Origin of the sequence: Lactobacillus sp. ESL0260, assembly GCF_003692935.1 — a bacterium.
In the GTDB taxonomy this organism is placed as follows: domain Bacteria; phylum Bacillota; class Bacilli; order Lactobacillales; family Lactobacillaceae; genus Lactobacillus; species Lactobacillus melliventris.
This window is the reverse complement of record NZ_REHO01000013.1, coordinates 1-56,754: the sequence shown is the minus strand read 5'-3', so window position 1 is coordinate 56,754 and position 56,754 is coordinate 1. Positions and strand designations below refer to the sequence as shown.

General features: G+C 37.0%; 64 protein-coding genes, 1 rRNA gene, 1 other RNA gene and 1 other annotated feature (1 of these 67 only partly in view). Of the genes, 62 read left to right on the top strand and 4 right to left on the bottom strand.

What is annotated here, in order from left to right; genetic code table 11:
- The 3 genes in view from F5ESL0260_RS06655 to F5ESL0260_RS06645 are tightly spaced (at most 9 nt apart) and all read left to right on the top strand, a layout consistent with a single transcriptional unit that may run on beyond the window.
- On the top strand, window positions 1-31 hold the 3' end of the coding sequence (locus tag F5ESL0260_RS06655; protein WP_122026315.1) for a hypothetical protein. Its footprint begins 794 nt before the window's first position; only the last 31 of its 825 coding nucleotides appear in the window; its start codon lies off the left edge, out of view; its stop codon occupies window positions 29-31.
- Between the two features lie 2 nt (window positions 32-33).
- Complete coding sequence (locus F5ESL0260_RS06650) at window positions 34-618, top strand: hypothetical protein (RefSeq protein ID WP_122026314.1); 585 nt, start codon at window positions 34-36, stop codon at window positions 616-618.
- Between the two features lie 9 nt (window positions 619-627).
- Entirely contained in the window at window positions 628-1,233 is a 606-nt protein-coding gene (locus F5ESL0260_RS06645) for an ATP-binding cassette domain-containing protein (RefSeq protein WP_122026313.1), read from the top strand.
- A 115-nt stretch (window positions 1,234-1,348) separates the two neighbouring features.
- On the opposite strand, the gene pepC is transcribed toward F5ESL0260_RS06645, so the two are convergent.
- The gene (pepC, locus tag F5ESL0260_RS06640; RefSeq protein WP_122026312.1) at window positions 1,349-2,695 is read right to left on the bottom strand and encodes an aminopeptidase C; all 1,347 of its coding nucleotides are present in this window, start codon (window positions 2,693-2,695) and stop codon (window positions 1,349-1,351) included.
- Window positions 2,696-2,824: 129 nt separating this feature from the next.
- On the bottom strand, window positions 2,825-3,139 hold the full coding sequence (locus F5ESL0260_RS06635; RefSeq protein ID WP_122026311.1) for a hypothetical protein: 315 nt from the start codon (window positions 3,137-3,139) through the stop codon (window positions 2,825-2,827).
- A gap of 119 nt (window positions 3,140-3,258) precedes the next feature.
- On the opposite strand from F5ESL0260_RS06635, the gene F5ESL0260_RS06630 reads away from it, so the two are divergent.
- The 42 genes from F5ESL0260_RS06630 to F5ESL0260_RS06425 all read left to right on the top strand — a co-directional run bounded on the left by F5ESL0260_RS06630 (window position 3,259) and on the right by F5ESL0260_RS06425 (window position 35,362).
- On the top strand, window positions 3,259-3,810 hold the full coding sequence (locus F5ESL0260_RS06630; protein ID WP_046325293.1) for a dUTP diphosphatase: 552 nt from the start codon (window positions 3,259-3,261) through the stop codon (window positions 3,808-3,810).
- The gene (gene radA / locus F5ESL0260_RS06625) at window positions 3,811-5,187 is read left to right on the top strand and encodes a DNA repair protein RadA (RefSeq protein ID WP_122026310.1); all 1,377 of its coding nucleotides are present in this window, start codon (window positions 3,811-3,813) and stop codon (window positions 5,185-5,187) included.
- 74 nt (window positions 5,188-5,261) lie between these two features.
- Window positions 5,262-6,761, top strand: a complete 1,500-nt coding sequence (gltX, locus tag F5ESL0260_RS06620; RefSeq protein ID WP_122026309.1) for a glutamate--tRNA ligase — start codon at window positions 5,262-5,264, stop codon at window positions 6,759-6,761.
- Window positions 6,762-6,925: 164 nt separating this feature from the next.
- Window positions 6,926-8,350, top strand: a complete 1,425-nt coding sequence (cysS, locus tag F5ESL0260_RS06615) for a cysteine--tRNA ligase (protein WP_122026308.1) — start codon at window positions 6,926-6,928, stop codon at window positions 8,348-8,350.
- Window positions 8,343-8,786, top strand: a complete 444-nt coding sequence (locus F5ESL0260_RS06610; protein WP_110446379.1) for a Mini-ribonuclease 3 — start codon at window positions 8,343-8,345, stop codon at window positions 8,784-8,786. The genes cysS and F5ESL0260_RS06610 overlap by 8 nt, the downstream gene beginning before the upstream one ends.
- Window positions 8,773-9,528 carry a 23S rRNA (guanosine(2251)-2'-O)-methyltransferase RlmB gene (rlmB, locus tag F5ESL0260_RS06605; RefSeq protein WP_110446378.1) on the top strand — a complete coding sequence of 252 codons (756 nt, stop codon included), beginning with the start codon at window positions 8,773-8,775 and terminating at the stop codon, window positions 9,526-9,528. The genes F5ESL0260_RS06610 and rlmB overlap by 14 nt, the downstream gene beginning before the upstream one ends.
- A gap of 210 nt (window positions 9,529-9,738) precedes the next feature.
- On the top strand, window positions 9,739-10,314 hold the full coding sequence (locus F5ESL0260_RS06600; protein WP_122026307.1) for a sigma-70 family RNA polymerase sigma factor: 576 nt from the start codon (window positions 9,739-9,741) through the stop codon (window positions 10,312-10,314).
- Window positions 10,315-10,386: 72 nt separating this feature from the next.
- Complete coding sequence (locus F5ESL0260_RS06595; protein ID WP_110446376.1) at window positions 10,387-10,605, top strand: hypothetical protein; 219 nt, start codon at window positions 10,387-10,389, stop codon at window positions 10,603-10,605.
- Between the two features lie 192 nt (window positions 10,606-10,797).
- Window positions 10,798-10,947: a 50S ribosomal protein L33 gene (gene rpmG, locus F5ESL0260_RS06590; RefSeq protein WP_110446375.1), complete on the top strand. Its 150-nt coding sequence runs from the start codon at window positions 10,798-10,800 to the stop codon at window positions 10,945-10,947.
- A gap of 3 nt (window positions 10,948-10,950) precedes the next feature.
- Window positions 10,951-11,121 carry a preprotein translocase subunit SecE gene (gene secE, locus F5ESL0260_RS06585; protein ID WP_110446374.1) on the top strand — a complete coding sequence of 57 codons (171 nt, stop codon included), beginning with the start codon at window positions 10,951-10,953 and terminating at the stop codon, window positions 11,119-11,121.
- A 102-nt stretch (window positions 11,122-11,223) separates the two neighbouring features.
- A complete protein-coding gene (nusG, locus tag F5ESL0260_RS06580) occupies window positions 11,224-11,772 on the top strand; it encodes a transcription termination/antitermination protein NusG (RefSeq protein ID WP_038523578.1) in 549 nt (182 codons plus the stop codon).
- A gap of 127 nt (window positions 11,773-11,899) precedes the next feature.
- On the top strand, window positions 11,900-12,325 hold the full coding sequence (gene rplK / locus F5ESL0260_RS06575) for a 50S ribosomal protein L11 (protein ID WP_046325284.1): 426 nt from the start codon (window positions 11,900-11,902) through the stop codon (window positions 12,323-12,325).
- Between the two features lie 70 nt (window positions 12,326-12,395).
- Window positions 12,396-13,088 carry a 50S ribosomal protein L1 gene (gene rplA / locus F5ESL0260_RS06570; RefSeq protein WP_038523574.1) on the top strand — a complete coding sequence of 231 codons (693 nt, stop codon included), beginning with the start codon at window positions 12,396-12,398 and terminating at the stop codon, window positions 13,086-13,088.
- A gap of 137 nt (window positions 13,089-13,225) precedes the next feature.
- Window positions 13,226-14,092: a phosphate ABC transporter substrate-binding protein gene (locus tag F5ESL0260_RS06565; protein ID WP_122026306.1), complete on the top strand. Its 867-nt coding sequence runs from the start codon at window positions 13,226-13,228 to the stop codon at window positions 14,090-14,092.
- Between the two features lies 1 nt (window position 14,093).
- Window positions 14,094-15,086 (top strand): phosphate ABC transporter permease subunit PstC, encoded by a 993-nt coding sequence (gene pstC, locus F5ESL0260_RS06560; protein WP_046325282.1) that lies wholly within the window; start codon window positions 14,094-14,096, stop codon window positions 15,084-15,086.
- A 7-nt stretch (window positions 15,087-15,093) separates the two neighbouring features.
- The gene (gene pstA, locus F5ESL0260_RS06555; protein ID WP_046325281.1) at window positions 15,094-15,987 is read left to right on the top strand and encodes a phosphate ABC transporter permease PstA; all 894 of its coding nucleotides are present in this window, start codon (window positions 15,094-15,096) and stop codon (window positions 15,985-15,987) included.
- 10 nt (window positions 15,988-15,997) lie between these two features.
- Window positions 15,998-16,798, top strand: coding sequence for a phosphate ABC transporter ATP-binding protein PstB (gene pstB / locus F5ESL0260_RS06550; RefSeq protein WP_046325280.1), 801 nt, complete (start codon window positions 15,998-16,000; stop codon window positions 16,796-16,798).
- A 14-nt stretch (window positions 16,799-16,812) separates the two neighbouring features.
- Window positions 16,813-17,568, top strand: a complete 756-nt coding sequence (gene pstB, locus F5ESL0260_RS06545; protein ID WP_046325279.1) for a phosphate ABC transporter ATP-binding protein PstB — start codon at window positions 16,813-16,815, stop codon at window positions 17,566-17,568.
- 15 nt (window positions 17,569-17,583) lie between these two features.
- Window positions 17,584-18,258: a phosphate signaling complex protein PhoU gene (gene phoU / locus F5ESL0260_RS06540; RefSeq protein ID WP_110446371.1), complete on the top strand. Its 675-nt coding sequence runs from the start codon at window positions 17,584-17,586 to the stop codon at window positions 18,256-18,258.
- A 33-nt stretch (window positions 18,259-18,291) separates the two neighbouring features.
- Window positions 18,292-18,415: a sequence feature (ribosomal protein L10 leader region), on the top strand.
- 38 nt (window positions 18,416-18,453) lie between these two features.
- A complete protein-coding gene (gene rplJ / locus F5ESL0260_RS06535) occupies window positions 18,454-18,963 on the top strand; it encodes a 50S ribosomal protein L10 (RefSeq protein WP_046325277.1) in 510 nt (169 codons plus the stop codon).
- A 42-nt stretch (window positions 18,964-19,005) separates the two neighbouring features.
- A complete protein-coding gene (gene rplL, locus F5ESL0260_RS06530; RefSeq protein WP_046325276.1) occupies window positions 19,006-19,371 on the top strand; it encodes a 50S ribosomal protein L7/L12 in 366 nt (121 codons plus the stop codon).
- 214 nt (window positions 19,372-19,585) lie between these two features.
- Window positions 19,586-20,506: an SLAP domain-containing protein gene (locus tag F5ESL0260_RS06525; protein ID WP_122026305.1), complete on the top strand. Its 921-nt coding sequence runs from the start codon at window positions 19,586-19,588 to the stop codon at window positions 20,504-20,506.
- 154 nt (window positions 20,507-20,660) lie between these two features.
- Window positions 20,661-21,281 carry a class I SAM-dependent methyltransferase gene (locus F5ESL0260_RS06520; protein ID WP_046325275.1) on the top strand — a complete coding sequence of 207 codons (621 nt, stop codon included), beginning with the start codon at window positions 20,661-20,663 and terminating at the stop codon, window positions 21,279-21,281.
- A complete protein-coding gene (gene tadA, locus F5ESL0260_RS06515; protein WP_233557723.1) occupies window positions 21,281-21,790 on the top strand; it encodes a tRNA adenosine(34) deaminase TadA in 510 nt (169 codons plus the stop codon). Before F5ESL0260_RS06520 ends, tadA begins: the two co-directional genes overlap by 1 nt.
- Window positions 21,791-21,817: 27 nt before the next feature.
- Window positions 21,818-21,915: signal recognition particle sRNA small type (gene ffs, locus F5ESL0260_RS06510), an RNA gene on the top strand.
- Window positions 21,916-21,969: 54 nt separating this feature from the next.
- Complete coding sequence (dnaX, locus tag F5ESL0260_RS06505; RefSeq protein ID WP_122026304.1) at window positions 21,970-23,775, top strand: DNA polymerase III subunit gamma/tau; 1,806 nt, start codon at window positions 21,970-21,972, stop codon at window positions 23,773-23,775.
- Between the two features lie 19 nt (window positions 23,776-23,794).
- The gene (locus F5ESL0260_RS06500) at window positions 23,795-24,124 is read left to right on the top strand and encodes a YbaB/EbfC family nucleoid-associated protein (RefSeq protein WP_046325272.1); all 330 of its coding nucleotides are present in this window, start codon (window positions 23,795-23,797) and stop codon (window positions 24,122-24,124) included.
- On the top strand, window positions 24,125-24,724 hold the full coding sequence (recR, locus tag F5ESL0260_RS06495) for a recombination mediator RecR (RefSeq protein WP_046325271.1): 600 nt from the start codon (window positions 24,125-24,127) through the stop codon (window positions 24,722-24,724). It abuts the gene before it with no gap.
- On the top strand, window positions 24,724-24,954 hold the full coding sequence (locus F5ESL0260_RS06490) for a YaaL family protein (RefSeq protein WP_122026303.1): 231 nt from the start codon (window positions 24,724-24,726) through the stop codon (window positions 24,952-24,954). The genes recR and F5ESL0260_RS06490 overlap by 1 nt, the downstream gene beginning before the upstream one ends.
- A gap of 103 nt (window positions 24,955-25,057) precedes the next feature.
- Complete coding sequence (tmk, locus tag F5ESL0260_RS06485) at window positions 25,058-25,705, top strand: dTMP kinase (RefSeq protein ID WP_122026302.1); 648 nt, start codon at window positions 25,058-25,060, stop codon at window positions 25,703-25,705.
- A 5-nt stretch (window positions 25,706-25,710) separates the two neighbouring features.
- The gene (locus F5ESL0260_RS06480) at window positions 25,711-26,034 is read left to right on the top strand and encodes a cyclic-di-AMP receptor (RefSeq protein ID WP_046325268.1); all 324 of its coding nucleotides are present in this window, start codon (window positions 25,711-25,713) and stop codon (window positions 26,032-26,034) included.
- Window positions 26,034-26,894 carry a DNA polymerase III subunit delta gene (locus F5ESL0260_RS06475; RefSeq protein WP_122026301.1) on the top strand — a complete coding sequence of 287 codons (861 nt, stop codon included), beginning with the start codon at window positions 26,034-26,036 and terminating at the stop codon, window positions 26,892-26,894. The genes F5ESL0260_RS06480 and F5ESL0260_RS06475 overlap by 1 nt, the downstream gene beginning before the upstream one ends.
- A 9-nt stretch (window positions 26,895-26,903) precedes the next feature.
- The gene (yabA, locus tag F5ESL0260_RS06470) at window positions 26,904-27,239 is read left to right on the top strand and encodes a DNA replication initiation control protein YabA (RefSeq protein WP_122026708.1); all 336 of its coding nucleotides are present in this window, start codon (window positions 26,904-26,906) and stop codon (window positions 27,237-27,239) included.
- 12 nt (window positions 27,240-27,251) lie between these two features.
- Window positions 27,252-28,106: a 16S rRNA (cytidine(1402)-2'-O)-methyltransferase gene (gene rsmI / locus F5ESL0260_RS06465; RefSeq protein ID WP_122026300.1), complete on the top strand. Its 855-nt coding sequence runs from the start codon at window positions 27,252-27,254 to the stop codon at window positions 28,104-28,106.
- An 8-nt stretch (window positions 28,107-28,114) separates the two neighbouring features.
- Window positions 28,115-28,852, top strand: a complete 738-nt coding sequence (locus tag F5ESL0260_RS06460; protein ID WP_122026299.1) for an acyl-[acyl-carrier-protein] thioesterase — start codon at window positions 28,115-28,117, stop codon at window positions 28,850-28,852.
- Window positions 28,853-28,907: 55 nt separating this feature from the next.
- Window positions 28,908-29,426 (top strand): folate family ECF transporter S component, encoded by a 519-nt coding sequence (locus tag F5ESL0260_RS06455; RefSeq protein WP_122026298.1) that lies wholly within the window; start codon window positions 28,908-28,910, stop codon window positions 29,424-29,426.
- Window positions 29,427-29,454: 28 nt separating this feature from the next.
- Window positions 29,455-30,201: a tRNA (adenosine(37)-N6)-threonylcarbamoyltransferase complex dimerization subunit type 1 TsaB gene (gene tsaB / locus F5ESL0260_RS06450; RefSeq protein ID WP_122026297.1), complete on the top strand. Its 747-nt coding sequence runs from the start codon at window positions 29,455-29,457 to the stop codon at window positions 30,199-30,201.
- Window positions 30,185-30,736: a ribosomal protein S18-alanine N-acetyltransferase gene (rimI, locus tag F5ESL0260_RS06445; protein ID WP_158593817.1), complete on the top strand. Its 552-nt coding sequence runs from the start codon at window positions 30,185-30,187 to the stop codon at window positions 30,734-30,736. The genes tsaB and rimI overlap by 17 nt, the downstream gene beginning before the upstream one ends.
- Before the next feature lie 16 nt (window positions 30,737-30,752).
- A complete protein-coding gene (gene tsaD, locus F5ESL0260_RS06440; RefSeq protein WP_122026707.1) occupies window positions 30,753-31,802 on the top strand; it encodes a tRNA (adenosine(37)-N6)-threonylcarbamoyltransferase complex transferase subunit TsaD in 1,050 nt (349 codons plus the stop codon).
- A 604-nt stretch (window positions 31,803-32,406) separates the two neighbouring features.
- A complete protein-coding gene (locus F5ESL0260_RS06435) occupies window positions 32,407-33,027 on the top strand; it encodes an ABC transporter ATP-binding protein (RefSeq protein ID WP_122026295.1) in 621 nt (206 codons plus the stop codon).
- Window positions 33,024-34,193 (top strand): hypothetical protein, encoded by a 1,170-nt coding sequence (locus tag F5ESL0260_RS06430; protein WP_122026294.1) that lies wholly within the window; start codon window positions 33,024-33,026, stop codon window positions 34,191-34,193. The genes F5ESL0260_RS06435 and F5ESL0260_RS06430 overlap by 4 nt, the downstream gene beginning before the upstream one ends.
- The gene (locus F5ESL0260_RS06425) at window positions 34,193-35,362 is read left to right on the top strand and encodes a hypothetical protein (protein WP_122026293.1); all 1,170 of its coding nucleotides are present in this window, start codon (window positions 34,193-34,195) and stop codon (window positions 35,360-35,362) included. Before F5ESL0260_RS06430 ends, F5ESL0260_RS06425 begins: the two co-directional genes overlap by 1 nt.
- 483 nt (window positions 35,363-35,845) lie before the next feature.
- On the opposite strand, the gene F5ESL0260_RS09540 is transcribed toward F5ESL0260_RS06425, so the two are convergent.
- The gene (locus F5ESL0260_RS09540) at window positions 35,846-35,986 is read right to left on the bottom strand and encodes a hypothetical protein (RefSeq protein WP_233557722.1); all 141 of its coding nucleotides are present in this window, start codon (window positions 35,984-35,986) and stop codon (window positions 35,846-35,848) included.
- 273 nt (window positions 35,987-36,259) lie between these two features.
- Entirely contained in the window at window positions 36,260-38,182 is a 1,923-nt protein-coding gene (locus F5ESL0260_RS06415; protein ID WP_122026292.1) for an ABC-F family ATP-binding cassette domain-containing protein, read from the bottom strand.
- A gap of 279 nt (window positions 38,183-38,461) precedes the next feature.
- Between F5ESL0260_RS06415 and F5ESL0260_RS06410 the strand changes: the two genes are divergently transcribed.
- The 17 genes from F5ESL0260_RS06410 to F5ESL0260_RS06330 all read left to right on the top strand — a co-directional run.
- The gene (locus F5ESL0260_RS06410; RefSeq protein WP_046325257.1) at window positions 38,462-39,097 is read left to right on the top strand and encodes a redox-sensing transcriptional repressor Rex; all 636 of its coding nucleotides are present in this window, start codon (window positions 38,462-38,464) and stop codon (window positions 39,095-39,097) included.
- A 160-nt stretch (window positions 39,098-39,257) separates the two neighbouring features.
- Window positions 39,258-39,542, top strand: coding sequence for a co-chaperone GroES (groES, locus tag F5ESL0260_RS06405; RefSeq protein ID WP_122026291.1), 285 nt, complete (start codon window positions 39,258-39,260; stop codon window positions 39,540-39,542).
- A gap of 19 nt (window positions 39,543-39,561) precedes the next feature.
- Window positions 39,562-41,187 carry a chaperonin GroEL gene (gene groL / locus F5ESL0260_RS06400; RefSeq protein WP_122026290.1) on the top strand — a complete coding sequence of 542 codons (1,626 nt, stop codon included), beginning with the start codon at window positions 39,562-39,564 and terminating at the stop codon, window positions 41,185-41,187.
- A 134-nt stretch (window positions 41,188-41,321) separates the two neighbouring features.
- Window positions 41,322-41,990: a DUF969 domain-containing protein gene (locus F5ESL0260_RS06395; RefSeq protein ID WP_122026289.1), complete on the top strand. Its 669-nt coding sequence runs from the start codon at window positions 41,322-41,324 to the stop codon at window positions 41,988-41,990.
- An 8-nt stretch (window positions 41,991-41,998) separates the two neighbouring features.
- Complete coding sequence (locus F5ESL0260_RS06390) at window positions 41,999-42,922, top strand: DUF979 domain-containing protein (protein WP_122026288.1); 924 nt, start codon at window positions 41,999-42,001, stop codon at window positions 42,920-42,922.
- Between the two features lie 19 nt (window positions 42,923-42,941).
- On the top strand, window positions 42,942-43,589 hold the full coding sequence (pcp, locus tag F5ESL0260_RS06385) for a pyroglutamyl-peptidase I (RefSeq protein ID WP_122026287.1): 648 nt from the start codon (window positions 42,942-42,944) through the stop codon (window positions 43,587-43,589).
- 167 nt (window positions 43,590-43,756) lie between these two features.
- On the top strand, window positions 43,757-46,339 hold the full coding sequence (mutS, locus tag F5ESL0260_RS06380; RefSeq protein WP_122026706.1) for a DNA mismatch repair protein MutS: 2,583 nt from the start codon (window positions 43,757-43,759) through the stop codon (window positions 46,337-46,339).
- Window positions 46,340-46,341: 2 nt separating this feature from the next.
- Window positions 46,342-48,225 carry a DNA mismatch repair endonuclease MutL gene (gene mutL, locus F5ESL0260_RS06375; RefSeq protein ID WP_122026286.1) on the top strand — a complete coding sequence of 628 codons (1,884 nt, stop codon included), beginning with the start codon at window positions 46,342-46,344 and terminating at the stop codon, window positions 48,223-48,225.
- 3 nt (window positions 48,226-48,228) lie between these two features.
- Entirely contained in the window at window positions 48,229-48,813 is a 585-nt protein-coding gene (ruvA, locus tag F5ESL0260_RS06370; RefSeq protein ID WP_122026285.1) for a Holliday junction branch migration protein RuvA, read from the top strand.
- A 17-nt stretch (window positions 48,814-48,830) separates the two neighbouring features.
- Window positions 48,831-49,871, top strand: a complete 1,041-nt coding sequence (gene ruvB, locus F5ESL0260_RS06365; protein ID WP_370448596.1) for a Holliday junction branch migration DNA helicase RuvB — start codon at window positions 48,831-48,833, stop codon at window positions 49,869-49,871.
- A 71-nt stretch (window positions 49,872-49,942) separates the two neighbouring features.
- Window positions 49,943-50,428, top strand: coding sequence for a preprotein translocase subunit YajC (yajC, locus tag F5ESL0260_RS06360; protein WP_122026283.1), 486 nt, complete (start codon window positions 49,943-49,945; stop codon window positions 50,426-50,428).
- Window positions 50,429-50,571: 143 nt separating this feature from the next.
- The gene (zwf, locus tag F5ESL0260_RS06355) at window positions 50,572-52,020 is read left to right on the top strand and encodes a glucose-6-phosphate dehydrogenase (RefSeq protein WP_122026282.1); all 1,449 of its coding nucleotides are present in this window, start codon (window positions 50,572-50,574) and stop codon (window positions 52,018-52,020) included.
- Entirely contained in the window at window positions 52,013-53,149 is a 1,137-nt protein-coding gene (gene dinB / locus F5ESL0260_RS06350) for a DNA polymerase IV (RefSeq protein WP_233557721.1), read from the top strand. Before zwf ends, dinB begins: the two co-directional genes overlap by 8 nt.
- Window positions 53,150-53,199: 50 nt before the next feature.
- On the top strand, window positions 53,200-54,156 hold the full coding sequence (locus F5ESL0260_RS06345) for a bifunctional oligoribonuclease/PAP phosphatase NrnA (RefSeq protein WP_122026280.1): 957 nt from the start codon (window positions 53,200-53,202) through the stop codon (window positions 54,154-54,156).
- Window positions 54,149-55,504 (top strand): DEAD/DEAH box helicase, encoded by a 1,356-nt coding sequence (locus F5ESL0260_RS06340; RefSeq protein ID WP_122026279.1) that lies wholly within the window; start codon window positions 54,149-54,151, stop codon window positions 55,502-55,504. The genes F5ESL0260_RS06345 and F5ESL0260_RS06340 overlap by 8 nt, the downstream gene beginning before the upstream one ends.
- A 235-nt stretch (window positions 55,505-55,739) precedes the next feature.
- Window positions 55,740-56,258 (top strand): TetR/AcrR family transcriptional regulator, encoded by a 519-nt coding sequence (locus F5ESL0260_RS06335; RefSeq protein WP_046325242.1) that lies wholly within the window; start codon window positions 55,740-55,742, stop codon window positions 56,256-56,258.
- Between the two features lie 430 nt (window positions 56,259-56,688).
- Window positions 56,689-56,754, top strand: a 16S ribosomal RNA gene (locus F5ESL0260_RS06330); the annotation flags it as partial.

Below are 56,754 nucleotides of genomic sequence, written 5' to 3'. Positions count from 1 at the left end.
ATTGTGGCAGCAGAAAAGAAAGCTGGGCTAATTATGCGCTTAAAAAGAATATCCTGCAGACTTGTTTTAAATGGTTTTATCGTATTTTTGATAGGACTAATGGGAAGCATTATACTTATAAAAACAGGTTCACCGGAAACCATGGAATTGCCAAACGAATACCTCAATTTTCACATGGTATCACTGTATTTGCAACCAGCGGTCTTCTTGCTATTTTATAAGCAGATACTTACTTTTCGTAACATCAACGTGTTTGTGACGGTGCGAAAAAAGAATAAGTCGATGATCATGCACTTAATGGTACTGGCTACAATTTATTGTTTAATTTTTGTATTAGGTCTTTTTGTTCCGTATTTTTTTACTGATTACCCTTTATTTAAATTTGGTAACCCAATTGTAGGCATTGAACTCATACTACTACATGTTCTGGCTTTTTTGCTTCTACTTTGGCTGTTAGTTGGTGGCTATAACTGGCATAGGCCTTATTTATTATTGCTAATGGCGATAATCATAGATTTAATTTATCACTACTATATAGAAAAAAATATTTTAATAAATTATAGTCCCGTGTATGACGAGTTATATCGGGCTATCCATGAAATTTATGGTGGCTTTTAAGGAGAAATAATGTTAGAGCTTAAGCAGATAAAAAAGTCATTTGGTCAGAAGCTGGTTTTAAAAAGCGTATCTTTGACAGCTAAGCCAGGAGAACTAATTCATATTTCAGGTATTAACGGTTCTGGGAAGTCTACCATTTTTAAGATTATTACCGGCTTGTTAAAAGCAGACAGCGGTGAAATTAAGCTGGATGAAAATGATATTGTTGGGGCATTAATTGAAAATCCCAATTTTTTGGAATATGAGTCAGCCATGTCTAACCTTCATTTTCTGGCTAATCTTAACAAGCGCTTTAATGAGAAAGAAGTTAGGGCTTTACTACAGTACTTTATGCTTGATCCTGACGATCCGGAACCCATAGTCAAGTATTCTGTTGGTATGAGGCAAAAGGTGGGCATCATCCAGGCTGTGATGGAAAACCAAAATATTATTTTGCTTGATGAGCCGACACGTGGAATTGATCAAGAGAGCATTGGCTTATTTGTAGCTATGCTTAAAAAATTAAGACAGCAAAATAAAACTATAGTGGTTGCCAGCCATGATCAAATTAATGAGCTTAAATACGATCGTCAATTCGTATTGAAGAAGGGAATACTGCGAGAAAAGCAAAAATAGCTTTAAGTACTTATTCAAAGCGTATAAAAAAGCATTGGGAAAACTTCAAGGTGATATAACCACCAAATTTCTCAATGCTTTTTAATATTTAACTTTTTGAACGGAAATAATAACTTTATTTAAAAGCCAAAGCGCCCATTGGGTCCCATGGCAGTAATTGAATCGGGTCCTTAGCTCCTTCATCAAAGGCTTTCTTTAGCTCATCTGGTAAGAATTTCTTGTTAATAACGGCTTGGTAAACAAAATCATCAAACCAAGAATCACTCATGACGAAGTAGCCTTTAAAGCCAGGTTTTTCTCCCCAGGAATTTTCAATCTTCCATTTAGTAGGCTTGTCATTGACTAAGTCAACGCCGGTGATAACCATGGCATGATCCATCATACTTTCACTTGAATCAAGCTTGTCTGCCTTTGACATTGAAAAGTCAACGTCAAATAGTTCATCACGCTTATAAATGTTAGTATCAAGCAAGCCCAGTTGTCTTTCTGAATCCTTACCAACATTTGAACCAAACCAAACAACTTCTCCGGCTTTTAGTTGTTTAATAATCAAGTCTTTCATTTCAGAAATCTTAACGTTAAGGTGGCGTACTTGTCTACCGCCAACAACATTACCCAAGTACTCAACTGAAAAGACTTTGTGATATGGTTTATCATCAGTAGGAGAGTTAATGATTGAAACATGATCTTCCAAGTTCATGCCCACAAATTTATCAAAGAATTCTTTAGGAGTGATACCAGCTTCACGGTGGTAATTACCATCATCATCTTTATATTCAAAGTCAAATTTCTTTGGTGGTACGCCTAATGAAATAGCTAAAATGCGGAAAACATCATTTAACAATTCGTTTTTGCGTTGCTCAATTTCGTCTTCTGACTTACCTGCATTGACCAAATCGCGTAATTCTAAGCCGTCTTTACGCAAAAGAGTATTTAAAGTATCATTTAAAGCTCCAGAATTTTTCGAATTGGCAGTTTCTGGGTAAACAGACTTGGGTACAATACCATACTTTTCAACTAATCCACATAACATGTCCCATTGACCACCATCTTGTTGGGGAGTTGCGAATAGGAAGCTAACTTTACGGTCACCGAGTGGCTTTTTAGCTGACGCAATTACATTTTCGAAGAAGAAGTTTGATTTTTCAAATTTGTCCCAGAAGTTAGTGTAATTTTGAGATAATTCAAAATCCTTAATCTTATATTCTTTTTGCAATGGGTGACGCATAGTATTTAATGCAGAAAACATCCAGCAGCGACCAGACTGCTTTTGATCAGCAGGTTTACCGGTATCAATCTCTACGGAAAAAGTAGGTGTTAAATCAATTTTTGATTGCAAATTTTGACTTGCCTTAAAAATGCCGTTTTCTTGAGCAGCATGACTGGCAATATTAATTCCAGCATGATTTGATAAGTCTTTTGTAAATTTATCAATGGCTGCACTTGTAATTTCTTTTGTCATTTATATTAAAATCCTCCTTAAACAAACTAATACTATTTTAGCCTAACTAAATAAAGTAGTCTATCTTTGAAAATTTAATTATTGTTAAAAATATATTTGCTTTTGCTTTATCTATTTAATCTGCAAAGTTTATATATTTTTGTTTGCTGGATTTGGCTTGTGATACCAGATCGAATGAAATTCTGAATGCCTCTCGAAGTATTTAATAACTAAAGGATCAAGTGGCCAAACAGGTAAGTGAGATTCTTGAGCAATAAACATTACTGTTGCCATTTGTTCGTGTAAAATCTTGTCACTATCTATTTTGGGGTTGATAAAGAAATGGTTCATTATCCAGACAGTAGCGTCTTTGCGCTTAATTTTATCCATGGTCCAGCTACAAATAGTTTCGCCATTATCATCATCTTCGCGAAAGTACTGGTGGGGGTTATCTAAGTTAAACATTTACTTTTCCTTCACACTTTAATATTTTAGCTAATTTTATCAAACTAATTATATAAGATTTTAAAACACAGCAGTAAATTAATGTAAAATAGTGTTTAAAGATTTTTAAAGGAGATAACATGGAGAAAATTCGGGGCTTTGAAATTGTATCTAAATATAAAAATAAAAATGTGGCGTTACCTAGAAGACAAACAATTGCCAGCGCAGGCTATGATTTAGCAGCAGCAAAAGACGTTTTAATTCCCAGTATTTGGCGACTTAATTTTGTGCGTATTTTTCGGTTAATTCGCAATGGTCATCAGCTATACGAACAAGACTATGAAATGGCCGAACATGTACTCAAGCCGTTTTTAATTCCGACAGGTGTAAAGGCTTATATGCCTGAAGATGAAGTGTTAATATTGGCTAACCGCTCTTCAAATACTTTTAAAAAAAATCTTTCTTTGCCAAATGGCGTGGGCGTCATTGATGCGGATTATTACAATAATGATGACAATGAAGGTGAAATTTTCGTGCAGTTAATTAATTATGGTGTCAGACCAATTCAGATTCACAAGGGGGATCGAATTGGTCAGGGGATTTTTGTACATTATTTAAAAACCGATAATGATCTGCCTATTGACAGGCAAAGGTTAAGCGGTTTTGGCTCAACTAATAAGAAGGAAAGCTAAATGGCAAAACTTAAAACAAAGTATAAATGTCGTTCTTGTGGCTATATTTCTGCCAGCTATTTAGGCCGCTGTCCTAATTGCGGTGCATGGAATCAGTTTGAAAAGGAAACTGAAGCGGTGCAAAATCGCTCAACTAAAGGCAGCCCTAGTCGCTTGATTAAGAAAACCGGAATAAGTGAACCGGTTAAGTTGGAAAATGTTAAGGCTGAAAAAGAAGAACGCATTCAGACTAGTATGGAAGAATTGAACAGGGTTCTAGGTGGGGGCATTGTTCCAGGCTCCTTAGTCTTAATTGGTGGTGATCCAGGAATTGGCAAATCAACTTTAATGTTGCAAATCATGAGCGAACTAGCTGGTAAATATAAAGTATTGTACGTTTCCGGTGAAGAATCAGCTAATCAAATCAAGTTAAGAGCAGATCGCTTGGGACTGCCGGCTAATGATATGATGCTTTATCCAGAAACTGATATGGAAGATATTCGCCAGCAAATTGCCGATTTAGCACCTGACTTTGTTGTCATTGACTCAATTCAAACTATGAATGAACCTAGCTTAGACTCAATGACGGGTTCAGCATCACAAGTAAGGGAAGTTACAAGTGAGTTAATGAAAATAGCCAAAATGGATGCTATTACCGTTTTTGTTATCGGCCATGTTACAAAGGAAGGGGCAATTGCCGGCCCTAAAATTTTGGAGCACATGGTTGACACTGTTCTTTATTTTGAAGGTGATGAACACCATGCCTACCGTATTTTGCATTCCGTTAAAAACAGATTTGGCGCAGCTAATGAAATCGGCATGTTTGAAATGGTTAATAATGGTTTAAAAGAAGTTACTAACCCGTCTGCTATTTTTTTGGATGAGCGTTTACCGAAGTCAACCGGGTCTGCTATAGTCGTTTCACTCGAAGGGACTCGTCCTATTTTGGCAGAGATTCAGGCATTAGTTACACCCACTGCTTTTGGCTATGCTAAAAGAACTACATCTGGTATTGATTATAACCGCGCTGGACTGCTGTTAGCAGTTTTGGAAAAACGGGGCAACTTAATGTTGCAAAATCAGGATGTCTATTTAACAGCTACCGGTGGAATACGCCTTAACGAACCCGCTGTTGATTTAGCCGTTGTCATGGCAATAGCGTCAAGCTATAAAAATCAGGAAATTTTGCCCACAGATTGTTTTGTAGGCGAAGTCGGTTTAACTGGTGAAGTAAGGCGAGTTAATCAAATAGATGCGCGAATTAAGGAAGCAGCTAAAACTGGGTTTAAGCGTATTTTTATTCCCAAACATAATATGCATACCAGCCTGAAAAACGCCGATATTGAAATTATTCCGGTTTCAAGTATTCCGCAAGCATTAAAACTGGTTTTAGGCTAACGAATATTGAACTTTTTGACTATTACGGGTAAACTTAAATTGTTTATATTTACTTTTTGAAAGAGGCATGAATTTTGGCTAAACAAAAAATTCGGGTAAGATATGCCCCAAGTCCAACGGGGCATTTACATATTGGTAATGCACGGACTGCGCTATTTAATTACTTATTCGCGCGGCATAATAAGGGAACTTTTGTTTTAAGAATTGAGGATACGGACCAGAAGCGTAATGTTGCAGGCGGCTCAGAGTCGCAGATGGAAAACCTGCACTGGCTCGGCATCGATTGGGATGAAGGTCCTGATAAAGGTGGCGCTTATGGCCCATACCGTCAATCTGAGCGTAAGGATATTTACAATAAATATATCAAACAGCTGATTGATGAGGGCAAAGCTTATTATTCTTATAAAACTGAAGAAGAATTAGAAGAGCAGCGTGAAGAACAGCGGGCAATGGGAATTGCTCCCCACTATACCTACGAATATGAAGGCATGACAGCTGCTGAAATTGCTCAAAAGCAAGAAGAAGCAGAGAAGAAGGGCTTAAAGCCGGTTGTTCGTATCCACATTCCTGAAATGGAAACATATTCTTGGGATGATATTGTTAAGGGACATCTAAGTTTCGAATCTGATACCATTGGTGGCGATTTTGTTATTCAAAAGCGCGATGGTATGCCAACTTATAACTTTGCTGTTGTTATTGATGATCACCTGATGGAAATCACTCATGTTTTGCGTGGAGATGATCACGTTTCAAACACACCAAAACAATTAGCGGTTTATGAGGCATTAGGCTGGCAGCCGCCAAAGTTTGGTCATATGACTTTGATTATTAATTCTGAAACAGGTAAGAAACTTTCTAAGCGTGATGAATCTGTTTTACAATTCATTGAACAATATAGAGATTTAGGTTATTTGCCTGATGCAATGTTTAACTTTATTACTTTATTGGGCTGGTCTCCTGTGGGCGAGAGTGAAATTTTCAGTCAACGAGAATTAATTAAGCAATTTGATCCTGCGCGTTTGTCAAATTCTCCTGCTGCTTTTGACCAGAAAAAACTGGAATGGATTAACAACCAGTATATTAAGAAAGCTGACCGGGACACTCTTTTGGATTTGGCGCTTAACAACTTGCAGGAAGCTGGTTTGGTGGAAAAAGATCCCAATCCGGAAAAGATGGAATGGGTAAGGCAATTGGTTAATATTTATTCTGTCCAAATGTCTTATACAAAACAAATTGTGGATTTGGCTAAGATTTTCTTCAACGCACCTAAAGATTTAAGTGAAAAAGAAATTGCAGAAATTCGTCAAGATGATGCTAGACCAGTAGTTGAGGAATTTAAGAAGCAAATTGATTTGATTCCCCGTTTTACTGCACCGCAAATTATGAATGCGGTTCAGGCAACTCGTCAAGCAACTGGGATTAAGGGCAGACGCTTGTTTATGCCAATTCGAATTGCTACTACCAGGTCAATGGTAGGACCAGGAATTGGCGAAGCGATGGAGCTCTTAGGCAAAAAACGCGTGTTAGAGCATCTGGACTTAACATTAAAACAAATGAGTGAAAATGGCTTGTAAATAAAAGCAGCGTATTATTCCGATATTGAATGAGTAATACGCTGTTTTAGTGTACATTTGAAAGAAACTTGGCTACGTTAAGATTAAATCTTTTGCTTATTAGGATTTGTCAGGGTTTCTGGTAAAATGAAAATATAAGATTTTAGAAAGGCAAGTCAGCCGCTGTGAAAATTTATAATACTTTAACAAATACAAAGGAAGAATTTAAGCCGATAGTCCCCGGACAAGTGACAATGTATGTGTGTGGACCAACGGTATATAATTACATTCATATTGGTAATGCCAGAAGCGTCATTGCTTTTGACACAATCAGACGTTATTTAGAATTTCGTGGGTTCAAGGTTAACTATGTGTCCAATTTTACAGATGTAGATGACAAGATGATTGCTGAAGCTCAAACTGAACATCTGACTGTCCCTGATTTGGCTGCAAGATATATTAAAGCTTACCTAGCAGATATTGCTGCTTTAAATGTTGAGCCTGCTACTAAAAATCCTCGTGCTACGCATGAAATCACTGCGATTATCAAATTTATCCAAAAACTAATTGATAAAGGATATGCCTATGAATCAGACGGGGATGTCTATTATCATGCCCGGAAATTTAAGCACTATGGTCAACTTAGCAGTCAAAACATTTCCGAACTTGAAGAAGGGGCTTCTAAGCATATTAATGCTGCAGAACAAGAGCGAAAAAAAGACCCGATTGATTTTGCCTTATGGAAAAAGCAAAAAAATTCAGCGGAAATAGCTTGGAAATCGCCTTGGGGAATGGGCCGTCCTGGCTGGCACATAGAATGTTCAGTTATGGCTATTAAATATTTGGGAGAAACCATTGATATTCATGGTGGGGGCCAAGACCTGGAATTTCCTCATCACGAAAATGAAATTGCACAAAGTGAAGCTGTAACAGGAAAAACCTTTGTTCATTACTGGATGCACAATGGTTTTGTGACAGTTGGATCGGATGCAGAAAAAATGTCCAAGTCGCTGCACAATTTCGTGACTGTCAATGATTTACTACAAGAAGTGGATCCACAAGTATTGCGCTTCTTTATGGCAAGCGTTCAATATCGCAGACAAATTAACTATTCCGCGGAAAATCTAAAGCAGGCGCAAATTATTTTACAGCGGTTCAAAAATACATTTAATAACCTGGAATACCGACTAAAAGATGAATCAGTTAGTGAAAAGTCAGAATCTCTAGCCGTTAAAATTAAAGACACTGAACAAAAATTTATCACAGCTATGGACGATGACTTTAATGTGCAGAATGCTTTAACCGCCATTTATGATTTATTACCAGAAATTAATGCTAATATTAATGCAAAAAATGCTGATAAAGATGCTCTTAAAAAAGCAGCTAAGCTTTTAACAAGCTGGCTGGCTGTTTTTGGAATAGACAGACAGCGCTTAATTACCGCTGAAAATCAAAATGATGATGAGCAAGTTCAGCGATTAATAAAAAAACGTGAAGAAGCCCGGAAGAATAGAGATTGGGCACAAAGTGATGCACTGCGTGATGAATTAAAGCAAATGGGTATTACTGTTGAAGATACACCGCAAGGAACAAGGTGGCTACGTGAGTAAAACTAAAATAATGATAGAAAATGATGTTAATCCAGAGACCTTAAATGGGCAAACTTTAGCTTATCTTGGGGATGCTGTTTATGAGATATTTATTAGGCGTCACCTCATTAAATGCGGCATTGTTAAACCCCAGTCTTTGCAAAGACGGGCAACCCATTACGTTTCGGCTAAGGCACAGGCAGCATTAATTACCAAACTGCAAGAAGATAATCTGCTGACAAAAGATGAAATTGCAACTTTTCATCGCGGAAGAAATTCAAAAACTTATACGAAAGCTAAAAACACCAGTTTAGCCACCTACCAATTATCTACAGGTTTTGAAGCAGTTTGGGGCTACTTGGAACTTTTAAACAAAAAAAATCGTATTCAAGAATTAACTGAGTGGTGTATTAAAACTATTGAGAATGGGGGCATTGAGAAGTATGACTTTAAGTGACAAGGATTTTGTCTATGGCCGGCATGCTGGGCTGGATTATTTAAGAACACAAGATGCTGATCACATTAACAAAATTTTTTTGCAACAAGGAATAAAAGAAAACTTTGCTAATGAGGTTTATGCCCTGGCTAAGCAAAAGGGCTTAATTATACAAACTGTTCCTAAAAGTAAATTGGATAAGTTAGTTCAGGGTGAGAATCATCAAGGACTAGTTTTAACAGTTGCGAGTTTCGAATATGCTGATTTGGAACAATTATTAGAGCAATTTGCAAATACCAAAGAGGATCCATTTTTATTAATGCTTGATTCAATTGAAGATCCGCACAATTTAGGCTCTATTTTAAGAACTGCTGATGCAACTGGCGTTGATGCAATTATCATTCCTAAAAGAAGAGCTACTGGTTTAACTTCTGTGGTCGCCAAAACTTCAACTGGTGCGATTGACTATGTGCCGGTAGCACGGGTAAACAATCTTGTGCAAACTGCAAAGATGCTTAAAAAGCGAGGCTATTGGCTTTTTGGTACTGATATGCAAGGTACAGATTATCGTCAATGGAATAGTAATGGTAAAACAGTTTTGGTAATCGGCAATGAAGGCAAAGGAATATCACGACTGCTTAAAGAGCAGATGGATCAGATGTTGACTTTACCCATGGTCGGTCACGTACAATCACTTAATGCCAGCGTCGCCACAGGTGTTTTGCTTTATCAGATGCTTAATAGTAGAAATCCACTCCCATAATTTCGTAACACTTTGGTTTAACCAGAGTGTTTTTTTTATTGCAAAATTCTAAAAAACTTTTTTAAGTTTAATGCAGCTTTAACAAATTTAACTTTTTGTCATGGCTAAGTTAACACAAAAAAATAGTTGCTGAATTTGAACCTAAGTTCGATTTTTAGGATATTTTGGTTGTTGTATTCTTCAGAAAAATTTACCAAAAGGAGAAATTAAATGAAGGATACCGAAAAAGCAATTAAAAGTGAGGCGGAATTAATTCGACAAATTAAAGAAGGGGATGATGCGGCGCTAATAAATTTATGCCAGCTTTATAAACCTTTGATTAATAAAATTAAGAGTATGTATCATGTTCGCTACTATGATAATCAGGATTGGGAGCAGGATGCGATGATTATTTGTCATGAATCGGCGATTGGTTTTGATTTAAATAAAGGAAAATTCAGCAGCTATTATAAGACCAGGCTTACTAACCATGCTCGATCTTTGGTTAGGTATGACAATGCTTATCGCAGACAGGCGTTGAAACAATCAATTTCTTTAGAAACGGCAAAGAAAAATCATATTTTGCCCCTAAATAAGTCTTTTGCCTCCATACCAGAAATACCTTTAAGTGAAAATATTGCAATTTTAACCGCAAGATTATCTGATTTGGAAATTAATGCGCTGCTAGTGGGATTAGGCATTAAGGACCAAGAAGATGTAATCAACAATTTAAAGATCAGCCAGCTAACTTTAGCGAGAGCGCGTTCGCGCCTTGTCCAAAAAATGCGCCAAACATTGCTCAGTTAGTATTTTTATAGTATACATTTAGAAAATGCGGTATAATTTTACTTGTAGAATAATTTTTAGGAGGTAGTTAAGATGGCAGAAGATGTTATGAAGACTGCATTGTTAGATCGTCACATGAAAGAAGTTTTTGACTGGAGTGATTCAGATCTTCCAGTTAGAGATGCTCTTTGGGATTATTTTATGGAAAAGAATGGTAAAGATACCATTAAGACTGAGGAAGCTATGCTCCCATTCCTAAAAGATACTGACGATAAAATCGAATCCTTCGTAAACGAAAATCTTAAGAAGTAAATCCGACTAATACAATGTTCTACGCACAGTGGTCACGCAATTGTTTGGCCACTATAAAGCAGCTGCTTGAAGAAGCAACTGCTTTTATTATATTTTTTAAAATTTGAACTTAACCAAGTTTATAGGTAATTATTAAATTAATTGCTTAAGCAATTAATTTTTGCTAAAATACAATAGTTTGGAAGTGAGATTATGGCAGTGAAAAAAGCATCTTTGGCCTGCAGTATTTGCGGCTCTCGTAATTACTCAATCACCGCAAGTAAAAATCGCACTCAGCGGCTTGAATTGAAAAAGTTTTGTAAGCATTGCGGTAAAATGACTATACATAAGGAAACGAGGTAAGTTATGGTTAAATTTTTTAAAAGTGTAGTTGAAGAAATGCGTTTGGTTACTTGGCCAACTGCTAAACAAAATCGTCATGACACAGCAATCGTAATTGTTTCCTCAATTTTGTTTGCAGCATATTTAGGTTTGCTTGATTTATTGCTAACCAATATTACTCAAATTGTTATGTAATAGCACAGTTTCTCTGTTTGTGGTACAATGAAATGAGTTATAAAAGTCCTCTGACGCAAGAGGCTTTTTTGTTTGCCAAAAATAAAAGGAGAATTTCTAATAATGGTAGAAACAACTAAGAAGCAGTGGTATGTACTTCATACTTACTCAGGATATGAAGATAAAGTTAAATCGGATCTATTATCACGTGCACAAAGTATGGGAATGCAAGATTATATCTTTCGCGTTATGGTTCCTGAGCAAGAAAAAATTGAAAAAGTAAATAATAAGAAAAAAGAAGTAGAAGAAAAAATCTTTCCGGGCTATGTTCTGGTGGAGATGGTAATGACGGATGAAAGCTGGTTTGTTGTCCGTAATACACCAAATGTTACCGGCTTTGTAGGCTCACATGGTGGTGGCTCGAAACCATCTCCTCTTTTAGAAGAAGAAGTAAACAGACTTTTACGCCAGCAAGGTGAACCGGCTAAAAGACCACAAATTGACTTTGAAGTTGGGGAAACTGTTACTATTATTGATGGCGCTTTTAATGGTGTTGAAGGCAAGATTACGGAAATTCAGCCGGATAAATATAAGTTGTTTGTTTCGGTTGACATGTTTGGCCGTGCTACTACCACTGAGCTTGACTATGATCAAGTGAAGAAGATTAGTTAATAAATAGGTCAATTATTGCAAAATTGCTAAATTGATGATAATATATTAAAGTACTTTTATTATTGTGGGAGGAAAAGTAGGTAACTTTTCCATTTTAACCACGCACGGAATCAAGGAGGTTTTGACCGTGGCAAAGAAAGTTGTAAATGTTGTTAAATTACAAATTCCAGCTGGTGCTGCAACACCCGCTCCACCAGTTGGTCCAGCTTTAGGTCAAGCAGGTATTAACATTGTTGGTTTTACTAAGGACTTCAATGCTAGAACTGCTGACCAAAAAGGCATGATAATTCCTGTAGTCATCACAGTCTACGAAGATCGTTCATTCGATTTCGTAACTAAGACTCCACCAGCTCCAGTTCTTTTGAAACAAGCTGCTAAGATCGACAAGGCATCTGGTGAACCTAATACCAAGAAAGTTGGTAAGGTTACCAAGGATCAAGTTAAGGAAATTGCTGAAACAAAGATGAAGGACCTTAACGCTGCTGATGTCGAAGCTGCTATGCGGATGATCGAAGGCACTGCTAGAAGCATGGGTATCGAAGTCGAAGACTAATCCTGTTATTTATAACAATTTAGGTGGGAGAGTTTAAACTCGCTTGACCACATATTAAGGAGGAAATCACATGCCAAAGCATGGTAAAAAATATTTAGAAGCTGCTAAAAAAGTAGATTCAAAGAAATTGTATTCAGTTGCTGAAGCGATTAAGTTAGTTAAAGAAACTTCATACGCTGGCTTTGATGCATCAGTTGAGGTTTCATACAATTTAAGCGTTGACCCTAAACAGGCTGACCAACAAATTCGTGGTTCACTGGTATTGCCTAACGGTACTGGTAAGACCCAAAAAGTGATTGTATTTGCCGATGGTCCTCAAGCTGAACAAGCTAAGGCAGCTGGTGCTGACGAAGTTGGTTCTGACGATCTGGTTGAAAAAGTACAAAATGGTTACTTAGACTTTGATGTTGTTGTTGCTACACCAACAATGATGGCTAAAGTTGGTCGCTTAGGTCGTATTTTAGGACCTAAAGGCTTGATGCCAAACCCTAAGACCGGTACTGTAACAATGGATATTGAAAAAGCCGTTAAGAACGTTAAGGCTGGTCAGGTTGAATACCGTGTTGACCGTCAAGCTGCTATTCATGCTGCTATCGGAAAAGTTTCATTTACTGATGAACAGTTAATTGAAAACTTTGATGCTTTACGTGACGTTATTTTACGTGCACGTCCATCAGCAGCTAAGGGTCAATACATTAAGAGCGTAGCTGTGGCTGCAACCTTTGGCCCTGGAATTAAACTTGATCCATTAAATTTGGACTAAAACAAAATAGTTAACTAAAGCAACTTTGCTATCTTGGCAAGTTGCTTTTTTTCTCTTTGCAAGTATTTATGATTGGTCTATGGTGAAAGTTTTGATAAACTAAAGCTGAATTTATTTGTCTAATTGAGGGAATTATTATGAAAAAAAGTAATTTGGGTGTACTGCTAGCATTAATCTTGTTTATACCCCTTTTTTTAACTGGCTGCAGTCAAAACCGGGAAAAAATTACTATAGTTGGCTCCAGTGCCTTACAACCTTTAATAGAACAAGCAGGTAATGATTATCACCTGGCCCATATGAGCAGCAATATTGTGGTTCAGGGCGGAGGTTCCGGTACCGGTTTAAGTCAAGTGCAGGCCGGAGCTGTTGAAGTTGGTACTTCAGATGTTTATGCGGAAACACAAAAAGGTATTGATGCCAAAAAACTGGAAGATTATCCAGTCGCTGTAGTTGGCATTGTTCCGATTGCTAATAAAGGCGTTGGGGTTAAAAATTTATCACCGAAACAGCTTTCTGATATTTTTACCGGCAAAATTACAAACTGGCGTCAAGTAGGTGGCAAAAATCAGTCAATCATTGTGATTAATCGTTCACGTGGTAGTGGTACAAGATCTACATTTGAAGATTTAATATTACAAGGAAAAGACGCGGTAAATTCTCAAGAGCAAGATTCTAACGGTACGGTTAAAAAGATTGTTAATTCAACGCCTGGTACTATTTCTTATATTTCTTTTCCCTACGCTAATGACCAAAATATTCAAAAAATAAGTATAAATCATGTTCAGCCCGAAAATAAAAATATTCCTACGAATAAGTGGCCGCTTTGGTCCTATGAGCATATGTACACAAAAGGCCAGCCTAATAAGGCAACGGCTGCTTTTATCAAATATGTATTAAGCGAAAAAGTACAAAAAGATTTGGTTCCCAAAATTGGCTATATCAGTGTTCACGAAATGAAAGTAACACGCAATAGTCAAAATAAGGTTACAAAGATAGGTAAATAAAATGGCAAAAAAAGAACAAGACTTACAGCAAGTTGTTGAGAACGCAATTGCCGAACAAAAAGTACCTCACGTTAAGTTTAAAGGTATTGATCCAAAAAATATTGATGTTGATCGTCTGACTAAGCCATCGAAAGAAACACGACAAGAGTGGTGGGGCCGAGGACTAACATTTTTAGCAATTATCTTAATTGGCATACTGATAATTGCAATTATTGGCTTTGTTGGAATGCATGGTTTGGCTACTTTCATTGATAACAAAGTAAATATCTTCCATTTTCTGTTTTCTACTGACTGGAATCCCGGTGCTGGTAAGAACCACGTTGGAGCAGCAGCAATGATTGTAACTTCGTTTGCAGTAACTCTACTTGCAGCGCTAATTGCGACACCTTTTTCCATTGCCGTAGCACTATTTATGACTGAATATGAATCAGGCAAAAGGGTGCAACTATTGCAATCGGTAATGGAGTTATTAGTAGGAATACCATCCGTAGTTTACGGCTTTATTGGTTTAATGGTAGTGGTTCCGGCTGTCAGAACTATTTTTGGCGGAACAGGTTTTGGTATTTTAACAGCAACATTAATACTTTTTGTAATGGTTTTGCCGACAATTACTTCTCTAACTGTTGATGCGTTTAAAGCGATTCCTAAGGATTTGCGTAAATCTTCCTCTGCATTGGGCGCGACAAAATGGCAGACTATATATCACGTTGTTTTAAGGGCTGCGCGTTCCCGTATTATGACAGCTATTATCTTTGGTATGGCTCGTGCTTTTGGGGAGGCCTTGGCTGTTCAAATGGCAATTGGAAATGCGGTCCTAATGCCTTATAACTTGGTAAGTCCGGCAGCTACTTTGACAAGTCAATTGACTAGTCAAATGGGTAATACTGTTATGGGGACTTTACCTAATAATGCGTTATGGTCATTGGCACTTTTACTGTTAATTATGTCATTGGTGTTCAATTTCTTAGTACATTTAATTGGAAAGAAGAGTTAGTAGTATTATGAATGCAAAAAAAACAAATCGAATTGCTACTGGCGTAATTTACTTTTTAGTGGGAATTGTTATATTGCTTTTGGTGGGAATTTTAGGTAATATTTTGGTTTCCGGAATCCCACACTTATCTTGGCATTTCTTAAGTTCAGCTTCCTCATCCTTTGAAGCAGGCGGCGGAATTAGGGACCAACTGTTTAATTCTCTCTACCTTTTACTTTTAACTTTGATTATTTCCCTGCCAATCGCTCTGGGAGCTGCTATTTATTTAGCTGAATACGCCCCAGACAACTGGTTTACGCAATTGATTAGAACTACTATCGAAATTTTGAGTTCATTACCATCAATTGTTGTCGGTCTTTTTGGCTATCTGCTGTTTGTAGTTCAATTTGGCTTGGGCTTTTCCATCCTTGCTGGTGCTTTAGCACTAACTTTTTTTAATTTACCTACTTTGACCAGTAATATCGAAGAAGCAATTAAAGGAGTTCCTCAGACGCAAAGAGAAGCCGGCTGGGCTTTGGGGCTATCAAATTGGAAAACTATTCACGGTATTGTTTTACCAGCTGCTCTTCCTGGAATAATTACTGGCGTGATTTTGAGCGCCGGAAGAGTCTTTGGTGAAGCTGCTGCTTTAATTTACACAGCCGGGCAGAGCGGCTCTACCGTAGATTATTCAAACTGGAATATGTTTAGTCCTACTAGTTTTTTAAATATTATGCGTCCCGCTGAGACATTAGCTGTACACATTTGGAAAGTAAATACTGAAGGTATTATTCCTGATGTTAACGTGGTGTCTGCTGCGACTTCAGCGCTGTTAGTAATTGTGGTTATCATCTTTAACTTTGGTGCACGTGCACTTGGCAACTGGATCTATAAACGGCTAACCGCTGCCAAGATAAAGTAGGAGGGTTCTTATGGAAAATTGGCAAAATCAAAAAAGCTACATTAAGACCTTTGCTGAGGATGAGTGTGCAATATCAACGAAAAATTTGAGTGTTTTCTATGGTGGTACTGTCCAGAAGTTGTTTGATGTCAGCTTGGGCTTTAAGAAAAATACAATTACTGCTTTAATTGGTGCTTCTGGATCAGGAAAATCAACTTTCTTGCGCTCACTTAATCGTATGAATGATCGGGTAGCCCGGGTTGATGGCAGCATTATGTTTCATAATCTTGATGTTAACCAAAGTAAAATTAATGTCTATGAATTGCGTAAAGCAATCGGTATGGTTTTTCAAAAACCAAATCCTTTTCCTAAATCGATTAGAGAAAACATCACTTACGCTTTGAAAGCTAACGGTCAACAGAACAAAAAGAAACTAGATCAGATAGTTGAGGAAAGTCTTAGAGCTGCAGCTTTGTGGGATGAAGTCAAAGATAAGCTAGATCAGAGTGCTCTAGCTCTTTCTGGGGGTCAGCAGCAAAGACTGTGCATTGCGCGAGCCATTGCATTAAAACCAGAAATTTTACTTCTAGATGAACCAGCCAGCGCTTTGGATCCGGTATCTACTGCCAAGCTTGAAGATACGCTGAAGCAACTACGCAAAAAATATACCATGGTTATGGTAACCCACAATATGCAGCAGGCTTCAAGAATTAGTGAGTATACAGCATTCTTTCATCTAGGACATGCGTTAGAATATGATACTACAACCAATATTTTTACTAATCCTCAAGGTGAAATCACTGAAAAGTACATTCAAGGAAGTTTTGGATAAAGGTGGCGTTATTAATGACAAATGTAATGGAGGCAAAAAATGTTAAACTTAAATACGGCAATTTTGAAGCCTTACATGGAATTAGTTTAGCATTTCCTGCACAAAAATTGACCGCCTTGATCGGGCCTTCTGGTTGTGGCAAATCAACCTTCTTGCGTTGCCTAAATCGCATGAATGACGATATTGATGATATTAAAATTACCGGTGAAATTTTGTTAGAAGGTAAAGATATCTATCATTCTCATATCGACTTAGTTGCTTTACGTAAGAAAGTGGGTATGGTATTCCAGCAACCAACGCCGTTTCCGTTTTCAGTTTTTGATAACGTCGCTTATGGTTTGCGTATAGCAGGGGTTAAAGATAAGGAACTGATTGAGCAGAGAGTTGAAGAAAGTTTAAAGCAAGCTGCAATTTGGAACGAAACAAAAGATAGCCTGCAGCGCAATGCCCTTGCTTTTTCAGGTGGACAACAACAACGTATCTGCATAGCCCGGGCGCTGGCAATTAGGCCGGAAGTGGTTTTGCTTGATGAACCAACTTCTGCTTTAGACCCAATATCAAGTTCTGAAATTGAAGAAACGTTAATGGCACTAAAGCAAAAATATACTTTCATCATGGTGACACACAACTTGCAACAAGCGAGTCGGGTTTCAGATCAGGTAGCTTTTCTGATGAATGGTGAGTTGATCGAATCTGGTTCGACACAGGAAATGTTCTTGTCACCTAAGAAAGAAATGACAAACAATTATCTTAATGGCCGTTTTGGCTAAATTTGGAGGTGGATTATGCACGAAATATTTTTAGACGAATTGAAGAAATTGAATGCTCGGTTTATGGAGATGGGCGTTTTAGTTAATGACCTGATCGATAGAGGTACGCGTTCTTTCGTCGAACATGATAAAAAAGCAGCGCAACAAATGATTGCGGAAGATAAGGAAGTTGCCAAAGAGGCTGTTAAAATAGAAAAGAAGGCTTTGGAATTAATGGCTTTACAGCAGCCCGTTGCGACTGACTTCCGAGTTGTTATCAGCATTTTAAAAGCTACAACAGACCTAGAAAGAATAGGAGAAAATGCTAATAGCATTGCTATTGAAACTGTCAGAGTTAAAGGTAATCCACGTCTGCCAGATGTTGAAAAAGTAATTTCCAACATGACACATCAGGTGCGGGAAATGCTGGTACAAGTATTAACGGCTTATGTTCAGGAAAATGAAAAAGATGCCAGACAAATGGTACTTGGTCATGCCAAAGTTTATAAGGATTATAAAAACGCCAGACAAATGATTATAGACGGAGTTGAACAAGAACCTGATGCTGCAGTGGCTTCTGCCAGCTATTTTGTCATTATTAGATTACTTGAAAGAATTAGCGATCACATTGTGAATTTAGCAAGTTGGGTAATTTATAAAACTTCGGGTGAATTATTCGAATTAATTAAGCCTGATCCGCAAGAAAAATAATTAACTTGCATTTAGAATATAATCCTGTTATATTTAATAAAGTAAATTCTACCTAAGACTCGGGTGGCATGACGCCTTAATTTCCCGCCGAGGCCAGAAGATAATGAAGAGTTTGAAGCTCCATGTCTTTCTTGGCATGGAGTTTTTATTTGGGCCTGATGGAATTTATTATTAATTTGATGGAGGTGAAATCGAGTGAGTAAAGCTGCTATTGCTGAAAAAGAGAAGTTCGTTGACGCGTTTGCTGAAGAACTTAAAGCTGCAAAAGCAATCTTGGTAATTGATTACCTTGGCTTAACTGTTGAAGAAGTTACTAACATGCGTAAGGAACTTCGTGAAAACGACGTTAACATGAAGGTTGTTAAGAATACTTACTTAAGACGTGCTGCTGCTAAGGCTGGTATTGAAGGCCTTGAAGAGACTTTTGTTGGTCCTACTGCTGTAATTTATACTGATAATGCTGAAGATATTACTGAACCAGCACGTATTGTTTCTAAGTACGAAGATAATTATGATGTTATCGACATTAAGGGTGGTATGCTAGAAGGCAAATTGACTTCTAAAGAAGAAATCAAAGAGCTTGCTGCCATTCCTGGACGCGAAGGTTTACTGTCAATGCTTGTTTCTGTATTACAAGCTCCAGTACGCAATTTCGCATATGCTGTTAAAGCTGTTGCTGATTCAAAAGATGAATCTGCAGAATAAATAATGTAATTTATATCTAAAATTTTGGAGGATAAAATAAGTATGGCTTTAGATACTGATAAGATTATTGAAGACTTAAAAGGTGCTTCAATTCTTGAATTAAATGACCTAGTAAAGGCTATTGAAGATGAATTTGGTGTTTCTGCTGCTGCTCCAGTTGCTGCTGCAGGTGCTGCAGGTGGCGAAGCTGCTGCTAAGACATCATTTGATGTTGAATTGACAGAAGCTGGCCAAGAAAAGGTTAAGGTTATTAAGGCTGTCCGTGATATTACTGGACTTGGCCTTAAGGACTCAAAAGATCTTGTTGATGGCGCTCCTAAGAACGTTAAGGAAGGCGTTTCTGAAGACGAAGCTAATGACATTAAATCTAAGCTTGAAGAAGTTGGCGCTACAGTTACAGTTAAATAATTGTAGTCTAGCTAACCAAGCTAATAAAGGACGTATTTGCGATAAGCAGGTACGTCCTTTTTATATTACCTAATTTGCTATTTTCACTATACTTTTAAGGACTATAACTGTAAATATCACTTTATAAGATAATAAAAAAGATAGCTATTTATTTATAGAATGGTTAGTGCTATTATTGATTTAAAAGTGTACAGAAAAACAAAAGGAGAAGTAAATGAAAAAAATCAGTTATCATAAACTTGTAGCTGCAGTAGTAGCAATCACAAGCATTGCAAGTGGGTTATTTGTTGATTCAAGGATTACTGCAGCTAAGTCAGTTTCAGGCAGTATCGTCTTGAAAGCGCCAGCAGTAAAAAGGGTCAAGGTTAAAAGGAAAGCAAATCTATATAACAATAAAGGGCGCAAGTTAAAGAAAAAATTTTTGAAAAAAGGTAGAAAATTAACTGTTATTAAAAAAGCCAAAAAAATAAGAGGTAAGAAGTTTTATTTTGTGACTAAAAATAAGCTGATTTTGGCCAAAGATGTTACTACTTTAAAAACGAAAGCTAAAAAACCGCAGAACTTGCCAACAAATCCATCTAATACCCAAGATAAAGTAACACCACCAAACTCAACCAATACAGGTACAACTCAGACTGCTAAAAAGAACGCAAAAATTGAAAGCTTTTCTCTTAGTGAATTTAGAGAAGAATTTTTAAAAAAATTGAATGAAGAAAGAGCTCAACGTGGACTTAATGCTGTTAGTGAAGATGATAATCTTGATGAAGTAGTTCAAAATAGAACAAAATTATTGCCTGATAATTTTGCACATGTTGATGCTGCTGGCAATTTCATTTTGAATGATTTCTTTAATAAAGCAGGGGTCAAGCGTCACAGTACAGCAGAATGCTTAGCAATGTTTCCTTGGGGTGTAGACGTGAACCACTCAGACAATAGTTTGCTTGATGCTACGAAAAACGCAAGCAGTGCGCTAGTTGCTGACAATATGATTTACGAATATATCTATAATGATGCTGAATCTAATTGGGGTCACCGTGACATTTTACTCGATCCGAGTGCCAAAACAATTGGTCTGGGTGCAATAGCAGAAAATGAAAGCGAGCAGATATATTCTTCAGTTGGTGTAATTTGTTAATTACTAAACTTAAATAAAAGTTTTAATTATAAAAATAATAAATCTAATTATGTTTTGAAATAGGTTTCTAACATAGTTAGATTTTTATTTTGTTTGCAAAAATACTATTGTCCGCTAAAATTAATTAGATAAGGTTTTAAGAAATGAGCAAATTATGACTGATAAAGAAAATCAAATGTATTTCACTGAAAATCCAACTTCCGCGCATAATGAACGTGTCATTGACTATCAAGTTAATGGGATTGATCTTAAATTTACTACTGATGCAGGAGTTTTTTCCAAAACGCGCGTAGATTACGGTTCAGGTGTCTTAATTAAAGAAATGGCAAACATTGTTTTCCCTCAAAATAACATTCTGGATGTCGGAACTGGTTATGGTCCTATTGGACTGTTTGCAGCCAAATTTTGGCCCGATCAAACTGTAGATATGGTTGATATTAACGAGCGAGGACTGGTTCTGGCAAAAGAAAACGCTGCAGTTAATGGAATAAAAAATGTCAATATTTATAAGTCAGATGTTTACGAAAATGTTTCTGACGAACCAAAATTTGGTTTAATTGTGACTAATCCGCCTATTCGAGCAGGAAAGAGCGTCGTTTCTAATATCTTAAATGGTGCCAAGAGCCACCTTATCCAAAATGGCGTTTTGTTAGCCGTAATTCAGAAGAAGCAGGGAGAACCCAGTGCGCGCAAATTGCTAATTAAAACTTTTGGCAACTGTGTGATATTAAAAAGAGATAAAGGTTACTATGTATTGCAGGCGGTGAATAGGTAATGCCATTTTCAAGCGCTGACAAAAAGAATTTTATGCAACTAGCTTTTAAACAGGCCGAAAAAGCGCAAAGCTTGGGGGAAGTTCCAATTGGCGCCGTAATAATTGCGCCAGATGGGCAAGTTATTGGAGAAGGGTTTAACCGGCGAGAATTAGACCAAGACGCGACGCAACATGCCGAAATGATTGCAATCAGGCAAGCTTGCTCAAAGTTCGGTACCTGGCGTTTAATTGATTGCAGTCTTTTTGTCACCTTAGAACCTTGTCCAATGTGTGCGGGTGCAATTATTAATTCCCGCATTAAAAATGTTTTTTTTGGGGCACTTGATCCTAAAGCTGGTGCAGCTGGCAGCGTGGTTAACCTTTTTGAAATGGCTAAATTTAACCATCATCCTCACGTAATTCGGGGATTATATCGTGAAGAAGCCAGTCAAATGTTGAAAAGCTTTTTCAAAGAGATCAGACAAAAGCAGAAAGCAGCAAAAGACTCTGGTAAAAATTTCGCAAATTAGTGGAAAAATACTGTAAAATAAGGTAATATATCTTATGGGCAATGTTTGACCTCCAAAGCGTGTCAGGACCGGAAGGTAGCAGCACTAAGGTTGCTCGGGCATGTGCCTTTTATTAGATAATTACAAACTCTTAACTCTTTCGCAAGAGTTAAGAGTTTTTTACTAGGGAAGACTGATCAATGGCTTATCAAGCGTTATACCGCAAATGGAGACCGCGCACTTTTGCTAGTGTGATTGGTCAAAATGATATTACGGATACTTTGAAAAATGCAATTAAGCGCGGTACAATCTCCCATGCCTTTTTATTTGCTGGGCCACGTGGTACTGGGAAAACTTCCTGTGCCAAGATCTTTGCTAAAGCTTTGAATTGTACCAACCTGCAAAACGGTGAACCATGTAATAAATGTGCTAATTGCCTGGCAGCTGATAAAGGTGCAATGGCGGATATTATGGAGATTGATGCGGCTTCCAATAATGGTGTTGATGAAATACGCGACATCAGAGATAAAGTAAAATACGCACCAACTCAGGGTAAATACAAAGTATATATCATTGATGAAGTCCATATGTTGTCAATGGGTGCATTCAATGCTTTGCTTAAAACATTAGAAGAACCGCCAGAGCACGTTGTTTTCATCTTAGCTACTACCGAACTGCAAAAAGTGCCGGCAACAATAATATCAAGAACTCAGCGTTACAATTTCAAACGTATCTCTCAAGCTGACCTAGAAAAGCGAATGAAGTATATACTGGAGCAAGAAAAGATCAGTTATGAAGATAAGGCTTTGGCTGTGATTGCTCAGGTAGCTGATGGTGGTATGAGGGATGCTTTGAGTATCTTAGACCAACTGTTGAGTTTTGACAAAAACAAAGTTGAGTATGATTCGGCTCTTGAAATAACTGGATTTGCCGCTAAAGAAAAAATTGAACAGATTTTATTAGCAATATTGAATGAGGATGCAACTAAAGCATTATCTTTAGCACAAACCGAACTTGCTAATGGTGCTAGTACGAAAAATATTTTAGATGAACTTATTGAAATGGCGACTAATGCCTTAATGGTTATTAAAACCAATGACAGTAGCCAGAACCTCTTTTTAAACGATGACTTTATTGAACAGATTAAAGAAGTTGCTCCTGAACGCTATTTTCAATTGATTTCTGCGGCTAATACCGCATTAAATGATTTACGTTATACTAATCAGCAGCAAATTCCGCTAGAAGTATTTGTAGTTGAATGTGCTGGGAAAAAGGCTAGTACGGCGGACTCTAAGAATGTTGTATCAGAGTCTGCCAATTCTAAAAATGCTGACCCGGATTTGATGGAAGAAATAGCAGCGTTAAAGAAGCAAGTTACGGCTTTAACCAAAAAAGTTGCCAGTTTAAGTAAAAAACAAACTAGAAACAGCGATCAGATTTTTCATCTTGATAATGCTGCAAGCGACCGCTTTAATCAAAGTGGTGCGAAAGGTACTAAAACCAAGTCTGTCGCAAAACCCAAAAAAGCAAGTAAAAACAGAAAAAAGGCCAATCAACAAAATCGTAAGCAGGTTTATCATGTGTTAGAAAATGCTACGAAGGATGACCTCACCGCTATCAAAAATGTTTGGCCCGATTTGCAATCTGTTTTGGGTGTTTCGCAAAGAGCTTTGTTAGATGTACTTGAGCCGGTTGCTGCTAGTGCGAATCAAGTAGTAATGAAATGTAAATACACCCTTTGGTTTGAAAAAGCTAGTAAAGATGGCAATTTATTAGATATTTTGACTGAAGAAATTGCTAAATTTACTAAGCATAATTATGAAATAGTGCTAGTACCTGATGAAGATTGGGCCACAGTACGTAAAGAATTTATACAGAAACATGGTAAAGAATTACTTGATAAGCAAAAGCAAAAAGATTCAGAATCAGAACAGGCTGAATCAGATAAGCAGATAGTGGATAAAGCCAAAGAGTTATTTGGTGACACAGTAAATGTTAAAGACTAGAATTTAAGGAGACAAGATAATGAGTAAAAGACCTAATTTTGGTGCCATGGGCGGTATGAATATGCAACAAATGATGAAACAGGCCAAAAAATTGCAAGAGCAAATGGCTCAGGAACAAGAAAATATTACCGCCCAGGAATTTGTGGGCAAATCTGCAGATGATTTAGTTGTAGCTACTTTTAGTGGTGATCGTAAATTAAAAAATATTACCATTAATAAGGATGCAATCGACCCGGATGATCCAGATATGCTGCAAGATTTAGTTATTGATGCCGTTAACAAAGGTCTGCAAGAAATTGATCAAGCTACGCAGCAAAGTTTAGGCAAGTATACGAAGGGTATGATTTAATTGCAATATCCAGCACCGATTGCGCATTTAATTGATTCTTATATGAAATTACCTGGTATTGGTGAAAAAACAGCAACAAGGCTTGCTTTTTATACTCTTGATATGCCAGATGAAGATGTTCACGGCTTTAGTACAGCACTAACAGAGGTAAAAGAAAAGCTTCATCGCTGTTCTATTTGTGGCAACATTACGGAAAAGGATCCGTGCCTAATCTGCAGTAATCCTGAACGAGACCAGTCGACTATTATGGTGGTTGAACAACCTAAAGACGTGATGGCTTTTGAAGACATGGGTGAATATAGTGGTCTATATCATGTTCTGCACGGTGTTTTATCACCAATGGATGGTATTGGGCCAGAAGAAATTAATATTAAGTCACTGATTGTTCGCTTGCAAAAACAGGATGATGTCAAAGAGGTTATTTTAGCTTTAAATTCAACTCCCGAAGGTGAATCAACAGCGATGTATATTAGCAAACTAATTAAGCCTGCTGGAATTAAAGTAACCCGCCTGGCTGCTGGTTTGGCTGTCGGTAGTGATATTGAATATGCTAATTCGATTACTTTAAAAAGAGCGGTACAAGGGAGAACTTCAATCTAATGGCTCGTAATAAAGTTAAAAAAATGGGTGACGAATTACTAATGGCCACAATTGAAGATTTGCAGGAGCAGATTGCTGTTCAAAAAAATCTTGATCCAACGACACTTGATATGTCTGAGGATAACGTGGTATCAGGTAAAATTTTAAGAGCAAAATATTCTTTTTTATATAATGAAGCTCGTCATCGTCATACAAGATTTAGTGGTTTTTCTAATGCGATTTCAGACTAAAAAGTCCTTAGTGAAAGGACTTTTTATTTTGCGCAAAAATTAAAAGTACGTTGGGGTGTTCATATAAAGAGAACTCTTGTAAAATAGAAACATGGAGAGTTTTATGAAAAATTATTTTATCAGTTTCGAAGGACCAGATGGGTCAGGAAAAAGTACAGTTTTAAAGCAGGTTGTAGCTCAAATAGGTCCTAGACTTAAGACACAATATCTAGTAACTAGGGAACCTGGAGGCTCAAAAATTGCAGAAAAAATCCGGCAATTAATTTTGGATCCTGTGAATGAAGAAATGTCCGCTAAAACTGAAGCATTGCTTTATGCAGCGTCTCGCAGCCAACACATGTTTGAAACTGTGATACCGGCTCTTAAAGCTGGTAAGGTAGTTTTCTCTGATCGATTTGTTGATAGTTCACTTGCTTATCAAGGAGCAGGACGAGATTTGGGTATTGCCGCTGTGAAACAGATTAATGATTTTGCCACCAGTAAAATTGAACCTGATCTCACTATTTTTCTCGACGTTAAACCGCAAATTGGCTTAGACAGGATTGCCCAAGAACGAGCTGGTCAAGAAGACCGTTTGGAACAGGAAAAATTAATTTTTCATCAAAAAGTTTACCGGGGCTATCAAGAAGTAAATCAAGCTTATCCTAAAAGAATAGTGGTAGTTAATGCAAATAAACCACTCAATTTGGTTGTAGAGGATTGTGTTAAAATAATTGCAAACCGATTACCAGCAGATTTGTTAAAGGACTGATTAAGATGAAATTAATAGTTGCAATTGTTCAAAAAGAAGATGCTAACCGTTTGCAGCGTACCTTTGTTAAAGAGAGTATTCGCGCAACTAAACTTGCTACAACAGGTGGATTTCTTAGTGAAGGTAATACGACCTTTCTTATCGGTATAGATGATAAGCATGTTAAACAAGTTTTGCGTATTATCAAGGATGAATCCAAATCACGTGAAGAATATATGAATCCGAATATGGTAATGACAGGCTTTGATATTAGTAGTCAACCGATAAAAATTACAGTTGGTGGGGCTACTTGCTTTGTCTTGCCTGTTGAAGAATTTAAGCAATTCTAATGTCTGTCAATATTAAGGAAGCGGGCCAGAAGCAAACTGAACTTTTGCGTCAGGCATTTGAACAAAATAAACTGGCGCACAGTTACTTATTCGTTGATGCTAATGAAATTCAGGCTTTAAATACAGCCTATTGGTTAGCCTGTCTTTTTAATTGTAGTGGTAGTAAAAAACCAGATGGTACTTGTCAGAACTGCCGGCAGATTATTTCAGGCAATCACCCGGATGTTTTGCTGGTAAAGCCCGAAGGCAAGCAAACTTTGGGCATCGATCAAGTGCGCATTTTAAAAGAAGAATTGGCTAAAAGTCCGGTTCAAAGCAGTGTCCGTTTCTTTTTTATTAATGAAGCACAAAAGTTAACTTTGCCTGCAGCTAATGCTTTGCTTAATTTACTAGAAGAGCCTATTGCACCTGTCGTTACAATTTTAATCACCAATAATACTGATCAAATTTTGCCAACAATTCGGTCACGTACTCAGATTATTAATTTTGCGAATAATGACAAAGAGAATGGTAAAAGTGCGGAATTATTAGCAAATGGCTTCAGTCCCAGTGAAGTTAGCGAGCTGGAAGATACAACTAAATTAGATAAAGATACTAAATATTTTTACCAAGAGATGATTGAGCACAATTCATTAGCACTTGTCAGTGCGCACCAGTTGGCAGAAATAGCAAGAAGCAAAAGTGAACAAAATTATATTCTCTTTTTACTTAAGAAATGGGCACAAGAGGATTTAGACAATAGTCATCAAGATGATGGAGCAAGAATGCTAAAGTATTTGCTTGAAATTGATAAGATGCAGTACAGCAATGTTAGTTTTCGTAATTTACTTGATTTTCTTGCTTTGCAGTGGAAACGGTAGGTGTTCGTGGTGGATTCATATTCAAAGTTGGAGCAGCTTCACGATTCGATGGTCAGCATGACCAAAACAATCGAAAGTTTAGAGAATAGTATTTTAGAGACTTTAAAAGAAAATACTGAATTAAAAGTAGAGAATCAATTGCTGCGCGAAAAAATGGACAAAATGAATAATGTCCACAATAGTACCGTAAAAACTCAAAGTGGCCTTGAATCTTTGCGGCAAATTTACAGCTCAGGTTATCATATTTGCAATATGTACTATGGCTCTCACCGTGATCCTAATACAGACTGCATGTTTTGCCTGGATATTCTTGATAATTTCGGTGAAAAAAAGAAGAAACATTAAAGGACTGATCAAATGCAGAGGCAAAGTAGTTATGCCCAAGAAAATGGTAAGCTTTATCTAGTGCCAACTCCGATTGGTAATTTGGAAGACATTACAATTAGAGCAAAAAAAGTTTTACAGGAAGCTGATTATATCGCAGCTGAAGATACCAGAACAAGTGGCATCCTACTTGAAAAAATTGGGGTCCATAATCATATGCTTTCCTTTCATAAGTATAATTCAAAGGAAAGAGCGCCCGAATTGATTAAATTAATGACGAAGGGTGCAGTTATCGCAGAAATTAGTGACGCTGGAATGCCCGTCATTTCTGATCCGGGTTATATTTTAGTCCAAGAGTGTATCAAGAATAATATTCCAGTTGTCCCTTTACCAGGTGCTTCCGCCTTTACTACTGCCTTGATTGCCTCTGGCTTTGATGCTCAGCCATTTACTTATTATGGCTTTTTACCGCGGAAAAAGAGTGAGCAAAAATCCTTTTTTGAACAAATGAATAAAGCACGCGCAACTTCTGTTTTTTATGAAGCACCACATAGATTAGTTAAGACTCTTAATAATATGGCAGAAATATTGGATTCTGAGCGGCAAATTGTTGTAGCCAGAGAACTGACTAAGATTCACGAGGAGTTTGTTCGTGGTACAATCAGTGAAGTTACTACTTATTTTGAGCAAAATGCGCCGAGAGGTGAATTTGTGATTTTGGTTTCACCAAATACCAAGCAAGCTGAAAAATTATCTTGGACTGCACTAATTGCGTTAGTAGAGAAGTTGGTTGCTAAAGGAAAAAGCAAAAAAATGGCAATTAAGGAGATTGCTCAGGAAAATCACGTTTCAAAAAATGAGTTATATGAACGTTATCATCAAAAGTAGGTGAAATTATGAAGTACAGTGAAAAACATATTGTAAATTTTTATGAATGTGATGAAAATAAAAATTTAAAATTACCTGCGATGATTGATTTGATGATGAGTGTTTCGGAGCATCAATTAGATTCAGGTAATGGTAGTACTAACGCCTTGACCAAAAGGGGATTAGGTTGGGTCGTGACGCAATATCATATGGAAATTGCCCGCCTGCCCCATCCAAATGAAGAAATTATACTTACAACTGAGCCATTTGGCTATAACCGTTTTTTGGAATATAGAAATTATGTATTTACCGATCAGACTGGAAATGAGTTGATAACAGTAAAAAGTGAATGGGTTTTATTTGATTTAAAGACCCGCAAATTAGTATCAACTGATAAAGAAATGATGGCTGAATTGGGAATACCCCTCTTGAAAAAGCTGCCTCGTTTTCCAAGACTGCGGGTCCAGGAAAATTACGAGAAAAAACGGCAGTATCGCGTACGCTATGATGATTTGGATACCAACCATCACATGACTAATGGGCACTATTTTAATTGGTTTCTTGATACGCTTGACCGCGATTTTTTAAAAAATCATATTGTCAAGACTATCGATATTAAATTTAACCTTGAAGTCCGTTATGCCCAAACACCATATGCATGTGTAAGTGTAATTGAAGACGGAGACATTATAAAATCATTTCATGCGATTGCAGACGATGATAAAAATGATAAAGCTGTTTGTGAACTAACTTGGCGCAAAATATAATATAATTATTTTTTGTGTTCTAACACAATTTAATTAAAGAAAGAAAGTGCTGCAAATGACTATTAAAGAACTATTCAAGGTCGAATTGCGTGATCTTGTACTCTTAGGAATTATTGTCGCAATGAAGATTATTCTTAGTCGTTTCACAGTTGGATCAGCTGTTGTTCATGTAAGTTTGGGTTTCATCGGAAGCGTGATGCTGGGATACTTATTTGGACCTATATGGGGCAGCGTTGGCGGTGGAATCAGTGATTTGGTTTCATCGGCTCTATTTGGTAATCAAGGGGGCTTTTTTATCGGCTTTACCCTGAGTGCAATGATTGGTCCGTTTATTTATGGCTTAGTTTTTTATCAAAAGCCAGTCAAAATTTGGCGGATTATTTTGGCAACTTTATTAGTGACAGTTGTTGTTAATATCGGCTTAAATACACTTTGGGTTCACCTTTTATATGGCATTGACTATTCCGTTGCACTTATTCAAAGAATTCCGAAGGAAGCCATTACCCCCTGGGTGGAAATGATTGTTAGTTATTTTGTTTTAAACGCAATTTCAAGGGTTAGGATTAACAGGTAATTTTCGAAAAGAGTAAAAATATTTTAGAATGAAAATTTTGAGTATGTCGACCGCGACAAATAATTTAAGTGTGGCTTTAAATGATGGTGCTAAAGTAATTATGGAAAAGAATGAATTTGATCAGCGTAATCATAGCGCACATTTGGACCCATTAATTGCCGAAATTTTAAAAGAAAATGATCTAAGTTTGGCAGAAATCGATCGTTTTGCCGTTGCAATTGGACCAGGGTCATACACCGGATTACGGATTGGTGTAACGACAGTAAAAATGTTTGCCAGCATTTTACATAAAGAGGTCGTAGGCATTTCTACTTTACAAGCACTGGCTGCTAGTTGTGCAGAAGAAGGTACTTTAATAGTGGCTGGGATTGATGCTCGTAATGATAATTACTTTGCGGGCGCTTATGTCAATAAGGAAGATGATTGGGGTCCTGAATGTGTAATACCTGATGGGCACTATCATATTGACACACTTTTAAACGCAGTAGCAGAATATTGTGCAGATAACAACTTGGAAAATGTTATTTATGTTGGTTCTGGCTTTGAAAAACAAAAAGAGACTATCAAAAAGATAAATATTCCCTTTAATTTTGGGACAGAAAAACAGAATATTGTTCATGCCGGCTTAATAGGTAAGCTGGCTGTGAATGCTCAACCCGATGATCCTGACCAGTTGTTGCCAAACTATTTACGGCGCACACAAGCTGAAATTGATTGGCATAAAAAGACCGGAGAAGCATATAAACCTGATAGTAACTATGTGGAAGAAGTTTAAGTGTTTCTGGCATTTTTTATTTGTGGCGCAAAAGAAAAAGTTTGTTAACCTTACTCCAGAAAAATTCATTATCAATCACTCTATCCTGGATATTAGACAAGCGCAAATTGAAGACATTTCTGCGATCTTGTTACTTGAGCAAAGTTTATATCAAGGAGAGGAGCCTTGGAGCGGCGCAATTTTTCAAACTGAATTGGGCAAAAAGAATTCACTCTATTTACTCGTATTGCAGTCGCAATTAGTGGTAGGGCTAATTGGTGTCCGCATTGATATTAAGAAAGCGCATATTACCAATTTAATGGTTGATTCAGCTTGGCAAAAAAGAGGCATAGGTACTTATTTAATTAGAAAAGTAATTGAAGTTGCCCAAGAAAAAGGCTGTGAGGAACTTAGCCTGGAAGTAAGAGAGGATAATTTGAATGCTCAAAATTTATATCAAAAATTTGGTTTTGTTACAACTTTCGTCTGGCCCAATTATTATCAGGACTCCCGGCAAAACGCGCTTAATATGGTACTTAAATTGGTAGATGATTGAAAGAAAGGAAATAGAAGTGGTACATAAAAAAGATATCCGGATTTTGGCTTTTGAAAGTTCTTGTGATGAGACTTCGGCTTCTGTTGTCAAAAATGGCAGAGAAGTTGAAAGCTTGATAGTAGCAACTCAAATTAAAAGTCACCAGCGTTTTGGAGGAGTCGTTCCCGAAGTAGCTAGTCGCCACCACATTGAAGTGATTACGCAAATTACCAAGGAAGCTTTAAGTGAGGCAAAAGCAACTTGGAATGATATCAATGCTATTGCCGTAACTTATGGACCGGGTTTAGTCGGAGCCCTGTTAATCGGTGTTAGTGCCGCAAAAGCTGCTTCAATGGCTACAGGTATCCCACTAATTGGTGTCGATCATATTATGGGTCACATTATGGCAGCACAATTAAAAGAAGAGATTACTTATCCGGCTCTTGCACTGCAAGTTTCTGGTGGTCACACTGAAATAGTTTTACTTAAAGACCCGACTCATTTTGAAATAGTTGGTGATACTAGGGATGACGCGGCAGGAGAAGCTTATGATAAGATTGGCCGAGTTTTAGGAGTTAATTATCCAGCTGGTAAGACAATAGATGAATGGGCTCACCAGGGGCAGGATACCTTTAATTTTCCCCGGGCAATGATTAAAGAAGATGATTACGACTTTTCTTTTTCAGGGCTAAAAAGTGCATTCATTAATACTTGTCATCATGCCGAACAAATTAACCAAAAATTAAATAAATACGACTTAGCCGCCAGCTTTCAGGCTGCAGTGATTGATGTTTTAGCAACTAAAACAATTAGGGCGATTAAGCAGTATCAGCCGCAGACTTTCATCATGGGGGGTGGTGTAGCCGCTAACCATGGTTTACGGGACAGAATGAATAGTGAAATAGCAAGTTTACCGCAAAATATTCAGCCCAAAGTCATTTTGCCTGATTTAAAGCTTTGCGGTGACAATGCTGCGATGATTGGTGCAGCGGCCTACAATTTGTATCAAGAAGGAAAATTTGCTGATCTAACTTTAGATGCTGATGCATCATTAGAATTACCTTACGCATCAGAAATGCTGCAATAAAATAAATAATATCAGGATCAAGACAAAATCCCTACGAAAGAAAGCGTTGAATTCAACGTCTTTTTATTGTTCTTGAAATAGTTTTTCCAGACTCTTTTTTATCATTATGTGTTTTGAGCCCAAGTATTTTAAACATTATATTTATGTATCAATTACTAAATGATCAGAGTATACAAAATGACAGCTGGTGAATAGCTACAGTATCGGATTGCAAGAACTTTTAGACAGTAGTATTAAGAAATAAAAAATGTCACATATGTTTTTAAAAAGTCATATGTGACATTTTTTAATTTAGTTTTCCTACCTGAATATAATAAAGTCAAACAGGTAAGGGAGAAAATCAAATGGTTAGTTTATTTCATTCATTGATGATCCTAGCTGTTAGCATATTTTAAAGAGTTCAAAAATACAAAATTTGATAATCACTTTGATTATGAATTTTATACGGATAGACTATTAATAAAACTCAAATACAAACAAGTTTCTATCAATAAATAGGGATACGTTTAAATTTCTAATCAAAAAACAATAAAATTATGGTAGGCTAAATTATAGTAACCCTATCATTTTTAAATTAATTCACCACTCAAAAAAGGAGACAATGATGTTAACAGTCCAAAACCTATCGCTCAAAACCAGGCAGCCAATCCTGCACGATTTTTCTTATCAATTTGCACCCGGTCAATTTTATCAAATTGCCGCAGAAAACGGTTCTGGTAAAACAAGTTTCTTGCGTGCTGTTACGGATCTAATTCCAGCTTCTTCTGGTAAAGTCTTATTGGACGGAAAGCCGTATGCCAAAAATAAGCGTAAGCTTTTTTTCTTTGAAAGCAATGAATGGTTGAATGTCAATTTAACCAGCCTTGATTACTTAAAATTCGTGAAAAGACAATGGCATTCTAATGTCGACCTTGATCAAGAACTTGATTTCTTGGGTGTACGTAAGTATGTCAAAGTCCCGATTAAAAAGTATTCGCTTGGAATGAAACAAAAATTGATTGTAGCCATGTACCTAGTTAGTGGCGCCGAATATTACTTGATGGACGAGATTACTAACGGTCTTGATGAAGAAAGCCGCACAATTCTTTATAAACGACTAAATGATGAGGTAGTTCAGCATAATAAATGTATTATTCTAACCTCCCACTATAGCAGCGAGATTAAAGTGAATAACTTACACCGGCTCGTTTTACAAAAACAAATGATGCACGAGGTAGAACAATGAGCTCATATTTTTCATTGCAACTTAAAAAAGTTACTAAACACAATCTATCAATTATTTCACTGGTTATTTTATTATTAATTTCTTTTGGCTTACTATACATGAAGTCTACGCAGCTCATGGGTACAGGTTCTTTAAAAGGAGATGCTCAGGGTCAGATTGCCATGAAAAAGCAAGCTTTACAAGCCGATCGTCAAGCACTCAAACGATATTCACCGCATGGAAAATCATATAAGGCCACTGAAAAAGATATCAAACAAATTGAAAAGGAATTAAAAAAAGATCAAACCTTTGTAGATAATATTAATCACAATCACTGGAAACGAGTTTATGAGATCAAATTAAAAAAGGAACAAAAAGGCAGATTGACTGATCTAAGTTCAGATGAAAAAGATGGACATAAAAGTATAATCTTGCGTTTAAAGTATCTCATAGTTCACCCTATGCCTTATGAAAGCGATAACGCAGTTACCGGAATACAATTTTTGTTAGATTTGAATGCAAACTATTGGCCCGTCTTATTTAGTTTGGTAATGATATTTATTTTGACTTATTTATTTACTGGTTCTTATAAAAATGGTCTTGACATTTCGACTGTCTTGCCAATTAATCGCTTGCAAAGTACATTGACTAATAATATTGCTGGGTTAGTGGTCGTCAGCTTTATTTTTCTTTTACTAAACTTATTAGTTTTCGGGGGAGCAGCGAGCATTTTTGGTACTGGTCGCAGTGACTATCCTTACATCATTCACCATCTGGTTAGCGACCACTTGGTGCCGGGAATTGTTCCGACTGCCAAATTGTTGCCCCAAGCAGTTATACTGCAGCTCTTAAATTTCATATTTATGGTTTTGCTTGTACAGCTAATTGCTAAAATTTTTCATAACCAGTTACCGACTCTGTTAGTTTCGCTATTGCTTTTATTAGGCGGTCATTTTGTTACAGTTTTTATTATTCCACTAGAGAAGATTGCGCAGTGGCTTCCTGGTACTTATTTAGGAGCTTTAAATGTTGTATCAAACCAAACAGCCTATGCAATGGATAATTCCGCGATTAACTTTTCAAATGGTGTGTTTACCTTAACACTAAGTTCTATATTATTGTTGTTGTTGGTACTTTTAATTGATCGCCTTACAACTGTTACACATAGAAATGGGAGACTGGCATAATGTCCTATCTGGCTTTTCAGCTTAAAAAAGTATTTAAGAATAAGCTAACCCCAGTTTGCTTAGCAATTATACTCTTATTAATGGGTATTGTCTTATTCATGAATATACGCACTAATCCCCAATTTTCCTTGCAGGCGTTGTCTAAATCAGAGATTGCATACCGCCAAAAAGAAATTAACCGGCAGCAAAGATTACTTAAACACGATAAACAAAAATCGAAAACTGAGATTTACAATGATACTAAATCTACTATTAAGCAAAATCAAGAAGTAGTTAAGCAAGATAAACAAATTCTAAATGCGGCAAATAAAGGTAATTGGCGCAAAGCCTACACGATTATGTGGCACCAAAAAAAGCAAGAACAAACTATTACATCAAATGGCCAAGATTCAGCAGGCCTTAATTCAAGAATAAATGTAGAGAAAAAGCTGCAATTCTTTAACTATTTACGCCATGAGCCTTTGCCTTATGAAAGTCAGGATATGCCAGTAACAGGCTGGCAGTTCTTACTGCAATTAAATCAGCAATATTTGCCTTACGTATTTACTCTTGTTGCTCTGTTTTTATTAACTTTGCTTTTAACTGATTCTTACCACCAAAAATTAGATACGGCGCAGTTATTACCGCTTGAAAAAAATAATTTAATGATTTCGAATACCATAGCAGGAATAGTCCTGACTCTTGGTAGTTTTTTAGCGATTAATTTAGTATTATTTATTGTAGCTTCCCTTATTTATGGTACAGGTAGTTTAGCCTTTCCTTATATCGTAGGTCAATATACAGGTGGTAGGCCTCTTATTGAATGTATATCTACTGGCAGTTTTATTATTAAAGTAATTGTATTGCAGGTACTTACCTTCATCTTCGAGGTTGTCCTAGTTCAGTTCCTTGCCCGAATTTTTCGTGATAAATTACCAGCATTACTTATCGCTATTTTACTTGTCCCGGGACTTAACATTGCAACTATGATAGTTGAACCGTTGCGTAAGATTTGCGCCTGGTTGCCAATGACTTACCTGAACGCAGTTGACATAGTATCTGGCAATTTAGGAATGAATTATCAAAATGTGCAGTTGAACTATACGACAGGGCTGTTAACACTATGCTGCTCAATTTTAATAATTACTATTATGATTTCACTATCCAGTCATATAAAATACAAAGAATAAAATTTTATATTTTGTAAATCAACGTTTTTACTTTTAATTTAGTATTATCATGACTTTAAATCGTTCATTTGTTTATTTAAATTGTGCTTACTCAAAAGTCTTTTAAAACTAAGTGTAAAAATATTTAACAAGTAATAACATACTCGTCATTACAAAATGGAAAACTCATTTCAAAGGAGTCTGGGAAAAGATAGTTTTTTCCCAGACTCTTTATTATCTCTTAAAAATCTTTGTAGAAAGCAATCAAATCGTATTTATCACACGGCTTAGAATTACCATTTTCATAAAACATGCGCGTTTTACCCGTATTTTCGGTCAACAAAAATTTCTGTCTGACAGAATTATATTCTGTAATACACTATTCATTAATTTCGTACCAATTCCCCGACTTTGATAAGCAGATTAACCAGTAACTCTTGGATATAAATGATGGTCAGACCATCACCAAACTACTCTGATTAATCCAACTAATTGACTATGATCCTAAGCGCCAATAGTAAAAAGCAAATTTGCCACTGCCTTTTGCAGTTGCCGAGGGTTTTGTGTATAAGAACTCCAACCGATGCTGGTATATAAATTGATGAGTTGGTCTAAAGCAATATTTTGGTCAGCTATATATTTCATTTTTATTCCTCCTTTATTAATTAATAATTAAAGAGCAGTGCGTAATTTTTCCATGTGCACCTCCCAATTTATTTTTGATAGAGCCAGTAAAATTATTAACTTTAAGTTTAAACTCCTGAGTTTTTGAAAACAACAGTAAATTTATCAAGTTTTGCAAACAAAAAATCAATTAATAGTTAACAAGGTAATTTACTGTAAGTTGAAATATAGAAATAGTAAACAAGAAGGCAGATTTATTTCTATTTTTGTTGCGTTTCCAAAATATAGATTATTTTAGTCAAAGCTATCCAGTTCAGTCAGTGCATTTTCCCAAGCATCATTTGCCTCAGCAAGTTGTTTTTGCACTTCAGTGAGCTGTTCCTGCAAAGGACCTAATTTGTCGAAGTTAGTAGCAATTTCAGGATCAGCCATTTGAGATTGAATATCTTCCTGCTCTTTTTCCAGTTGTTCAATCTTATTTTCAGTATTTTCAACTTCTCTTTGCAATTTACGCTTTTGTGAATCGCGCAATTTTTGCTCTTGATAAGAAAGTTTATTTTTATTTTCGTCTACTTTTGCTGCCGTATTATTTTTTGCTGACTCGTTCTCTGAAACAATATTTTGCTTGTTTTTTTCATCTAGATAATAGCTATAATCACCCTCGTAAACTTGGGCAGTACTATCTTTGATCTCCACAATTTTGTTAGCTAACTGATTAATGAAATAGCGATCATGTGACACAAACAACAAAGTACCGTCAAAATCCTGCAAAGCTTTTTCTAATACTTCTTTCGCCTCAAGATCCAAATGGTTAGTAGGTTCATCCATCAGCAGAAAGTTGTTATGTTCAAGTGACAAAACCGTTAATGTTAATCTCGCTTTTTGACCACCAGATAATTGTCCGACAGTTTTATCAATATCTTTTGCGGTAAACAAAAAACTGGCTAAAATCGATCTCACATCTTTTTCAGGCATTGTTTTATGACGGTCCCAAACGGTGTCAATCACCGTTTTAGTTGGATCAAGTCCCTGCAGTTCTTGATCATAGTAGCCGATATCAAGGGATGCACCGTACTTAATTGAGCCTTTTTTCGGCTTTAATTCCTTCATCACGGTTTTTAGTAAAGTTGATTTACCAATACCATTTTGACCAATTACGGCTACGCGGTCGCCTTTATTTATTTGCAGAGAAATATCGTGCACCATTGTTTTTGTTGGATAGCCAATTGTTAAATCACGTAAAATTAAAACTTCTTTACCAGATGGCCGCTCGCTTTGAAAATTAATGCGCACTTTATTTTTGTGCTTTGGCGGAGTGATCCTATCCATTTTCTCCAATTGCTTGCGGCGGCTTTGTGCTCGTTTAGTAGTTTTGGCTCTGACAATATTTTTTTGAATAAATTCTTCGTCTTTTTTGATTTGCTCTTGTTGCTTTTCATACGCTTCTTCTTGCTGGCGATCACGCAGCTGCCGTTCAGCAACATAAGCGGAATAATTCCCCTTAAAGTCAGTTAAGTTGCCAAATTGCAATTCAAAAATCTGTGTGGCTAAATGATCTAAAAAATACTGGTCATGGGAAACAACTAAAATAGCACCAGAATAGTTTTTAAGATAACTTTCCAGCCAGTCCAGAGTGTCTAAATCAAGGTAGTTGGTAGGCTCATCAAGTAATAGCAGAGCAGGTTTGCGCAGTAGCAATTTAACAAATGAAAGTCTGGTCTTTTCTCCTCCGGAAAGACTTGCGATTTTTTTTGACCAAGTTTCTTCGGGAAAGTTAAAGCCATTCAAAATACTTTTGATATCAGCCTGGTAGGTGTACCCTCCTTGCTGCTCAAAGTTGAATTGCAGCTGGTCATACTGTTTTAACAAATCACTTCTTTTAGGGTTAGCAGCGATGTCCTGCTGTAAACTTGTGATTTTTTTGCTCATATTAATTAATGAAGTAAAAACACTGAGCATTTCTTCCCAAATTGTTTTACTTTCATTTAGACCATTTTCTTGGGCAATATAGCCGACATCTATATTTTTATTGATGGTGAAGTCACCATGTGTGGCTTCTTCTTCACCGGTCATAATCTTAAGCAGGGTTGTTTTACCAACCCCGTTAGGTCCAATCAGACCAATTCTGGCATTTGCGTCAATTGAAAAATTGACATTTTTAAATAATGTGTTGGCACCGAATTGTTTTTCTAAATCGTGTCCTTGTGCAATTATCATAATTTTTCACCTAAAAACCATTTTAGCATACGTATTGAATTTCTTGTGTGAGAGTTTGACGGATATATGAAAGAAAAAGAGCAAAAATACAGCTTTTTAAGCGTGAATGAATAAAAATACCAGTTTCTATTATCAAGCCTGTTACCATTATGCTAAAATTTAAAAGATTGTGAAAAAAATGTTTGCAAATGACGTAAATTTATAGGTAAAATAGAATTGATTGCTGAGAAATTCACAAGAACGAATTATGGTTACTTAATTAAGTTGGAGGCTTCTTAAATGGAAAAAATCAAAATACCAACGGCAACGGCTAAAAGGTTGCCGTTATATTACCGTTATCTTATTATCTTAAATGAGGCTGGCAAAGAAAAAGTTTCTTCGACTGAATTGTCTGAAGCTGTTCAGGTAGACAGTGCTTCAATCAGACGTGATTTTTCTTATTTCGGCGCTTTGGGCAAAAGGGGTTATGGCTACGATGTAAAAAGTTTACTTTCTTTTTTTAAAAAGATTTTAAACCAAGACACTTTAACAAATGTTGCTTTGGTTGGCGTAGGTAACTTGGGTCATGCTTTATTAAATTACAATTTTAAACGCTCAAATAATATTCGCATTTCTTGTGCTTTTGATATTGATGAGAAAATTACCGGCAGAATTCTAAGCGGTGTGCCTGTCTATGATATGAGTGAACTTAAAAAGCAGCTTAGTGACCAACAAATTTCTATTGCGATTTTAACGGTGCCATCTGCGGCTGCTCAAAAAACTGCTGATGATATGGTAGAAGCTGGAATTAAGGGAATCATGAATTTCACCCCAATTCGTTTATCTGCACCAAGTGGCATTAGAATTCAAAACGTTGATTTGGCTACTGAGTTGCAGACACTTATTTACTTTCTTGATTCGGATAAGAAAAAATAGTTTTAAAAAGCAAATTAGCACTTTTTTACTCAAAGTGCTAATTTTTTCTTGCATTTTTTCATAAAAGGGGTTATTATCATAAATGTAAGTTAGCACTTGACAAATAGGAGTGCTAATGGCACATAAAAGAGATTAAAATTTAATTTTAGGAGGGACAAACGTGTTACAACCAATAGGTGATCGCGTGATCGTAAAAGTTAAAGAAGAAGAAGAAAAGACTGTAGGCGGAATCGTCCTGGCTTCTAATGCTAAACAAAAGCCGACAGAAGGTGAAGTAGTTGCTGTTGGTGAAGGTAACTTTGCTGAAAATGGCAACAAAATACCTATGACTGTTAAGGAAGGCGACGTTGTTTTATATGACAAGTATTCTGGTACAGATGTTAAATACGATGGTCAAAAATATTTAGTCCTTCACGAAAAAGATATTTTAGCAATTGTTAAGTAATTAAGGAGCGTATAAAAATATGGCAAAAGAAATTAAATTTTCAGAAAAAGCAAGACGTTCCCTGTTAAAGGGCGTTGACAAATTAGCTGATACTGTTAAGGCTACTATTGGTCCTAAGGGTAGAAACGTTGTTTTGGAGCAATCTTACGGCAACCCAGACATTACTAACGATGGTGTGACAATTGCCAAGGCAATTGAATTAAAAGACCACTATGAGAATATGGGTGCTAAGTTAGTTGCAGAAGCAGCACAAAAGACCAATGATATTGCCGGTGATGGTACTACTACTGCGGTTGTTTTAACCCAAGCAATTATTCGTGAAGGTATGAAGAATGTTACTGCTGGTGCTAACCCTGTTGGTGTTCGTCGCGGTATTGAAAAAGCCACAAAAGCTGTAGTAAATGAATTACACAAGATTAGTCACACTGTTTCTTCAAAAGACCAAATTGCTCAAGTTGCTTCAGTTTCTTCAGCTTCAAAAGAAGTTGGTGATTTAATTGCTGACGCAATGGAAAAAGTTGGTAATGACGGTGTTATTACTATTGAAGACTCACGTGGTATCGAAACTGAATTATCAGTAGTTGAAGGTATGCAATTTGACCGTGGCTACCTGTCACAATACATGGTAACTGATAATGACAAGATGGAAGCTGATCTTGACAATCCATATATCTTAATTACTGATAAGAAGATTTCTAACATTCAAGACATCTTGCCATTGTTACAAGAAATTGTTCAACAAGGTAAATCACTTTTAATCATAGCCGATGATGTGTCTGGTGAAGCTTTGCCAACATTAGTTTTGAACAAGATTCGTGGTACGTTCAATGTCGTTGCTGTTAAAGCTCCTGGTTTTGGCGATCGTCGTAAAGAACAATTACAAGATATTGCCGCTTTAACTGGTGGTACAGTTATTACTGAGGACTTAGGTCTTGAATTAAAGGACACTAAGATTGACCAATTAGGTCAAGCTCGCCGGATTACTGTAACTAAGGACTCAACTACTATTGTTGATGGTTCTGGTTCAGATGAAGCAATTAAAGACCGTGAAGACTCAATCAGAAAGCAAATTGCAGAAACTACTTCTGACTTTGACAAGAAGAAATTACAAGAGCGCCTAGCTAAATTAACTGGTGGAGTTGCTGTTATCCATGTCGGTGCTGCTACTGAAACTGAATTAAAAGAACGCAGATACCGCATCGAAGATGCTTTGAACTCAACCCGTGCTGCTGTTGATGAAGGCTACGTTGCTGGTGGTGGTACTGCTTTAGTAGATGTTAAGGATGCTGTTAAGGACCTTAAAGGTGACAATGCTGATGAACAAACAGGTATTAACATTGTCTTAGAAGCTTTGACTGCTCCAGTTCGTCAAATTGCTGAAAATGCTGGTGAAGATGGTTCAGTTATCTTGAATAAGCTTGAAGGTCAAGAAAATGAAGTTGGTTACAATGCAGCCAACGGTAAATGGGAAAACATGGTTGAAGCTGGAATTATCGATCCAACTAAGGTAACCCGTACTGCTTTGCAAAATGCTGCTTCTATTGCTGCTTTGTTATTGACTACTGAAGCCGTTGTTGCCGAAATACCAGAAGAAAAACCTGCCGCTGATCCAAATGCAGGTGCTGGCAATCCAGGTATGATGTAATTTAGTTTTTATTAGTTAATTAATAAATCCTACTAGCAATCCTGTGGGGCTTGCTGGTAGGATTTTTTTGTTTAATATACAAGTTATCAGAATTTGATAAATAAATACTGCCTTTACATTAGGAAGGAATATTAGTGGAATATTTAAGTTTACTAGGTATCGTAGTCATAGTGATTGGCTTTGCGCTGGGACTTGATACCATAGCCGTGGTTATTATTGCTGCTTTAATTACAGCCTTAGTTTCAGGAATTGATTTTGTCTCGTTTTTGACAATTTTGGGTAAAGGATTTATGGATAATCGCATGGTTTCCCTGTTTTTTCTGACTTTACCAACAATTGGCATTTTGGAAAGACATGGCTTAAAGCAAGCTGCTGTTAATTTGATTAAAAAAATGAAAAAATTGACGCCAGGTCGTATTTTCGATATTTACCAAGCCATTCGTGAAATTGCTGGTGCTTTCGGCATTTCATTACAAGGACACGTCCAGTTTATTGCTCCTTTGATTAATCCAATGGCACAAGCGGCCGGTAAGGTTAATAGCGAATTGACCTCTTTAGAAGTTGACCAAATTAAGGGTAGGGCGGCTGCAACAGAAAATTTTGGTAATTTCTTTGCCCAAAATTTATTCGTAGCTTCTTCAAGCGTTCTACTTATTGCAAGTACTATGAAATCACTGGGTCACCCAGTTGATCCTAGTGGCATAGTTCTATACACTTTTCCAGTTGCAATCATCAGTTATATTTTATGTGTGGGTTACAATCATGTGTTTGACCAAAAATTACTCAAACAGCAAGAGAAGTAGGAGAAATAATGGATACTTTAATCAATAATATTTTATTAGCGTTCTATATCTTAATCGGGCTGTTTTTCTTGGCTGCAGCAATTGAGTCTTGGCGTGATCAATCAAATCCTGTGCGTTGGGGTACCGGGCTTTTCTGGTTTTTGTTTGCAATACTATTCTGTTGTGGGCAATGGCTTTCGAATGCAATTAACGGTGCAATTATAATAATTATTGCTTTATTATCTCTGTTTAAACAGGTTCGCGTAGGTCACATAAAAGATTTGGATGAAAAAGTTGCTCAACAAACGGTTGAACGCATTGGCAACTGGATCTTTTTGCCAAGTATCTTGCTAGCAGTTTTAGCTTTATTAATAGCCCAATTTACTAATCTGGGTGGTCAAGTAGGTATAGGTGTGGCAGCAATTGTTTCACTTATTTGCGCACAAATTCTGACAAAAGCAAATGTGAAAGTTGTGTATGAGGATACTCAGAGAATGGTGCGTTCGGTAGGGTCAGCGGGAATCTTACCACAGCTGCTTGCTACTCTGGGTGTGGTATTTACAGCTTCAGGTGTGGGACAAGTTACTGCTAAGGCTATTTCTGGACTTTTTCCTATTGGAAACCATTTATTGGGAGTTACACTCTATTGTGTTGCCATGGCTTTGTTTACAGCCATCATGGGTAATGCGTTTGCGGCCTTTGCAGTTATTACTGCTGGAATTGGCATCCCTTTTGTTGTGGCACAAGGAGGTTCACCGGTTGTAGTTGCAGCTTTAGGGATGACTTCAGGTTATTGCGGTACACTGTTAACACCAATGGCAGCAAACTTTAATACCCTGCCCGTTGCTCTTATGGAAATGAAAGATCAACTAGGCGTAATTAAACAACAATTTCCGATCGCAATCAGCATGTTGCTTATTCAAATTATGCTAATGTATTTTTTGGCATTCTAAGATAGTAAGGAGAAATATAATGAAAATTCTTGTAACAGGTTTTGATCCATTTGGTGAAGATAAAATTAATCCTGCAATTGAAGCAGTTAAACGACTGGATGAAGAAATTGCTGGAGCACAAATCGTAAAACTGGAAATACCAACTGTTTTCGGTCATTGTGCCGATGTGGTTCATGAAGCTATTCTGAAGGAAAAACCTGACTATGTGTTAAATATTGGACAAGCCGGTGGTCGCTATGGTCTAACTCCCGAACGAGTGGCAATTAATTTTGATGATGGTCGCATTGCCGATAATAAAGGATACCAACCACTTGCTACACCTATTCAGGCAGACGGTCAAAATGCATATTTCACGCAACTGCCTGTTAAGGCAATGGCACGGGCAATTAGGGAAGCTGGACTTCCAAGTTCAGTTTCTACGACGGCAGGTACATTTGTCTGCAACCACATTATGTATCAAGTGCAGTATATGATTGATAAAGAATTTCATGACTTAAAAGCTGGCTTTATGCACATTCCGTATTTACCAGAACAAGTTGTTGCTAAACCAGAAACTCCTTGTCTGAGCTTAGCAGATGATGTAAAAGGTATTACGGCTGCCATTAGTGCAATTGTGAAGATGGATGGCAAGAAAGATTTGGCAAGTATTGAAGGACATATTGCCTAAATTTGGATTTATTTATATGCAAAAGCAATAATTGCAGCTAAAAAACATATTGTGGGAAGAGATCGTTTTACTTGCGGTCTTTTTTCTTTTAATGAATAGTTTAGCGTATAATAATAACAGTAATGCAGAAAAGAAGGAGAATAATGGCGCAAACAAACCTGACTCCGATGATGGAGCAATATCACCAAATTAAAAAGCAATATCCCGATGCCTTTCTTTTTTATCGGGTGGGAGATTTTTACGAATTATTTGAAGACGATGCAATCAAGGGTGCCCAAATTTTGGAATTAACCTTGACTCACAGGTCCAACAAAGCCGAAAACCCTGTTCCTATGGCAGGAGTACCTCACGTGGCAGTGCAATCTTATGTAGATACACTGGTTGAAAAGGGTTATAAAGTAGCTTTATGCGAACAACTTGAAGATCCGAAAAAGGCCAAAGGAATGGTTAAACGTGGTATTATCCAACTTGTGACTCCCGGAACCTTGATGAATGACAAACCCAGTGAAGCCAAGGAATCGAATTATCTTACCTCTGTTGTAACTACCAAAAGTTGTTTTGGATTGGCATACAGCGATTTATCGACTGGTGAAATTTATGCCACTCATTTGAAGAGCTTTGCAGCTGTTTCAAATGAATTATTATCATTACGCACACGGGAAGTTGTTTTCAATGGTCATTTAAATGATCAGGATAATGACTTTTTTCATAAAGCAAATATTACTGTATCAGAGCCGGTAGAGTTAACTGGCAAACATGCGGAGATTTCCTTTGCTGAACAGGATCTGACAAACTCTGCTGAAAAAGCTGCTGTAAAACAGCTGGTGGGATATTTATTACAAACTCAGCGTCGTAGTTTAGCGCATTTACAAGTCGCTAAAAGCTATGAAGTCAATCAATATTTACAAATGTCGCATACCGTGCGGGATAATTTAGAATTGACCGCATCTGCAAAAACGGGTAAGAAGATGGGTTCACTTTTTTGGGTGCTTGATAAAACACATACCGCAATGGGTGGACGCTTGTTAAAACAATGGCTTGCTCGGCCATTATTATCCGTTGAACAGTTAAACAGGCGCCAAGAGATGGTACAGGCGTTAATTGATGAGTACTTTACGCGGGAAAATATTAATGACGCTCTCAAGGGAGTTTATGACTTAGAACGCTTAACGGGGCGAATTGCTTTTGGTAATGTCAATGCCAGAGAGTTATTACAGTTGGCTCATTCTCTTAATGCCGTACCAACAATTTTGACAGCAATGCAAAAGGCTGAAAATAAAAATTTGCAAAATTTTGCCAGTCAAATTGATCCTTTAAAAGGAATTGCTAAATTGATTACGGATACTATTGTTGATCAGCCTCCAGTTCTGACTACCGAAGGAGGATTAATCAAGGATGGTGTTGATAGTCAATTAGATCGTTATCGGGATGCTATGAATAATGGTAAAAAGTGGCTGACTGGAATGGAGCAGAATGAACGTGCTCAAACGGGTATTGATAATTTAAAAGTTGGTTATAACAAGGTCTTTGGTTACTATATTCAAGTTACAAATTCAAATAAGAGTAAGGTTCCGCTTGACCGGTATACGCGTAAGCAAACTTTGACCAATGCAGAGCGTTATATTACCCCAGAACTTAAAGAACATGAAAATCTTATTTTAGAAGCACAAACCAAATCAACAGATTTAGAATACGATTTGTTTGTTAAATTAAGAGAAGAAGTCAAAAAATATATTCCAGCATTACAAAAGTTGGCTGGACAAGTAGCTCAACTTGATGTCTTTTGCTCTTTTGCTCAGGTGGCTGAAGACAATAATTATTGCAGACCTCATTTTCATACCGATAATCAAGATGTCAAGGTAGTATTAGGACGTCACCCAGTAGTTGAACAGGTGATGAAAGCTGGTTCCTTTATTCCAAACGATGTTAAGTTAACAGAAGATACTGATATCTTTCTGATAACAGGTCCTAATATGTCAGGTAAAAGTACATACATGAGGCAGATGGCTCTTATTGCGGTAATGGCTCAAATAGGATCATTTGTACCAGCCGATAGTGCAGATTTGCCGATTTTTGACCAAATTTTTACTCGTATTGGTGCAGCTGATGATCTGATTTCTGGTCAAAGCACGTTTATGGTCGAAATGACTGAAGCAAATGATGCTTTACAACATGCCACTAAACGGAGCTTAGTTTTATTTGATGAAATCGGTCGGGGAACAGCCACTTACGATGGTATGGCACTGGCTGGTGCTATTGTGCAGTATTTACATGATGAAGTTGGAGCCAAAGTTTTATTTGCTACACACTTTCACGAGTTAACAGCCTTGGAACAGACCTTACCTCATTTGAAAAATATTCATGTAGGAGCAACTGAAGAAAACGGCAAGCTGATTTTTCTCCATAAAATTTTACCAGGACCTGCAGATCAAAGTTATGGCATCCATGTTGCGCAACTTGCTGGTTTACCGAGAAAGGTTTTACGCCAAGCTACTAAGCTGCTTAAAAGACTTGAAGCTCAAGGTAGTAATTTGGGACCGGCTTCAACACAACTTGATTTATTTAGCTCAAGTAATGAGCCGGCCGAGGAACTACCAGTTGGTGCAGAGTCAGATTCTGCAACTGAATTGACTGACAAAGAAAAAGATATCCTAGATGAAATTTCTAATCTTTATTTGGCAGATCAAACGCCGCTGCAAGTGATGCAGCTGGTGGAAAATTGGCAAGAAGATTTAAAGGATGAAAACTAATCATGGCACAAATACATGAGCTTTCAGTTAATCTGTCTAATCAGATTGCAGCTGGAGAGGTAATTGAAAGGCCGGCAAGTGTGGTCAAAGAGTTGGTCGAGAATGCGATTGATGCCGGTAGTAGCAGGATTAGAATAGATTTTATTGATGCCGGTTTGAAACAGATTGTAGTTCAAGATAACGGCTCTGGAATCCCTAGTAATCAGATTGATCTGGCTTTTACCAGACATGCGACCAGCAAAATAAAAAGTGAACATGATTTGTTTAATGTCAATACCTTAGGTTTTAGAGGAGAAGCTTTAGCCTCGATTGCTGCAGTTAGTCATGTTGAAATTTTGACTAATTCTTCTGGAGCAATAGGAACGCGTGCTGAATTTTCTGCTGGTGTTAAAAAAATGCAGGAAGATGCTGCAGCAAGACAAGGTACTCAGATTACTGTCAAAGATTTGTTCTATAATACCCCGGCACGGTTAAAATATTTGCGCAGTCCCAGGACTGAGATTATGAAAACAGTAGATATAGTTAATCGCCTTGCATTAGGATACCCAGAAATTGCCTTCACTCTAATGAACGAAGGAAGGATTCTGCTTAGAACTGCTGGTAATAATAATTTACGCCAAACGGTATCAAGTGTATATGGCCGCAATATTGCTGAACGAATGTTGCCTTTTAAAGGTAGTGATAATGATTTTGAAGTCAGTGGTTTAATTTCCAAGCCAGAACTCACGCGGTCTACTCGTAATTTTATTTCTATTTTGCTTAATGGCCGTTACATTAGAAATTTTAAGTTGGCAAGTGCAGTGATGGCTGGTTATGGTAATAATCTTACTGACAAACATTACCCTATTGCAGTCATCAAAATAAAGACAGATCCTTTATTGGTTGACGTTAACGTTCACCCCACAAAGCGGGAGGTTCGCTTATCTAAAGAAACAGAATTGAGTCGCTTGATTACCAGTGCTATTAGTAGTGTGCTTCTGAAAAATGACGTGAAATCTGATGCATTGAGTAATTTAAATTCAACTAAAGAAGATACACTGGTTGATCAACTTAAGTTTAATTTAAATAAAAATGTGGTAGAAACGAAAAGGCCAAATGCAGGAATTGCGGAAATTAATGAACAGCCTCCAGCAGAAATTAAGCACATTCAGCATTCACAGTATGTGAATTTGGATATTCCGCGAGACGATGAACATTATCTCATAACTGCGACATGGGATGATAATGTTGTCAAGCAATGCAGTTTAACACCCTTTACTAGTAAAAATACTAATAATGAGATTATTTCAAGCGGTGATGAAGTGTTAGCAGCAAGCTTACCCGAGTTAAGTTTTGTTGGTCAAACCCCAATCTTTATTATTGCTGCTAATAATGATGATCTATACTTAATTGATCAGGTTGCAGCAAGAAGGTTGCTAGCTTTTCAAAAAATTATCCATGAATTATCTAACTCTAAAATCAGTCAGCAGGGGTTACTGAGTCCTTTAATTTTGGATTTTGGCAATCTGGATTTTTTACAAATAAAAGAAAAAATGGCAGATATCAGAAAAATCGGGATTTTTTTAGAAGATTTTGGTCAAGATACCTTTATTTTAAGATCATATCCCACCTGGTTGAAACAAAATATTGAGCATTCTATTCGCAAGATTTTAGACTTGTTTTTAAATGTTGATCAAAGTAATTCTCAAAATTTAATTAAAAGAATAGCGGCCGATCAAGCTCAACGAGAAGTTTCGGGGCGTAAAAAATTGACAACTGCTGATTGTGGTGCAATTTTGACTGATCTGCGGCAAATTGCTGATCCTTATCATGACGCTAAGGGCAATTTGGTGATTGTGCGCATCAGACAAAGTGATTTACGCAAAATGTTTAAGAGGAATAAATAAGATATGTATGAATACTTTCAGGGTGTTATTGTCACAATCAAACCTGATTTTGTAGTAGTTGATGTGAATGGAATTGGCTATAAGGTTTTTAGTCCCACACCTTATGCCTATCAAGAAGGACAAAAGGCGCGCGTTTTTATTGAACAAATTGTGCGGGATACCGGTATCACTTTATATGGCTTTCAGACTGAGGATGACAAGGGACTGTTTTTAAAGCTCCTAAGTGTAAGCGGTATTGGTCCCAAGTCTGCTTTAGCCATCATGGCGGCTGAAGATAGTAATTCATTAGCAAAAGCCATTGAAGAGGGTGAAGTAAAATATTTAACCCGCTTTCCAGGCGTTGGTAAAAAGACTGCTTCACAAATTGTGTTGGATTTAAAAGGTAAATTAGGCAGCTTTGTTAAGAACGCAAATAAGGCGGCTTCGGCAGAAGTATCGCCTGAATTAAATGATGCATTATTAGCATTATTAGCGTTAGGATATACCAAAAAAGAAGTAGATAGAATTACACCAGTTTTAATTGCAGAGGAAAAAACAACTGCGGATCAATATATTAAAAAGGGATTGGCACTTCTCTTAAAGAAGTAAATCTTGTTATAATGAAAATGACATTTAAAAGGGAAGTGAAACAGGTGACAGAAGATAAAAATAATATTGTTTCTGGAAAGGTTCAAGGCCAAGAAGAAGAACAAGCTGAGTTTTCTTTACGACCCCAGTCATTAAATGAGTACCTGGGTCAAAAACGCGTTAAAAAAGAAATGGCAGTTTATATTAAGGCTGCCCAAAAAAGGGATGAGGCTCTAGACCATGTGTTATTGTATGGCCCTCCTGGACTGGGTAAAACGACATTAGCTTTTGTGATAGCTAACGAACTTGGTGTGCATTTAAAAAGTACAAGTGGCCCAGCGATAGAAAAAGCGGGCGATTTGGTTGCCCTTTTAACTGATCTCGATCCTGGAGATATTTTATTTATAGATGAAATTCATCGTCTTGCCAAGCCTATTGAAGAAGTCCTGTACTCAGCGATGGAAGATTATTATGTTGATATTGTAATTGGAGAAGGCCAAACTACTCACGCCGTTCACGTTCCCTTGCCCCCATTCACGCTTGTTGGTGCTACTACTTTGGCTGGCCAGCTGTCAGCTCCCTTACGTGACCGCTTTGGTATAGTTGAGCATTTGCAATATTATAAGGTTGAAGAACTTGAAAAAATAATTTCTCGTTCCAGCAAAGTTTTCAATATTGAAATTGAACCCCAGGCAGCACACGAATTAGCTCGCAGATCACGGGGAACTCCCAGAGTAGCTAATCGGCTATTAAGACGAGTAAGGGATTTTGCCCAGGTGAAAGGAGAAAAAGTAATTTCTTTTGCAACCACAGCAAGTTCTCTTCAACAATTGCAGGTTGATGAAGAAGGACTAAATCAAACAGATCGCAAAATTTTACAAGTAATTATTGAAAATTACCATGGTGGACCAGTAGGAATTAGAACATTAGCGGCTAACACTGGTGAAGACGTGGAGACAATTGAATCCCTTTATGAACCATATTTAATGCAAAACGGGTTTTTATTAATGACACCCAGAGGCAGAATGGTGACAGAGAAGGCTTATGTTCATTTAGGCCTGCCGCTGCCAAACAAGTAATGCAATTGTTCGTTATTTTCTGTATAATAAAAATTTAGACAATAATTAATTTTAATTTGAGGAGTGTAAAAGTGAATAATTTATTTTTAGCACAAGCAAATGGTGCAGGTAGTAGTATGTGGACAATCATAGTTTTTGTAGTTTTGATTGCTTTTATGTACTTTATCATGATTAAGCCACAAAAAAAGCAACAACAAAAGAAAATGGAAATGATGAACCAATTGAAAAAAGGTGACAATGTCATTATGATTGATGGTCTTCATGGCAAAATCGATTCAGTAAATACTAAGGATAAAACGGTTGTGCTGGATGCTGATGGCATTTACTTAACATTTAGTCGAATGGCTGTACAACAAATTTTACCAGCTAATACGGCAAGTGCTGAGCCTGCACCAACACCATCAACTTCTGATGACGCTGAAAAGCCAGCAGAAAGTGAACCTGCTCAAGCTTCAAAAGAAGAGCAAAAACCTGCTGCTCCTGCAGAAAAGCCAGCTGCAGCCAAACCAGCTGATGCAGCTGATGAAACTCCAGCTGATGGATCAAAAGAAAATTAAAACAATCTTAAGTGCCTTAGGGGCACTTTTTTGTTAGTAAAATTTATTTAGCTTAAAAAGTAAATATTGCTCAAGGCGCGAGTTTAACGGCAAAATAGTATAAAATGATGTTAGTGTAAAATGGTATGAGAAAGGATTTTTTCATGAATAACATTCCAGTAATTATGATTATCTTTGGTGGTAGTGGTGATTTAGCGCATAGAAAGCTGTATCCTGCACTTTTTAATTTATATGAACAGGGCCTAATTCACGATAATTTTGCCGTAATTGCAACGGCTCGGCGACCATGGTCACATGATTTTTTACGCCAGCAAATATGCGATGCTGTGCACGAAACGCATGCTGAAGTAAACGAAAATGATCTAGTTGCTTTTGCCAGTCATTTTTATTATCAGTCACACGATGTAACCAACATTGAACACTATGAAACTCTGAAGAATTTGGCACAAGAATTAGATGATCGTTATAGTGCGCAGGGAAATCGTATCTTTTATATGGCAATGGCTCCCAAGTTCTTTGGCACAATCGCTGAACATATTAAAGATCAGCATTTGACCAGTACCGGCTTTAAACGTATTGTTGTTGAAAAACCCTTTGGAAGAGACTTGGCGAGTGCAGAAGAATTAAACCAGCAGATTACTGCTTCCTTTGCTGAAGATGATATTTTTAGGATTGATCATTATTTAGGTAAAGAAATGATTCAGAACATTCTGCCTATGAGATTAACTAATCCTTTAATTAAAAATATATGGAATAATCAGAATATCAAAAATGTTCAGGTCACTTTAGCAGAACAGCTGGGAGTCGAGGCTCGTGGTGGCTATTATGAAACTTCAGGCGCTTTACGTGATATGGTGCAAAATCATATTTTTCAGATTATTACCCTTCTAGCAATGCCGGAGCCAAAGGATTTGACCTCGCAAAGTATTCACGAGGCTAAGCAAAAACTTTTAGACAGTATGGTAATTCCGACAGAAGACGAGATTGCGCGTCATTTTGTGCGGGGGCAATATTTGGGTAGTGATGTTACCTTTGGGTATCGGCAAGAACCAAACGTTGCTGCCGATTCAAATACAGAAACTTTCGTTGCTGGAGAGGTTAAATTTAAAAAGGGTCCTCTTGCTGATTTGCCAATTTATTTTAGAACCGGCAAAGAAATGCGGGAAAAGAAAAACAGGATTGATATTGTTTTAAAACACATGTCTAATCAATACGGTAAAGCTCATTCAAACAACATATCAATTATAATAGATCCACAGATGCAAATTTTTATTACTATTAATGGTAAAAAAATTAATGAACCCGGAATTCGCAGGGAAAATCTAAGCTACGGCTTTACAAGTGAAGACCAAAAACAGGTACCAGATGGCTATGAGCGTTTACTGCATGATGTTTTTGTTAATGATTCAACCAACTTTACTCATTGGAGTGAATTAAAGAATTATTGGAAATTTATTGACCATGTAGAAGAAACATGGCAAAAAGAAAATGAAAATGGTCAAGAGCCAGAACAATACTTGCCGTACAGAATGGGTCCAAAATCAGCAAATAAAATTTTCGAATCAGCTACCGAGCGCTGGATTTATGAGTAACTTTGATGACGGTCTTTTACCACAAAATGACACTCACAGAAAGATTATTCACCTTGATATGGATGCTTTCTATGCTGCAGTTGAAACACATGATCATCCTGAACTAAAAGATAAGGCGCTGGTAATTGGTCAAGATCCCAGAAATTATCATGGCCACGGCGTTGTTGCTACGGCAAATTATATTGCTCGCCAGTATGGCGTCCATTCAGCTATGCCATCAATTAAGGCTTTAAAGCTCATACCGCCGGATAAACTGGTATTTAAGAGCCCTGATTTTAAAAAGTATCATAGTGTTTCTGCTGAAATTCATCAGTTGATGCATGAAATTACTGACAAAGTTCAGTCTATTGCACTGGATGAAGCATATTTAGATGTTACTGAAAATAAGCTGGGATTAACTTCTGCTTTGCAAATCGCGATTGATCTGCAGGTAAAAATAAAAAAAGAAATAGGTTTAAATTGTTCTTTCGGCGTGACCTATAACAAATTTTTAGCAAAAATGGGTTCCGAATATTCGAAGCCTTTTGGTCGAACTATTATTTTGCCCCAAGAAGCTAAAGAATTTTTAGCCGTACAAAAAATTGCTCAGTTTCATGGTATTGGGCCTAAGACGCAAGCTAAGTTAGCTGAAATGGGTGTCTACACGGGACGTGGGTTGCAAAAAATGCACGTTCGTGATTTAATAAAACATTTCAACCGCATGGGTTATTTAATGGCGGAACATGCAAATGGCATTGATTTGTCGCGGGTAATTCCTGATGATGAGCGTAATCGCAAGTCTATTGGGATTGAACGCTCGTATGAACCCAGTGTATACAATGAACAGACCGCTCTAACAAATCTGCGCAACTATGTTAATGATTTAGCTGACAAGTTAATTGAACGCAATTTTTATGCCAATACGGTTGTCTTAAAAATTCGCAATAGTAATTTTAAAACTGTTACGAAAAGGCGCAAGCTTGAACATGCTACTAATAATCCATTAGAATTATATGACGCAGCTAAAGATCTTTTTGAGCCCATTTCCAGCTCGTTTTTAAATGATGGCATCAGGCTTTTGGGGGTAACAGCTACAGATTTTACAGAGGCTGATTATGAAAACATGGATTTAGAATTATTTTCTCAATAAGAAAAAATTTTGTTAAAGTAAAACCGCTAAAATTAAGAAGGAGAATAGGTATGAGTACTTTTACCGAAATATACCGAAAAATTACGCAATATGACACGATTATATTGCATCGTCATACCAGTCCTGACCCTGATGCACTGGGCTCTCAGGCTGGACTTGCGCGTTCTTTAAAGCTGCAGTTTCCAAGTAAGAAGATCCTATGTGCTGGAGAAAATGATGAGGGTGATCTCGCGTGGATCAACCAGATGGATCAGGTGACAGAAAAGGATTATCAAGGAGCCTTGGTAATTACCACTGACACAGGAAATACCGCCCGCATTTCTAACAAATTATATAATAAGGGTGATTTTCTGATTAAAATTGACCATCATCCGGATGTTGAACCATATGCAGATATGAGTTATGTTGATGATCATGCACCTGCTGCGTCACAAATCATTGCTGATTTCATTATTACTGAAAAAATGCCGCTGACTGCGGAAGTGGCTTATCCGCTTTATGCTGGTATTGTTGGTGATACAGGCAGATTTATGTATCCTGAAACAACGGATCACACTTTTAAAATAGCTGCTAAACTGGCAGCAACTGGAATTAATATTAATGAAATTGCTCGCAACATTAGTGACGTTACCTTTGAACAGGCAAAATTACAGGCCGTAGTTTTGGAATATATGAAAGTTGATTCCTGTGGTGCGGCCTATGCGATTTTATCCCAAGATACTCTGCATAAATTAGGTGTAAATTCGGAACAAGCTTCATGCACGGTTTCTACTCCTGGAAGAATTAAGGATATCATTGCCTGGAATGTTTTTGTGGAAAAGCCCGACGGCACTTATCGAGTTCATTATCGTTCAAAGGGCCCAGTAATCAATGAACTGGCAGCCAAACATGATGGTGGTGGCCACGCATTGGCAAGTGGAGCTAATGCTAAAGATATAGCTGAAGTGAAGCAAATATTTGCGGAATTAGTTCAAGTAACCAAGGAATATCAAGAGGAACATGAATAACATTTTTGAAAACGAAAAGTTAAGTCCAGCACTAAGACAAGGTCTGAAAAAAATAAACTTTGTTAAACCGACTGAGGTGCAGGAAAAAGTAATACCTGTTTTACTGGCACACAAAAATGCTGTAGTACAGGCAGTTACGGGATCAGGTAAAACTCATGCCTTTTTAATCCCTGTAATGAATGAAATCAATGAAAAACTGCCGTATCCACAAGCAATTTTGACTACTCCTAGCAGAGAACTTGCTCAGCAATTATATCAAGTGACTCGTCAATTAAGGGATGCTGCCGGATTAAATATTTCGATTGCCCAATTGGCAGGAGGCACTGATCGGGAACGCCAACTTGAAAAAATAGGTAGGCACAAACCACAAATTATCATAGCTACTCCTGGTAGGCTTCATGATTTTGTTGCCAAAAAGATTTTACCATTAGACTATGTCACAAATTTTGTCGTTGATGAAGCTGACATGACTTTGGATATGGGTTTCTTGGGTGAAATTGATTTTATTGCGCAGAGATTACCTCAAAATTGTGTTTTCACAGCTTTTTCTGCCACCATTCCTGTTAAACTAGCTAATTTTTTACGCAAGTATATGGCTAAACCGGAAACTATTATTGTAGATAATCCCACGGTTATTTCGCCAACAGTAAAAAATGATTTACTTGATGTCGGATCTAAAAATCGAAAGAAAATACTATATCAGTTACTAACAATTGGTCAGCCTTATTTAGCACTTATTTTTGCTAATACCAAGCAAACGGTAGATGAATTAACTGAGTTTCTTATTAAACAAGGGTTAAGAGTTGCTAAAATTCATGGCGGCATTACTGAACGTGAACGAAAAAGAACCATGAGAGAAGTAGAAGCTGGACAATTTCAATATGTCGTAGCCACTGACTTGGCCGCGCGGGGGATTGATATTGCAGGCGTCAGTCTAGTCATTAACTATGAAATTCCGCGTGAATTAGAATTCGTAATTCATCGTATTGGTCGAACCGGTCGCAACGGTATGAGTGGCCATGCTATTACTCTAATTCGTGAAGAAGAAATGGATCAGATTTTTAAATTAGAAAATATGGGAGTCCATTTCGATTTTGTGGAATTAAAAAATGGGGCTATAGTAGCACGTAAACATTATCATAGCCGTAAAACAAGGCAGTCGTCTTCTCAAAGTCTTGATAATAAGATGCGTGGCTTGGTGAAGAAAGCCCAAAAGAAACGTAAGCCTGGCTATAAGAAAAAGATTAAGCGTGCTATCCAACTAGATAAAGCGCAAAAGAATAAAATTGAGCAACGTAGTAAAATTCGTAAGGCAAAGCGCCAAAGAAAAATGAAGCGTAACAATTAATCTTAATTCTAAAAATAAACTACATTTAGTTTGATTCAAATGATTGATGCAAACGACTAATTTCTGGTTTTAATCCAAATTAGTCGTTTTATTTTGCTTTGCAAAATACAAAGAATGTATTTTGTTTTAATAATACTGTTAGTCTTTAAAAATAACGCCATTATTTTCAAAGAAAGTATTGCTTGTCATAACCATTATTGCTATACTTATGGCACCATAAGTAGGAGCGATGAAAATGAAATTGACAAAAACTGAGGAAGTTCTTGTTTTTGAGCTATCAAGATACAGCGTGGAAAAGTATACTGTTACTAAATTTTGTCAGAAATTAGACATTAACCGTGGCGCTTTTTATAGAAGATACAGTAATATTTGTGATTTATTTACTTCAGTCTTAACTTTGCAAACCAGACGAGCCTTACGCAGTGTGGGCAATGAATCAATGGATCGAATGTTTTATCGCATGTTGAAAAAAATTAAAGAAAATAAGACTTTTTATGGCAATTTGCATAGAATTGCCAAGGATCCGCCATTATTTTATCGCGTGTTAAGAAAAGAATATGCTTTAGCCATAGAGAATTATATGCGACCTAGAGGACCATTTTCGGTGCGTAAAGTTGAACTGGTAGCAAACGGAATATACGCTATTATATTCAATTGGGTTGTTGACGAATGCAGGCATGATATTAGGGATGTTTATCAAAGTATTCATTTGTTACTAACACATATAGAGCAAACAATAAGACGGACTGAATAAGCCCCTTTTGCTAGTGTTTTACTGGTAATAATAATTTTTTGCAAAAAAGACTTGCAAAAAAGAAAAATACTTGCTAGTATTAATAACTGTCGTCGGGCAATGAGCCGCAAGGCAAGAGCACGAAGACAGGGTTAAAAAAATCAAGCAAAAGCAGTTGACAAAAGACAATTGTTTTAGTAAGATAATAAACGCTGTCCGGTAAGACGGTGAAAACAAGTCAGAAAAAAGTGCTTGACAAAAGCAAAAGAATCTGGCAAAATAAAAAAGCTGTTTTAAAGCAGCAGGTAGTACCTTGAAAACTGAACAATGTTTTCGCAAAAATGTGCGGGTTTAAAGAACCCAAAACAAAAGAGCGAAGTCAATTTCGCAAGCAAATAAATCCGAGATGCGAATCTTGGAACGAATGAGCAAACATTCAAACAAACATTTAAAAAATGAGAGTTTGATCCTGGCTCAGGACGAACGCTGGCGGCGTGCCTAATACATGCAAGTCGAG

What these genes read in the sequence shown, in the direction of transcription:
- tsaB (WP_122026297.1), top strand. Translation starts at nt 29,455, where the DNA reads ATGAAAATTTTGAGTATGTCGACCGCGACAAATAATTTAAGTGTGGCT.
- F5ESL0260_RS06480 (WP_046325268.1), top strand. Translation starts at nt 25,711, where the DNA reads ATGAAATTAATAGTTGCAATTGTTCAAAAAGAAGATGCTAACCGTTTG.
- F5ESL0260_RS06475 (WP_122026301.1), top strand. Translation starts at nt 26,034, where the DNA reads ATGTCTGTCAATATTAAGGAAGCGGGCCAGAAGCAAACTGAACTTTTG.
- F5ESL0260_RS06340 (WP_122026279.1), top strand. Translation starts at nt 54,149, where the DNA reads ATGAATAACATTTTTGAAAACGAAAAGTTAAGTCCAGCACTAAGACAA.
- pcp (WP_122026287.1), top strand. Translation starts at nt 42,942, where the DNA reads ATGAAAATTCTTGTAACAGGTTTTGATCCATTTGGTGAAGATAAAATT.
- F5ESL0260_RS06490 (WP_122026303.1), top strand. Translation starts at nt 24,724, where the DNA reads ATGGCTCGTAATAAAGTTAAAAAAATGGGTGACGAATTACTAATGGCC.
- rpmG (WP_110446375.1), top strand. Translation starts at nt 10,798, where the DNA reads ATGGCAGTGAAAAAAGCATCTTTGGCCTGCAGTATTTGCGGCTCTCGT.
- F5ESL0260_RS06415 (WP_122026292.1), bottom strand. Translation starts at nt 38,182, where the DNA reads ATGATAATTGCACAAGGACACGATTTAGAAAAACAATTCGGTGCCAAC.
- ruvA (WP_122026285.1), top strand. Translation starts at nt 48,229, where the DNA reads ATGTATGAATACTTTCAGGGTGTTATTGTCACAATCAAACCTGATTTT.
- pstA (WP_046325281.1), top strand. Translation starts at nt 15,094, where the DNA reads ATGAATGCAAAAAAAACAAATCGAATTGCTACTGGCGTAATTTACTTT.
- rsmI (WP_122026300.1), top strand. Translation starts at nt 27,252, where the DNA reads ATGCAGAGGCAAAGTAGTTATGCCCAAGAAAATGGTAAGCTTTATCTA.
- F5ESL0260_RS06430 (WP_122026294.1), top strand. Translation starts at nt 33,024, where the DNA reads ATGAGCTCATATTTTTCATTGCAACTTAAAAAAGTTACTAAACACAAT.
- rimI (WP_158593817.1), top strand. Translation starts at nt 30,185, where the DNA reads ATGTGGAAGAAGTTTAAGTGTTTCTGGCATTTTTTATTTGTGGCGCAA.
- F5ESL0260_RS06525 (WP_122026305.1), top strand. Translation starts at nt 19,586, where the DNA reads ATGAAAAAAATCAGTTATCATAAACTTGTAGCTGCAGTAGTAGCAATC.
- rplA (WP_038523574.1), top strand. Translation starts at nt 12,396, where the DNA reads ATGCCAAAGCATGGTAAAAAATATTTAGAAGCTGCTAAAAAAGTAGAT.
- secE (WP_110446374.1), top strand. Translation starts at nt 10,951, where the DNA reads ATGGTTAAATTTTTTAAAAGTGTAGTTGAAGAAATGCGTTTGGTTACT.
- F5ESL0260_RS06565 (WP_122026306.1), top strand. Translation starts at nt 13,226, where the DNA reads ATGAAAAAAAGTAATTTGGGTGTACTGCTAGCATTAATCTTGTTTATA.
- pepC (WP_122026312.1), bottom strand. Translation starts at nt 2,695, where the DNA reads ATGACAAAAGAAATTACAAGTGCAGCCATTGATAAATTTACAAAAGAC.
- F5ESL0260_RS06650 (WP_122026314.1), top strand. Translation starts at nt 34, where the DNA reads ATGCGCTTAAAAAGAATATCCTGCAGACTTGTTTTAAATGGTTTTATC.
- groL (WP_122026290.1), top strand. Translation starts at nt 39,562, where the DNA reads ATGGCAAAAGAAATTAAATTTTCAGAAAAAGCAAGACGTTCCCTGTTA.
- tadA (WP_233557723.1), top strand. Translation starts at nt 21,281, where the DNA reads ATGCCATTTTCAAGCGCTGACAAAAAGAATTTTATGCAACTAGCTTTT.
- tmk (WP_122026302.1), top strand. Translation starts at nt 25,058, where the DNA reads ATGAAAAATTATTTTATCAGTTTCGAAGGACCAGATGGGTCAGGAAAA.
- mutS (WP_122026706.1), top strand. Translation starts at nt 43,757, where the DNA reads ATGATGGAGCAATATCACCAAATTAAAAAGCAATATCCCGATGCCTTT.
- F5ESL0260_RS06425 (WP_122026293.1), top strand. Translation starts at nt 34,193, where the DNA reads ATGTCCTATCTGGCTTTTCAGCTTAAAAAAGTATTTAAGAATAAGCTA.
- F5ESL0260_RS06595 (WP_110446376.1), top strand. Translation starts at nt 10,387, where the DNA reads ATGGCAGAAGATGTTATGAAGACTGCATTGTTAGATCGTCACATGAAA.
- ruvB (WP_370448596.1), top strand. Translation starts at nt 48,831, where the DNA reads ATGACATTTAAAAGGGAAGTGAAACAGGTGACAGAAGATAAAAATAAT.
- F5ESL0260_RS06345 (WP_122026280.1), top strand. Translation starts at nt 53,200, where the DNA reads ATGAGTACTTTTACCGAAATATACCGAAAAATTACGCAATATGACACG.
- radA (WP_122026310.1), top strand. Translation starts at nt 3,811, where the DNA reads ATGGCAAAACTTAAAACAAAGTATAAATGTCGTTCTTGTGGCTATATT.
- F5ESL0260_RS06435 (WP_122026295.1), top strand. Translation starts at nt 32,407, where the DNA reads ATGTTAACAGTCCAAAACCTATCGCTCAAAACCAGGCAGCCAATCCTG.
- pstB (WP_046325279.1), top strand. Translation starts at nt 16,813, where the DNA reads ATGACAAATGTAATGGAGGCAAAAAATGTTAAACTTAAATACGGCAAT.
- mutL (WP_122026286.1), top strand. Translation starts at nt 46,342, where the DNA reads ATGGCACAAATACATGAGCTTTCAGTTAATCTGTCTAATCAGATTGCA.
- dnaX (WP_122026304.1), top strand. Translation starts at nt 21,970, where the DNA reads ATGGCTTATCAAGCGTTATACCGCAAATGGAGACCGCGCACTTTTGCT.
- pstB (WP_046325280.1), top strand. Translation starts at nt 15,998, where the DNA reads ATGGAAAATTGGCAAAATCAAAAAAGCTACATTAAGACCTTTGCTGAG.
- F5ESL0260_RS06410 (WP_046325257.1), top strand. Translation starts at nt 38,462, where the DNA reads ATGGAAAAAATCAAAATACCAACGGCAACGGCTAAAAGGTTGCCGTTA.
- F5ESL0260_RS06335 (WP_046325242.1), top strand. Translation starts at nt 55,740, where the DNA reads ATGAAATTGACAAAAACTGAGGAAGTTCTTGTTTTTGAGCTATCAAGA.
- F5ESL0260_RS06635 (WP_122026311.1), bottom strand. Translation starts at nt 3,139, where the DNA reads ATGTTTAACTTAGATAACCCCCACCAGTACTTTCGCGAAGATGATGAT.
- F5ESL0260_RS06630 (WP_046325293.1), top strand. Translation starts at nt 3,259, where the DNA reads ATGGAGAAAATTCGGGGCTTTGAAATTGTATCTAAATATAAAAATAAA.
- rplL (WP_046325276.1), top strand. Translation starts at nt 19,006, where the DNA reads ATGGCTTTAGATACTGATAAGATTATTGAAGACTTAAAAGGTGCTTCA.
- F5ESL0260_RS06460 (WP_122026299.1), top strand. Translation starts at nt 28,115, where the DNA reads ATGAAGTACAGTGAAAAACATATTGTAAATTTTTATGAATGTGATGAA.
- phoU (WP_110446371.1), top strand. Translation starts at nt 17,584, where the DNA reads ATGCACGAAATATTTTTAGACGAATTGAAGAAATTGAATGCTCGGTTT.
- F5ESL0260_RS06500 (WP_046325272.1), top strand. Translation starts at nt 23,795, where the DNA reads ATGAGTAAAAGACCTAATTTTGGTGCCATGGGCGGTATGAATATGCAA.
- F5ESL0260_RS06520 (WP_046325275.1), top strand. Translation starts at nt 20,661, where the DNA reads ATGACTGATAAAGAAAATCAAATGTATTTCACTGAAAATCCAACTTCC.
- F5ESL0260_RS09540 (WP_233557722.1), bottom strand. Translation starts at nt 35,986, where the DNA reads ATGAAATATATAGCTGACCAAAATATTGCTTTAGACCAACTCATCAAT.
- F5ESL0260_RS06600 (WP_122026307.1), top strand. Translation starts at nt 9,739, where the DNA reads ATGAAGGATACCGAAAAAGCAATTAAAAGTGAGGCGGAATTAATTCGA.
- F5ESL0260_RS06455 (WP_122026298.1), top strand. Translation starts at nt 28,908, where the DNA reads ATGACTATTAAAGAACTATTCAAGGTCGAATTGCGTGATCTTGTACTC.
- pstC (WP_046325282.1), top strand. Translation starts at nt 14,094, where the DNA reads ATGGCAAAAAAAGAACAAGACTTACAGCAAGTTGTTGAGAACGCAATT.
- F5ESL0260_RS06390 (WP_122026288.1), top strand. Translation starts at nt 41,999, where the DNA reads ATGGATACTTTAATCAATAATATTTTATTAGCGTTCTATATCTTAATC.
- zwf (WP_122026282.1), top strand. Translation starts at nt 50,572, where the DNA reads ATGAATAACATTCCAGTAATTATGATTATCTTTGGTGGTAGTGGTGAT.
- nusG (WP_038523578.1), top strand. Translation starts at nt 11,224, where the DNA reads ATGGTAGAAACAACTAAGAAGCAGTGGTATGTACTTCATACTTACTCA.
- F5ESL0260_RS06645 (WP_122026313.1), top strand. Translation starts at nt 628, where the DNA reads ATGTTAGAGCTTAAGCAGATAAAAAAGTCATTTGGTCAGAAGCTGGTT.
- rlmB (WP_110446378.1), top strand. Translation starts at nt 8,773, where the DNA reads ATGACTTTAAGTGACAAGGATTTTGTCTATGGCCGGCATGCTGGGCTG.
- dinB (WP_233557721.1), top strand. Translation starts at nt 52,013, where the DNA reads ATGAGTAACTTTGATGACGGTCTTTTACCACAAAATGACACTCACAGA.